Source organism: Cupriavidus agavae, from assembly GCF_004217045.1.
Taxonomy (GTDB): Bacteria; Pseudomonadota; Gammaproteobacteria; order Burkholderiales; family Burkholderiaceae; genus Cupriavidus; species Cupriavidus agavae.
Genome location: NZ_SGXM01000007.1, coordinates 168,310 through 211,533, shown reverse-complemented (window position 1 = coordinate 211,533; position 43,224 = coordinate 168,310). Strand labels below are relative to the sequence as shown.

General features: G+C 62.7%; 49 protein-coding genes and 4 tRNA genes (1 of these 53 only partly in view). 50 read left to right on the top strand and 3 right to left on the bottom strand.

Annotation, left to right across the window (positions count from 1 at the left end; genetic code table 11):
- Positions 1 to 312: 312 nt before the first annotated feature.
- The 13 genes from EV147_RS21175 to rpoC all read left to right on the top strand — a co-directional run bounded on the left by EV147_RS21175 (position 313) and on the right by rpoC (position 14,598).
- Positions 313 to 398: transfer RNA gene (locus EV147_RS21175), tRNA-Tyr, on the top strand.
- Between the two features lie 50 nt (positions 399 to 448).
- Positions 449 to 522: transfer RNA gene (locus EV147_RS21170), tRNA-Gly, on the top strand.
- A gap of 37 nt (positions 523 to 559) precedes the next feature.
- Positions 560 to 634 (top strand) — tRNA-Thr (locus tag EV147_RS21165).
- Positions 635 to 678: 44 nt separating this feature from the next.
- Positions 679 to 1,869: an elongation factor Tu gene (gene tuf, locus EV147_RS21160; protein ID WP_130393153.1), complete on the top strand. Its 1,191-nt coding sequence runs from the start codon at positions 679 to 681 to the stop codon at positions 1,867 to 1,869.
- A gap of 85 nt (positions 1,870 to 1,954) precedes the next feature.
- Positions 1,955 to 2,030, top strand: a tRNA-Trp gene (locus EV147_RS21155).
- Positions 2,031 to 2,089: 59 nt separating this feature from the next.
- On the top strand, positions 2,090 to 2,470 hold the full coding sequence (gene secE, locus EV147_RS21150) for a preprotein translocase subunit SecE (protein ID WP_130393162.1): 381 nt from the start codon (positions 2,090 to 2,092) through the stop codon (positions 2,468 to 2,470).
- Between the two features lie 9 nt (positions 2,471 to 2,479).
- Positions 2,480 to 3,061, top strand: a complete 582-nt coding sequence (nusG, locus tag EV147_RS21145; RefSeq protein WP_130393161.1) for a transcription termination/antitermination protein NusG — start codon at positions 2,480 to 2,482, stop codon at positions 3,059 to 3,061.
- A gap of 161 nt (positions 3,062 to 3,222) precedes the next feature.
- On the top strand, positions 3,223 to 3,654 hold the full coding sequence (gene rplK, locus EV147_RS21140) for a 50S ribosomal protein L11 (protein ID WP_010810467.1): 432 nt from the start codon (positions 3,223 to 3,225) through the stop codon (positions 3,652 to 3,654).
- Positions 3,655 to 4,350 (top strand): 50S ribosomal protein L1, encoded by a 696-nt coding sequence (rplA, locus tag EV147_RS21135; protein ID WP_130393160.1) that lies wholly within the window; start codon positions 3,655 to 3,657, stop codon positions 4,348 to 4,350.
- 389 nt (positions 4,351 to 4,739) lie between these two features.
- A complete protein-coding gene (gene rplJ, locus EV147_RS21130) occupies positions 4,740 to 5,261 on the top strand; it encodes a 50S ribosomal protein L10 (RefSeq protein ID WP_130393182.1) in 522 nt (173 codons plus the stop codon).
- Positions 5,262 to 5,322: 61 nt separating this feature from the next.
- The gene (gene rplL, locus EV147_RS21125; protein WP_130393159.1) at positions 5,323 to 5,697 is read left to right on the top strand and encodes a 50S ribosomal protein L7/L12; all 375 of its coding nucleotides are present in this window, start codon (positions 5,323 to 5,325) and stop codon (positions 5,695 to 5,697) included.
- A 437-nt stretch (positions 5,698 to 6,134) separates the two neighbouring features.
- Complete coding sequence (gene rpoB / locus EV147_RS21120; protein ID WP_130393158.1) at positions 6,135 to 10,241, top strand: DNA-directed RNA polymerase subunit beta; 4,107 nt, start codon at positions 6,135 to 6,137, stop codon at positions 10,239 to 10,241.
- 115 nt (positions 10,242 to 10,356) lie between these two features.
- On the top strand, positions 10,357 to 14,598 hold the full coding sequence (rpoC, locus tag EV147_RS21115) for a DNA-directed RNA polymerase subunit beta' (protein WP_130393157.1): 4,242 nt from the start codon (positions 10,357 to 10,359) through the stop codon (positions 14,596 to 14,598).
- Between the two features lie 214 nt (positions 14,599 to 14,812).
- Here rpoC and EV147_RS26015 read toward each other — a convergent pair whose 3' ends face one another.
- Positions 14,813 to 14,962, bottom strand: a complete 150-nt coding sequence (locus EV147_RS26015; protein ID WP_157994716.1) for a hypothetical protein — start codon at positions 14,960 to 14,962, stop codon at positions 14,813 to 14,815.
- Positions 14,963 to 15,339: 377 nt separating this feature from the next.
- Between EV147_RS26015 and EV147_RS21110 the strand changes: the two genes are divergently transcribed.
- Positions 15,340 to 16,899: a nitrite reductase gene (locus EV147_RS21110; RefSeq protein WP_235844893.1), complete on the top strand. Its 1,560-nt coding sequence runs from the start codon at positions 15,340 to 15,342 to the stop codon at positions 16,897 to 16,899.
- Positions 16,900 to 16,914: 15 nt separating this feature from the next.
- Entirely contained in the window at positions 16,915 to 17,259 is a 345-nt protein-coding gene (locus tag EV147_RS21105) for a c-type cytochrome (RefSeq protein ID WP_235844892.1), read from the top strand.
- Between the two features lie 8 nt (positions 17,260 to 17,267).
- On the opposite strand, the gene pdxR is transcribed toward EV147_RS21105, so the two are convergent.
- Positions 17,268 to 18,776, bottom strand: a complete 1,509-nt coding sequence (gene pdxR / locus EV147_RS21100) for a MocR-like pyridoxine biosynthesis transcription factor PdxR (protein WP_130393156.1) — start codon at positions 18,774 to 18,776, stop codon at positions 17,268 to 17,270.
- Between the two features lie 235 nt (positions 18,777 to 19,011).
- Between pdxR and recQ the strand changes: the two genes are divergently transcribed.
- From recQ to dsbD, 35 genes are all read left to right on the top strand, one after another.
- Positions 19,012 to 20,859 (top strand): DNA helicase RecQ, encoded by a 1,848-nt coding sequence (gene recQ / locus EV147_RS21095; RefSeq protein WP_130393155.1) that lies wholly within the window; start codon positions 19,012 to 19,014, stop codon positions 20,857 to 20,859.
- Between the two features lie 309 nt (positions 20,860 to 21,168).
- Complete coding sequence (rpsL, locus tag EV147_RS21090; RefSeq protein WP_006576501.1) at positions 21,169 to 21,546, top strand: 30S ribosomal protein S12; 378 nt, start codon at positions 21,169 to 21,171, stop codon at positions 21,544 to 21,546.
- A gap of 204 nt (positions 21,547 to 21,750) precedes the next feature.
- Complete coding sequence (rpsG, locus tag EV147_RS21085; RefSeq protein ID WP_066734316.1) at positions 21,751 to 22,221, top strand: 30S ribosomal protein S7; 471 nt, start codon at positions 21,751 to 21,753, stop codon at positions 22,219 to 22,221.
- A 119-nt stretch (positions 22,222 to 22,340) separates the two neighbouring features.
- Positions 22,341 to 24,449, top strand: coding sequence for an elongation factor G (gene fusA, locus EV147_RS21080; RefSeq protein ID WP_130393154.1), 2,109 nt, complete (start codon positions 22,341 to 22,343; stop codon positions 24,447 to 24,449).
- Positions 24,450 to 24,527: 78 nt separating this feature from the next.
- Complete coding sequence (gene tuf / locus EV147_RS21075; RefSeq protein ID WP_130393153.1) at positions 24,528 to 25,718, top strand: elongation factor Tu; 1,191 nt, start codon at positions 24,528 to 24,530, stop codon at positions 25,716 to 25,718.
- Positions 25,719 to 25,797: 79 nt separating this feature from the next.
- A complete protein-coding gene (rpsJ, locus tag EV147_RS21070) occupies positions 25,798 to 26,106 on the top strand; it encodes a 30S ribosomal protein S10 (protein WP_006160488.1) in 309 nt (102 codons plus the stop codon).
- Between the two features lie 320 nt (positions 26,107 to 26,426).
- Positions 26,427 to 27,071 carry a 50S ribosomal protein L3 gene (rplC, locus tag EV147_RS21065; RefSeq protein ID WP_066731279.1) on the top strand — a complete coding sequence of 215 codons (645 nt, stop codon included), beginning with the start codon at positions 26,427 to 26,429 and terminating at the stop codon, positions 27,069 to 27,071.
- 12 nt (positions 27,072 to 27,083) lie between these two features.
- Positions 27,084 to 27,704 (top strand): 50S ribosomal protein L4, encoded by a 621-nt coding sequence (gene rplD / locus EV147_RS21060; RefSeq protein WP_130393152.1) that lies wholly within the window; start codon positions 27,084 to 27,086, stop codon positions 27,702 to 27,704.
- On the top strand, positions 27,701 to 28,015 hold the full coding sequence (rplW, locus tag EV147_RS21055) for a 50S ribosomal protein L23 (RefSeq protein WP_061956557.1): 315 nt from the start codon (positions 27,701 to 27,703) through the stop codon (positions 28,013 to 28,015). Before rplD ends, rplW begins: the two co-directional genes overlap by 4 nt.
- A 2-nt stretch (positions 28,016 to 28,017) precedes the next feature.
- Positions 28,018 to 28,848 carry a 50S ribosomal protein L2 gene (gene rplB, locus EV147_RS21050; protein ID WP_130393151.1) on the top strand — a complete coding sequence of 277 codons (831 nt, stop codon included), beginning with the start codon at positions 28,018 to 28,020 and terminating at the stop codon, positions 28,846 to 28,848.
- Positions 28,849 to 28,870: 22 nt separating this feature from the next.
- Positions 28,871 to 29,146: a 30S ribosomal protein S19 gene (gene rpsS, locus EV147_RS21045; RefSeq protein ID WP_130393150.1), complete on the top strand. Its 276-nt coding sequence runs from the start codon at positions 28,871 to 28,873 to the stop codon at positions 29,144 to 29,146.
- A 6-nt stretch (positions 29,147 to 29,152) separates the two neighbouring features.
- Positions 29,153 to 29,485: a 50S ribosomal protein L22 gene (gene rplV / locus EV147_RS21040; protein ID WP_198680317.1), complete on the top strand. Its 333-nt coding sequence runs from the start codon at positions 29,153 to 29,155 to the stop codon at positions 29,483 to 29,485.
- 9 nt (positions 29,486 to 29,494) lie between these two features.
- Positions 29,495 to 30,292 carry a 30S ribosomal protein S3 gene (gene rpsC / locus EV147_RS21035; protein ID WP_092602196.1) on the top strand — a complete coding sequence of 266 codons (798 nt, stop codon included), beginning with the start codon at positions 29,495 to 29,497 and terminating at the stop codon, positions 30,290 to 30,292.
- A gap of 2 nt (positions 30,293 to 30,294) precedes the next feature.
- A complete protein-coding gene (gene rplP / locus EV147_RS21030) occupies positions 30,295 to 30,711 on the top strand; it encodes a 50S ribosomal protein L16 (protein ID WP_006576240.1) in 417 nt (138 codons plus the stop codon).
- A 10-nt stretch (positions 30,712 to 30,721) separates the two neighbouring features.
- Positions 30,722 to 30,916, top strand: a complete 195-nt coding sequence (gene rpmC, locus EV147_RS21025; protein WP_039007569.1) for a 50S ribosomal protein L29 — start codon at positions 30,722 to 30,724, stop codon at positions 30,914 to 30,916.
- Positions 30,913 to 31,191 (top strand): 30S ribosomal protein S17, encoded by a 279-nt coding sequence (rpsQ, locus tag EV147_RS21020; RefSeq protein WP_008642939.1) that lies wholly within the window; start codon positions 30,913 to 30,915, stop codon positions 31,189 to 31,191. The genes rpmC and rpsQ overlap by 4 nt, the downstream gene beginning before the upstream one ends.
- Before the next feature lie 272 nt (positions 31,192 to 31,463).
- On the top strand, positions 31,464 to 31,832 hold the full coding sequence (gene rplN / locus EV147_RS21015; protein ID WP_006576237.1) for a 50S ribosomal protein L14: 369 nt from the start codon (positions 31,464 to 31,466) through the stop codon (positions 31,830 to 31,832).
- 9 nt (positions 31,833 to 31,841) lie between these two features.
- A complete protein-coding gene (gene rplX, locus EV147_RS21010) occupies positions 31,842 to 32,150 on the top strand; it encodes a 50S ribosomal protein L24 (RefSeq protein ID WP_066731247.1) in 309 nt (102 codons plus the stop codon).
- A 25-nt stretch (positions 32,151 to 32,175) separates the two neighbouring features.
- On the top strand, positions 32,176 to 32,718 hold the full coding sequence (rplE, locus tag EV147_RS21005) for a 50S ribosomal protein L5 (protein WP_008642941.1): 543 nt from the start codon (positions 32,176 to 32,178) through the stop codon (positions 32,716 to 32,718).
- 9 nt (positions 32,719 to 32,727) lie between these two features.
- The gene (rpsN, locus tag EV147_RS21000; protein WP_008642942.1) at positions 32,728 to 33,033 is read left to right on the top strand and encodes a 30S ribosomal protein S14; all 306 of its coding nucleotides are present in this window, start codon (positions 32,728 to 32,730) and stop codon (positions 33,031 to 33,033) included.
- Positions 33,034 to 33,060: 27 nt separating this feature from the next.
- On the top strand, positions 33,061 to 33,456 hold the full coding sequence (rpsH, locus tag EV147_RS20995) for a 30S ribosomal protein S8 (protein ID WP_130393148.1): 396 nt from the start codon (positions 33,061 to 33,063) through the stop codon (positions 33,454 to 33,456).
- A 9-nt stretch (positions 33,457 to 33,465) separates the two neighbouring features.
- On the top strand, positions 33,466 to 33,999 hold the full coding sequence (gene rplF / locus EV147_RS20990; protein ID WP_130393147.1) for a 50S ribosomal protein L6: 534 nt from the start codon (positions 33,466 to 33,468) through the stop codon (positions 33,997 to 33,999).
- 11 nt (positions 34,000 to 34,010) lie between these two features.
- Complete coding sequence (gene rplR / locus EV147_RS20985) at positions 34,011 to 34,367, top strand: 50S ribosomal protein L18 (protein WP_061956591.1); 357 nt, start codon at positions 34,011 to 34,013, stop codon at positions 34,365 to 34,367.
- A 19-nt stretch (positions 34,368 to 34,386) separates the two neighbouring features.
- Entirely contained in the window at positions 34,387 to 34,905 is a 519-nt protein-coding gene (rpsE, locus tag EV147_RS20980) for a 30S ribosomal protein S5 (protein WP_006160449.1), read from the top strand.
- 10 nt (positions 34,906 to 34,915) lie between these two features.
- Positions 34,916 to 35,098, top strand: a complete 183-nt coding sequence (rpmD, locus tag EV147_RS20975; RefSeq protein WP_008642953.1) for a 50S ribosomal protein L30 — start codon at positions 34,916 to 34,918, stop codon at positions 35,096 to 35,098.
- Positions 35,099 to 35,117: 19 nt separating this feature from the next.
- Positions 35,118 to 35,552: a 50S ribosomal protein L15 gene (gene rplO, locus EV147_RS20970; protein WP_130393146.1), complete on the top strand. Its 435-nt coding sequence runs from the start codon at positions 35,118 to 35,120 to the stop codon at positions 35,550 to 35,552.
- A 49-nt stretch (positions 35,553 to 35,601) separates the two neighbouring features.
- Complete coding sequence (secY, locus tag EV147_RS20965) at positions 35,602 to 36,945, top strand: preprotein translocase subunit SecY (protein WP_130393145.1); 1,344 nt, start codon at positions 35,602 to 35,604, stop codon at positions 36,943 to 36,945.
- A 153-nt stretch (positions 36,946 to 37,098) separates the two neighbouring features.
- On the top strand, positions 37,099 to 37,215 hold the full coding sequence (gene rpmJ / locus EV147_RS20960) for a 50S ribosomal protein L36 (protein ID WP_008642959.1): 117 nt from the start codon (positions 37,099 to 37,101) through the stop codon (positions 37,213 to 37,215).
- Positions 37,216 to 37,234: 19 nt separating this feature from the next.
- A complete protein-coding gene (gene rpsM / locus EV147_RS20955) occupies positions 37,235 to 37,600 on the top strand; it encodes a 30S ribosomal protein S13 (RefSeq protein ID WP_010812377.1) in 366 nt (121 codons plus the stop codon).
- A gap of 24 nt (positions 37,601 to 37,624) precedes the next feature.
- The gene (gene rpsK, locus EV147_RS20950; protein WP_130393144.1) at positions 37,625 to 38,026 is read left to right on the top strand and encodes a 30S ribosomal protein S11; all 402 of its coding nucleotides are present in this window, start codon (positions 37,625 to 37,627) and stop codon (positions 38,024 to 38,026) included.
- 281 nt (positions 38,027 to 38,307) lie between these two features.
- Positions 38,308 to 38,931: a 30S ribosomal protein S4 gene (gene rpsD, locus EV147_RS20945; protein WP_130393143.1), complete on the top strand. Its 624-nt coding sequence runs from the start codon at positions 38,308 to 38,310 to the stop codon at positions 38,929 to 38,931.
- A gap of 175 nt (positions 38,932 to 39,106) precedes the next feature.
- Positions 39,107 to 40,087, top strand: a complete 981-nt coding sequence (locus EV147_RS20940) for a DNA-directed RNA polymerase subunit alpha (protein WP_066731234.1) — start codon at positions 39,107 to 39,109, stop codon at positions 40,085 to 40,087.
- A gap of 159 nt (positions 40,088 to 40,246) precedes the next feature.
- Positions 40,247 to 40,642 (top strand): 50S ribosomal protein L17, encoded by a 396-nt coding sequence (gene rplQ / locus EV147_RS20935; RefSeq protein WP_130393142.1) that lies wholly within the window; start codon positions 40,247 to 40,249, stop codon positions 40,640 to 40,642.
- A 133-nt stretch (positions 40,643 to 40,775) separates the two neighbouring features.
- On the top strand, positions 40,776 to 41,174 hold the full coding sequence (gene cutA / locus EV147_RS20930) for a divalent-cation tolerance protein CutA (protein WP_130393141.1): 399 nt from the start codon (positions 40,776 to 40,778) through the stop codon (positions 41,172 to 41,174).
- An 84-nt stretch (positions 41,175 to 41,258) separates the two neighbouring features.
- Positions 41,259 to 43,169, top strand: a complete 1,911-nt coding sequence (gene dsbD / locus EV147_RS20925; RefSeq protein WP_235844885.1) for a protein-disulfide reductase DsbD — start codon at positions 41,259 to 41,261, stop codon at positions 43,167 to 43,169.
- A gap of 19 nt (positions 43,170 to 43,188) precedes the next feature.
- Here dsbD and EV147_RS20920 read toward each other — a convergent pair whose 3' ends face one another.
- On the bottom strand, positions 43,189 to 43,224 hold the final stretch of the coding sequence (locus EV147_RS20920) for a magnesium transporter CorA family protein (protein ID WP_130393140.1). Its footprint extends 1,218 nt past the window's final position; 36 of the gene's 1,254 nt are visible here — the last part of the coding sequence; its start codon lies off the right edge, out of view; its stop codon occupies positions 43,189 to 43,191.

Sequence of the window (43,224 nt, the reverse complement as noted above, 5' to 3'; positions counted from 1 at the left end):
TGATAGTGCGGATACCCGTGTGAAAGTAGGTCATCGCCAGGCTCTTATGCCCCAAAACCCCTCGACAGCTATCGCTGCGAGGGGTTTTGTCTTTGGTTTTCCGTGCTGCGATGGCCGGCCAGGCCGGCCGCGACGCGCCGCCGCGAGCCCCTATAGGGTGAGAGTGTCGATTTCATATCGATGATTCTGGTCCGCCTGGACCGCGGTTCAACGCAAGACGGGCGAGCCTGCGGGGCGATCCGCAAAGCACTCACCGCAATGGAAAGTGCTTGACAGCCCCAGCAGGTTGCACCATAATCACAAGTTCTCTGCGGAGAGGTGCCCGAGTGGCTAAAGGGGGCAGACTGTAAATCTGTTGGCTTACGCCTACGCTGGTTCGAATCCAGCCCTCTCCACCAGAATGCAAGACAGCGATCAGGCGAAAGCCCGTGAAGCAGGAAGTAACCGGGCGGGTGTAGCTCAATGGTAGAGCAGAAGCCTTCCAAGCTTACGACGAGGGTTCGATTCCCTTCACCCGCTCCAGGCCTGATCGACAGTCGCAAGAAGTAAGTCAAGATTCGCCCATGTGGCTCAGTGGTAGAGCACTCCCTTGGTAAGGGAGAGGTCGGCAGTTCGATCCTGCCCATGGGCACCATCAATACCCGCACTGGCAATTGCTACCGAGACAGGAGTCGCGACATGGCAAAGGAAAAGTTCGAGCGGACCAAGCCGCACGTGAACGTAGGTACGATTGGTCACGTTGACCATGGCAAGACGACGCTGACGGCAGCAATCGCCACGGTGCTGGCTGCGAAGTTCGGCGGCGCGGCCAAGAAGTACGACGAGATCGACGCAGCGCCGGAAGAGAAGGCACGCGGCATCACGATCAACACCGCGCACGTGGAATACGAGACGGCCAACCGCCACTACGCCCACGTTGACTGCCCGGGCCACGCTGACTATGTGAAGAACATGATCACGGGCGCCGCACAGATGGACGGCGCGATCCTGGTGTGCTCGGCCGCTGACGGCCCGATGCCGCAGACGCGCGAGCACATCCTGCTGGCCCGCCAGGTTGGCGTGCCGTACATCATCGTGTTCCTGAACAAGTGCGACATGGTGGACGACGCCGAGCTGCTCGAGCTGGTGGAAATGGAAGTGCGCGAGCTGCTCTCGAAGTACGACTTCCCGGGCGACGACACGCCGATCGTGAAGGGTTCGGCCAAGCTGGCGCTGGAAGGCGACAAGGGCGACCTGGGCGAAGGCGCGATCATGGCCCTGGCCGACGCACTGGACACGTACATCCCGACGCCGGAGCGCGCCGTTGACGGTACGTTCCTGATGCCGGTGGAAGACGTGTTCTCGATCTCGGGCCGCGGCACCGTGGTGACGGGTCGTATCGAGCGCGGCGTGGTGAAGGTCGGCGAGGAAATCGAAATCGTGGGTATCCGCCCGACGGTGAAGACGACCTGCACGGGCGTGGAAATGTTCCGCAAGCTGCTGGACCAGGGCCAGGCTGGTGACAACGTTGGCCTGCTGCTGCGCGGCACGAAGCGTGAAGACGTGGAACGTGGCCAAGTCCTGTGCAAGCCGGGCTCGATCAAGCCGCACACGCACTTCACGGGCGAGGTGTACATTCTGTCGAAGGACGAAGGTGGCCGTCACACGCCGTTCTTCAACAACTACCGCCCGCAGTTCTATTTCCGTACGACCGACGTGACCGGCTCGATCGAGCTGCCGCAGGACAAGGAAATGGTCATGCCGGGTGACAACGTGTCGATCACCGTCAAGCTGATCGCCCCGATCGCCATGGAAGAAGGCCTGCGCTTCGCTATCCGCGAAGGTGGTCGTACCGTCGGCGCCGGCGTTGTGGCAAAGATCCTCGACTGATCTTCAGTCGAACTGGCGGGCGCGATACCAACCGGTCGCGTTCGTCTGCCAGGGGGTTGGCTTCGGCTGACCCCACAGTTGTTTTAGGGGTATAGCTCAACTGGCAGAGCGTCGGTCTCCAAAACCGAAGGTTGGGGGTTCGATTCCCTCTGCCCCTGCCAAATCAATCAGCCGCGTCGCGAGGAAGACTCGTGACGCGGCTTAGTCTCGTTTGCGAAACATGGCTAATCCCAATGTCGAAACCGTAGGCGCCTCGAGCGGCAAGTGGATGCTCGTCGCCGCTGTGCTCCTGGTTGTTGCCGGAGTCATCGGTTTCTACGCGCTGGCCCAGCAGCCCTCCTACGTGCGCGGCGCCGCGCTGTTCGCGGGTCTCGCCCTCGGTGTCGTGGTGGCGCTGGTCTCCGCGCCGGGCAAGGACTTTGTGGGATTTGCCCGTGAATCGTACCGGGAAGTTCGCAAGGTCGTCTGGCCGACGCGCAAGGAAGCCGGACAAATGACGGGTCTCGTCTTTGTCTTCGTGGTCGTCATGGCGTTGTTCCTGTGGTCGGCTGACAAGCTCATCGAGTGGGTAATCTTCTCGCTCGTGCTGGGCTGGAAATAAGAGGTAGACATGACGGATAACGCTCAGCAGGAAACCACGGCATCGGAATCGCCTTCGTCGAAGAAGCGCTGGTACGTGGTGCACGCCTACTCCGGCATGGAAAAGAGCGTGCAGCGCGCGCTGCAGGAGCGCATCGAGCGCGCCGAGATGCAGGACAAGTTTGGCCGCATCCTCGTGCCGTCTGAAGAAGTCGTGGAAATCAAGGGCGGACACAAGTCCGTGACGGAACGCCGCTTCTTCCCCGGCTACGTGCTGGTCGAGATGGAAATGACCGACGAGACGTGGCACCTGGTGAAGAACACCAGCAAGGTCACCGGTTTCGTGGGTGGGGCGCGTAACCGCCCGAGTCCGATTTCCCAGCGGGAAGTGGACAAGATCATGACCCAGATGCAGGAAGGGGTCGAGAAGCCGCGCCCCAAGACGCTGTTCGAGGTGGGCGAAATGGTGCGCGTGAAGGACGGCCCGTTCACCGACTTCAACGGCAACGTCGAGGAAGTGAACTACGAAAAGTCGCGCCTGCGCGTGACGGTCACGATCTTCGGGCGCGCAACGCCGGTCGAGCTCGAGTTCGGCCAGGTCGAGAAGGTTTAAGGATTTCGGCTGCCGGTGCCCGCAAGGGACCGGCAACCAGAATAGGGTCGGCCAAGGCCGGCCCGAAGAGGAGCGTGAGGCCATGCTGGCATGGCGATAGCGCGTTACGACTCAACAGGATCTGATTCCCGCATGTGGGACAGGTCCGGATTGGAGTAGAAATGGCCAAGAAGATCATTGGCTTTATCAAGCTGCAGATTCCGGCTGGTAAGGCAAATCCCTCCCCGCCCGTTGGTCCCGCACTGGGTCAGCGTGGTCTGAACATCATGGAGTTCTGCAAGGCGTTCAACGCCCAGACCCAGGGTATGGAACCCGGTCTGCCGGTGCCGGTGGTGATTACCGCCTTCGCCGACAAGAGCTTCACGTTCGTGATGAAGTCGCCCCCGGCGACCGTGCTGATCAAGAAGGCAGCGGGCATCACCAAGGGTTCGCCGAAGCCCCATACCGACAAGGTTGGCAAGATCACCCGCGCCCAGGCTGAAGAAATCGCCAAGGCCAAGAACGCTGACCTCACCGCCGCCGACCTCGACGCCGCCGTGCGTACGATCGCTGGTTCGGCGCGTTCGATGGGCATCACCGTGGAGGGTCTGTAAATGGCTAAGGTTTCCAAGCGCGTCGCCGCCAACAAGGCGAAGATCGAGCGTACCAAGTTCTACCCGATCGACGAGGCCCTGGGCCTGGTGAAGAGCTGCGCCTCGGCGAAGTTCGACGAGTCGATCGACGTGTCCGTGCAACTGGGCATCGACGCAAAGAAGTCGGACCAGGTTGTGCGTGGCTCCGTGGTGCTGCCCGCCGGTACCGGCAAGTCGGTCCGCGTGGCCGTGTTCGCCCAGGGCGATAAGGCCGAGGCCGCCAAGGCTGCCGGTGCTGACGTGGTTGGCATGGAAGACCTGGCCGAGCAAGTCAAGGCTGGTAACCTGAACTTCGACGTCGTGATCGCCTCGCCGGACACGATGCGTATCGTCGGTACGCTGGGCCAGATCCTCGGCCCGCGCGGCCTGATGCCGAACCCGAAGGTTGGCACCGTGACGCCGGACGTGGCCCAGGCCGTGAAGAACGCCAAGGCTGGCCAGGTTCAGTTCCGTGTCGACAAGGCCGGTATCATCCACGCCACCATCGGCCGTCGCTCGTTCGACGACGCCGCGCTGAAGAGCAACCTGAGCGCCCTGCTGGACGCCCTGGTCAAGTCGAAGCCGGCCACGAGCAAGGGTGTGTACCTGCGCAAGATCGCCGTGTCGTCCACGATGGGCGTTGGCGTGCGCGTCGAACAGACCTCGCTGTCGGCCTGAGCTGACGGCAACCACCTGGCTGGAACCCGATAACGCCCGCCAGGGCAGGAATTGAAGATCGCGGCGCTGCCGCGGTCGGCTCCACCGCCGGTTCGGCGAGGGAGCAAGGCTTTGGGCAGTGGCATCGGCCCCGCGTGTGACGCAGGGCAGGTGCCGCTGGTTATCAAAGACCGCTGGTGTTCATGCCGCTCCGGCAGCGTGGACTTAATCGGTCGGCCCTTGCGGAGTTCGCTCCGATGGCTGCCGGCCCGCCAGCGCAGATGGCGCACCCGAAGGGATTGATGACGCCGGGCTTGCCCCGGGGGATTCGGGCCAATCGGACGCCGTTCGTTTGGACTGATGTGTTTGAGCCGGTCTCCGGCGCAACCGCATCGTTTTGGAGCTTAACCGTGCCACTTAATATTGAAGATAAGAAGGCCGTCGTTGCTGAGGTTTCGGCGCAAGTCGCCAAGGCCCAGACCATCGTCGTGGCCGAATATCGCGGCATTACGGTTGGCGATCTGACCAAGCTGCGTTCCACCGCTCGTCAGCAAGGCGTGTACCTGCGTGTTCTGAAGAACACGCTGGCCCGTCGTGCCGTCGAAGGTACGCCGTTTGCAGGCCTCGCAGAGCAGATGACCGGCCCGCTGATCTACGGTATTTCCGAAGATGCAGTGTCGTCGGCCAAGGTTCTGAACGACTTTGCCAAGACCAACGACAAGCTGGTCCTGCGCGCAGGGTCGTACAACGGCAACGTTCTCGATGCTGGCGCCGTCAAGGCCCTGGCTTCGATCCCGAGCCGTGACGAACTGATTGCTCAGCTGCTGGGCGTGATGCAGGCACCGGTGTCGGGCTTCGCCCGCCTGCTGGCCGCCGTCGCCGCCAAGAAGGCCGAAGGCGCTCCCGCGGAAGCGGAAGCCCCGGCTGCCTGAGCTGCCGCATAAGACAGATCGCAATACCGATCCTGAATCAAATCTAGTAGGAGTATTTCAAATGGCAATCACCAAAGACGACATCCTCGAAGCCGTAGGCTCGATGTCCGTGATGGAACTGAACGACCTGGTCAAGGCGTTCGAAGAGAAGTTTGGCGTGTCGGCTGCTGCCATGGCTGTGGCTGCTGCCCCGGGCGCTGGCGGTGCTGCTGCCGCTGAAGAACAGACCGAGTTCAACGTGATCCTGGCCGAAGTTGGCGCCAACAAGGTTGGCGTGATCAAGGCCGTTCGCGAAATCACCGGCCTGGGCCTGAAGGAAGCCAAGGACCTGGTCGATGGCGCACCGAAGCCCGTCAAGGAAGGCGTGGACAAGGCTGCTGCTGCCGACGCCAAGAAGAAGCTGGAAGACGCTGGCGCCAAGGTCGACGTCAAGTAAGTGGTACCTCGCGTGCCCCGTGGCACGCGGATGGGGCTGGCAAAGGGAATTTCCCGGCGCCAGCCTTTTTGCGCTTCTGTGGGGTGTGTTTGAAGCGGCACCCGAGGGCGTAAAGACCGTCCGGCAGGGCGGGTAATGTGAAGTAAGCTATGCTTGGCGGCGCGAAATCGATTCGCTGCCTCAGCAGAGGCCAAACATCAGTGGCACACTAGGTGGTTGCTGATGTTTGTCTTCTGAACCGACTGCAGAAGACAAGTTTGGTCGGGTGTCCCCCGGACGTGTGCAGGCATTGCGCCGTGCAATGACCACACCGTCCGCAGCGTGCGGGCACCGTCAGCCAGAGGTTGGTAGCGGCCAACCGCCAAATCCCCTCCCAGTCGCTGAACACCTCAGGTGACGGCCAGGTCCAGCCGTTCCTGCGATGATTCGGAGATCCCATGGCGTACAGCTTCACCGAAAAGAAGCGCATTCGCAAATCGTTTGCGAAGCGTGCTACGGTTCATCAGGTTCCATTCCTGCTTGCCACACAGATTGAATCCTACACCCAGTTTTTGCAAGCGGAAACGCCGACCGCGCGTCGCAAGAGCGAGGGTCTTCAAGCCGCTTTCAACGCAATCTTCCCGATCTCCTCGCACAACGGGCTTGCCCGGATGGAGTTCGTCTCGTACCACCTGTCCAACCCGCCGTTCGACGTCAAGGAATGCCAGCAGCGTGGCCTGACGTTCCACTCGGCGCTGCGTGCCAAGGTTCGCCTGATCATCAACGATCGCGAGAACCCGGGCAAGGTCAAGGAAGTGAAGGAGCAGGAAGTCTACATGGGCGAAATCCCGCTCATGACGTCGACCGGTTCTTTCGTGATTAACGGCACCGAGCGTGTGATCGTTAGCCAGCTGCACCGTTCGCCGGGCGTGTTCTTCGAGCACGACAAGGGCAAGACGCACAGCTCGGGCAAGCTGCTGTTCTCGGCACGGATCATCCCGTACCGTGGCTCGTGGCTCGACTTCGAATTCGACCCGAAGGACATCCTGTACTTCCGTGTGGACCGCCGCCGCAAGATGCCGGTGACGATCCTGCTGAAGTCGATCGGCCTGACGCCGGAGCAGATCCTGGCGCACTTCTTCGTGTTCGACAACTTCATGCTGCAGGGCGAAGGCGCACAACTGGAGTTCGTGCCCGAGCGCCTGCGCGGTGAAGTCGCGCGCTTCGACATCGCCGACAAGAACGGCCGCGTCGTGGTGGAGAAGGACAAGCGTATCAACGCCAAGCACATCCGCGACCTGGATTCCGCCGGCACGAAGCTGATCAGCGTGCCCGAGGACTACCTGCTGGGCCGCGTGCTGGCCAAGAACATCATCGATCCGGATACCGGTGAAGTGATCGCCAACGCCAACGACGAGCTGACCGAGACGCTGCTGGAAAACCTGCGCGAAGCGGGCGTCAAGAATATCCAGACGCTGTACACGAACGACCTGGACCAGGGTCCGTACATCTCGCAGACGCTGCGTGCCGACGATACCGCCGACCAGACGGCCGCGCGTATCGCCATCTACCGCATGATGCGCCCGGGCGAGCCGCCCACCGAGGACGCCGTGGAAGCGCTGTTCCAGCGCCTGTTCTACAGCGAGGAATCGTACGATCTGTCGCGCGTTGGCCGCATGAAGGTCAACAGCCGCCTGTCGCGCCCGAGCGGCGAGGGCAGCATGGTGCTGCAGGACGAGGACATCCTCGAGACGATCAAGATCCTGGTGAACCTGCGTAACGGCAAGGGCGAGGTCGATGACATCGATCACCTGGGCAATCGTCGCGTGCGTTGCGTGGGCGAACTGGCCGAAAACCAGTTCCGCGCCGGTCTGTCGCGCGTGGAGCGCGCCGTCAAGGAACGTCTGGGCCAGGCAGAGACCGAGAACCTGATGCCGCACGACCTGATCAACTCGAAGCCGATTTCGTCGGCGATTCGCGAGTTCTTCGGTTCGTCGCAGCTGTCGCAGTTCATGGACCAGACCAACCCGCTGTCGGAAATCACCCACAAGCGCCGCGTTTCGGCCCTTGGCCCGGGTGGTCTGACGCGCGAGCGCGCCGGCTTTGAAGTCCGCGACGTGCACCCGACCCACTACGGCCGCGTGTGCCCGATCGAAACGCCGGAAGGCCCGAACATCGGCCTGATCAACTCGCTGGCACTGTATGCCCGCCTGAACGAGTACGGCTTCCTGGAAACGCCGTACCGCAAGGTGGAAAACAGCAAGCTGACCGACCAGGTGGACTACCTGTCGGCCATCGAGGAAGGCAAGTACGTGGTGGCGCAGGCCAACGCGACCGTCGACGCCGACGGCAACCTGACCGACGAACTGGTGTCGTCGCGTGAAGGTTCCGAGCGTGAGACGCGCATGGTCACGCCGGACCGCGTGCAGTACATCGACGTGGCGCCGTCGCAGATCGTGTCGGCGGCAGCCTCGCTGGTGCCGTTCCTCGAGCACGATGATGCGAACCGTGCACTGATGGGCGCGAACATGCAGCGTCAGGCCGTGCCTTGCCTGCGTCCGGACAAGCCGCTGGTCGGTACCGGCGTCGAGCGCACCGTGGCCGTTGACTCGGGTACGGCCGTGCAGGCGATGCGTGGCGGCGTGGTGGACTACGTCGACGCGATGCGCGTGGTGATCCGTGTGAACGACGACGAAGCCGTGGCCGGCGAAGTTGGCGTGGACATCTACAACCTGATCAAGTACACGCGTTCGAACCAGAACACCAACATCAACCAGCGTCCGATGGTGAAGGTTGGCGATATCGTTGCCCGCAACGACGTGATCGCCGACGGCGCCTCGACCGACCTGGGCGAGCTGGCGCTGGGCCAGAACATGCTGGTGGCGTTCATGCCGTGGAACGGCTACAACTTCGAGGATTCGATCCTGATCTCGGAGCGTGTGGTGGCCGAAGACCGCTATACCTCGATCCACATCGAGGAACTGTCGGTCGTTGCGCGCGACACCAAGCTGGGACCGGAAGAAATCACGCGCGACATCTCGAACCTGGCCGAAGCGCAACTGGCGCGTCTGGACGAGTCGGGCATCACGTACATCGGCGCCGAAGTGGAAGCCGGCGACGTGCTGGTGGGCAAGGTCACGCCGAAGGGCGAAACCCAGCTGACGCCGGAAGAGAAGCTGCTGCGCGCGATCTTCGGCGAGAAGGCTTCGGACGTGAAGGATACGTCGCTGCGCGTGCCGTCGGGCATGAGCGGCATCGTGATCGACGTGCAGGTCTTCACCCGTGAAGGCGTGACGCGCGACAAGCGCGCCCAGTCGATCATCGATGACGAACTGAAGCGCTACCGCCTGGACCTGAACGACCAGCTGCGTATCGTGGAAGGCGATGCATTCCAGCGTCTGGAACGCCTGCTGCTCGACAAGACCGTCAACGGCGGTCCGAAGAAGCTGGCCAAGGGCGCCAAGCTGACGAAGGAATACCTGGCCGACCTGGACAAGTACCACTGGTTCGACATCCGTCCGGCTGACGAGGAAGTGGCTGCCCAGCTGGAAGCCGTCAAGGAAGCCATCGAGCAGAAGCGCCACGAGTTCGACCTGGCCTTCGAAGAGAAGCGCAAGAAGCTGACGCAGGGCGACGAACTGCCGCCGGGCGTGATCAAGATGGTCAAGGTGTACCTGGCCGTCAAGCGCCGCTTGCAGCCGGGCGACAAGATGGCCGGCCGTCACGGTAACAAGGGTGTGGTGTCGAAGATCGTGCCGATCGAAGACATGCCGTACATGGCCGACGGTACGCCGGCGGACATCGTGCTGAACCCGCTGGGCGTGCCGTCGCGGATGAACGTGGGCCAGATTCTGGAAACCCACCTGGGCTGGGCCGCACGCGGTCTGGGCCAGCGCATCGGCGACATGCTCAAGGCCAACGTCAAGGCGCAGGAACTCCGCAAGCTGCTCGCGCAGATCTACAACGAGAGCGGCAAGCCGGAAGACCTCGACAGCCTCAGCGACGCCGAAGTGCTGGAACTGGCCACCAACCTGAAGAAGGGTGTGCCGTTCGCCACGCCGGTGTTCGATGGTGCGCACGAAGACGAAATCCGCCGCATGCTGGACCTCGCCTACCCGGACGAGGTGGCACGCGAGAAGGGCCTGACGGCATCGAAGCAGCAGGTCACGCTGCACGACGGCCGCACGGGCGAGGCGTTCGAGCGTCCGGTCACGCTGGGTGTGATGCACATGCTGAAGCTGCATCACCTGGTCGACGACAAGATGCACGCACGTTCGACCGGCCCGTACTCGCTGGTGACGCAGCAACCGCTGGGCGGCAAGGCCCAGTTCGGTGGCCAGCGTTTCGGTGAGATGGAAGTGTGGGCACTGGAAGCCTACGGCGCGTCGTACGTGCTGCAGGAAATGCTGACGGTCAAGTCCGATGACGTGAACGGCCGTACCAAGGTGTACGAGAACATCGTCAAGGGCGAGCACTCGATCGACGCCGGCATGCCGGAATCGTTCAACGTGCTGGTGAAGGAAATCCGCTCGCTGGGTATCGATATCGACCTGGATCGCTACTGATCCGGATCGGACGGGGAGGCGGCCACGGCGGCCTCCCACCAGTGCAGGTTTCCCACAGGATTGAATGCCGCCGTACCGGACAGACTCCGGCCCGGCGGCGAAACAAGGAGTTGCAATGAAAGCATTGCTCGATCTCTTTAAGCAGGTTCAGCAGGAAGAGCAGTTCGACGCGATCAAGATCGGCCTGGCCTCGCCCGAGAAGATCCGTTCGTGGTCGTACGGTGAAGTGAAGAAGCCGGAAACGATCAACTACCGTACGTTCAAGCCGGAACGCGACGGCCTGTTCTGCGCCAAGATCTTTGGCCCGATCAAGGACTACGAGTGCCTGTGCGGCAAGTACAAGCGCCTGAAGCACCGTGGCGTGATCTGCGAGAAGTGCGGCGTCGAAGTGACGCTGGCCAAGGTGCGCCGCGAGCGCATGGGCCACATCGAACTGGCCGCGCCGACCGCGCACATCTGGTTCCTGAAGTCGCTGCCGTCGCGTCTGGGCATGGTCCTGGACATGACGCTGCGCGACATCGAGCGCGTGCTGTACTTCGAGGCATTCGTGGTGCTCGAACCCGGCATGACCCCGCTCAAGAAGAGCCAGATCATGTCGGAAGACGACTACATCGCGAAGTGCGATGAGTACGGCGAAGGCGAATTCGTGGCAATGATGGGTGCCGAGGGCATCCGTGAACTGCTGCGCGGCATCGACATCGAGAAGCAGATCGAACAGATCCGCGCCGAGCTGCAGGCCACGGGTTCCGAAGCCAAGATCAAGAAGTTCGCCAAGCGCCTGAAGGTGCTCGAGGCGTTCCAGCGTTCGGGCATCAAGCCGGAATGGATGATCCTGGAAGTGCTGCCGGTGCTGCCGCCCGAACTGCGTCCGCTGGTTCCGCTCGATGGCGGCCGTTTCGCCACGTCGGACCTGAATGACCTGTATCGCCGCGTCATCAACCGTAACAACCGTCTGAAGCGCCTGCTGGAGCTGAAGGCCCCTGAAATCATCGTGCGCAACGAAAAGCGCATGCTGCAGGAAGCCGTCGACTCGCTGCTGGACAACGGTCGTCGCGGCAAGGCCATGACGGGCGCCAACAAGCGTCCGCTGAAGTCCCTGGCCGAAATGATCAAGGGCAAGGGCGGCCGTTTCCGTCAGAACCTGCTGGGCAAGCGCGTGGACTACTCGGGCCGTTCGGTCATCGTGGTGGGCCCGACGCTGAAGCTGCACCAGTGCGGCCTGCCGAAGCTGATGGCGCTCGAGCTGTTCAAGCCGTTCATCTTCCACAAGCTGGAAACGATGGGCATCGCCACCACGATCAAGGCGGCGAAGAAGGAAGTGGAAAGCCAGACGCCGGTGGTGTGGGACATCCTCGAAGAGGTGATCCGCGAGCACCCGGTGATGCTGAACCGCGCGCCGACGCTGCACCGCCTGGGTATCCAGGCGTTCGAGCCGGTGCTGATCGAAGGCAAGGCCATCCAGCTGCACCCGCTGGTCTGCGCGGCGTTCAACGCCGACTTCGACGGTGACCAGATGGCCGTCCACGTTCCGCTGTCGCTCGAAGCGCAGATGGAAGCCCGTACGCTGATGCTGGCGTCGAACAACGTGCTGTTCCCGGCCAACGGCGATCCGTCGATCGTGCCGTCGCAGGACGTTGTGCTGGGTCTGTACTACACGACCCGCGACAAGATCAACGGCAAGGGTGAAGGCATGACGTTCGCCGACATCAGCGAAGTCATCCGCGCCTACGAGAACAAGGAAGTCGAACTCGCTTCGCGCGTGAACGTGCGGATCACCGAGTACGTGCTGGTGGACAAGGACGCCGAGGGCGACGCACGCTTTGCCCCGAAGATCACGCTGCAGGCCACCACGGTCGGCCGCGCGATCCTGTCCGAGATCCTGCCGAAGGGCCTGCCTTTCTCGGTGCTGAACAAGCCGCTGAAGAAGAAGGAAATCTCGCGCCTGATCAACACCGCGTTCCGCAAGTGCGGCCTGCGCGAGACGGTGATCTTTGCTGACAAGCTGCTGCAGTCGGGCTTCCGCCTGGCTACGCGCGCCGGTATCTCGATCGCCATCGACGACATGCTGGTGCCGCCGCAGAAGGAGAAGATCATCTCCGACGCGGCCGCCAAGGTGAAGGAATACGACAAGCAGTACATGTCGGGTCTGGTGACGGACCAGGAACGTTACAACAACGTCGTGGACATCTGGGGCGCCGCCGGCGACCAGGTGGGCAAGGCGATGATGGAACAGCTCCAGCACGAAGACGTGGTCGATCGCACCGGTGCGACGGTCAAGCAGGAATCGTTCAACTCGATCTACATGATGGCGGACTCGGGTGCTCGCGGTAGCGCGGCACAGATTCGTCAGCTGGCGGGTATGCGCGGCCTGATGGCCAAGCCGGACGGCTCGATCATTGAAACGCCGATTACGGCGAACTTCCGTGAAGGCCTGAACGTTCTGCAGTACTTCATCTCGACCCACGGTGCACGTAAGGGTCTGGCCGATACGGCACTGAAGACCGCGAACTCGGGTTACCTGACGCGTCGTCTGGTCGACGTGACGCAGGATCTGGTCGTGGTGGAAGATGATTGCGGCACCTCCAACGGCGTGGCCATGAAGGCCCTGGTCGAAGGCGGTGAAGTGATCGAAGCCCTGCGCGACCGTATCCTGGGCCGTGTGACGGTGGCGGATGTCGTGAATCCTGAGACCCAGGAAACGGCGATCGAAACCGGTACGCTGCTGGACGAAGACCTGGTCGACCTGATCGACAGCATCGGCGTGGACGAAGTCAAGGTTCGCACGCCGCTGGCCTGCGACACGCGCTACGGCCTGTGCGCCAAGTGCTATGGCCGCGACCTGGGCCGTGGCGTGCTGGTGAACTCGGGCGAAGCAGTGGGTGTGATCGCCGCGCAGTCGATTGGTGAGCCGGGTACCCAGCTGACCATGCGTACGTTCCACATCGGTGGTGCGGCATCGCGTGCGGCAGTGGCATCGAGCGTGGAAGCCAAGGCCACCGGTACGGTGCGCTTCACGGCGACCATGCGTTACGTGACGAACGCCAAGGGCGAACTGATCGTGATCTCGCGTTCGGGCGAGGCACTGATCACGGACGACCACGGCCGCGAGCGCGAGCGCCACAAGATCCCGTACGGCGCCACGCTGCTGGTGCAGGACGGCCAGGCCATCAAGGCTGGCACGCAACTGGCCACGTGGGACGCACTGACTCGTCCGATCGTTTCCGAGTACTCGGGCACGATCAAGTTCGAGAACGTGGAAGAAGGCGTGACCGTCGCCAAGCAGATGGACGAAGTCACGGGCCTGTCGACCCTCGTGGTGATCGATGCCAAGCGCCGTACGGCCGCCACCAAGGGCCTGCGCCCGCAGGTGCGGCTGCTCGACGCGAACAACCAGGAAGTGAAGCTCCCGGGCACGGACCACTCCGTGACCATCGGCTTCCAGGTGGGCGCGCTGATTACCGTGAAGGACGGTCAGCAGGTACACGTGGGTGAAGTGCTGGCACGTATCCCGACCGAATCGCAGAAGACCCGCGACATTACCGGTGGTCTGCCGCGTGTGGCCGAGCTGTTCGAAGCCCGTTCGCCGAAGGACGCCGCCGTGCTGGCGGAAGTCACCGGTACGGTGTCGTTCGGCAAGGACACGAAGGGCAAGCAGCGCCTGGTGATCACGGACCTGGACGGCAACGCCCACGAGTTCCTGATTGCGAAGGAAAAGCAGGTGCTGGTGCACGATGGCCAGGTGGTGAACAAGGGCGAAATGATCGTGGAAGGTCCGGCGGACCCGCACGACATCCTGCGCCTGAAGGGCATCGAGGAACTGGCGCACTACATCGTGGACGAAGTGCAGGACGTGTACCGTCTGCAGGGCGTGAAGATCAACGACAAGCACATCGAAGTGATTGTTCGTCAGATGCTGCGCCGCGTGCAGATCGCCGACGTGGGCGACACCAAGTTCATCCCGGGTGAACAGGTGGAGCGTTCGGAACTGCTCGACGAGAACGACCGCGTGATCGCCGAAGGAAAGCGTCCGGCCGTGCACGACAACCTGCTGCTCGGTATCACCAAGGCGTCGCTGTCCACCGACAGCTTCATCTCGGCGGCATCGTTCCAGGAAACGACGCGCGTGCTGACCGAAGCCGCGATCATGGGCAAGACCGACGACCTGCGTGGTCTGAAGGAAAACGTGATCGTCGGCCGTCTGATCCCGGCCGGTACCGGCCTGGCCTACCACCGTGCCCGCAAGGCACGCGAGGCTTCGGAGCGCGAACGCGCCCAGGCGATCTCGGACGAAGAGCAATCGCTCTTCATCGAGCCGCCGGTGGTGCAGGCGACCGAGGGTGACGGCGACGCGGTCTGATCGCGTTTCAGTGCCTTTCAGCAGTAACGGAAAACCCGGCTCTTCGAGCCGGGTTTTTTTTCGTCCCTAGCCCGAGACGCACTGGGCACCGCGTGCGCTCGTCACGGTTTGGCGCGAGTCAATACCAACGTCAGGCGATGGCGCTATCGTGAAGGGTCCTACATCGGACCGGCTTGCGCCGGGTCGGATCATGTCCCCGTCTTCCCGTTCTTCTTCACCACCGATTGCGCGGCTCTTCGTTGGCCTGATCGTGGCAATCGGCACCGCAGGACCCGCCGCCGCGGCCGAAGATGTCTGGCTCGAACCCTCCACGACGGCGGCGCCGGTCCTGCTTGACGAACAACGCCGCAGCTTCGAGCAGCACTACGACTGCGCCGCAGGGAAGGGCAACGCCGCAACATGCGCCCGACTCGAAGACGAGGCCCGCCAGCACCAGACAGACGCGCTACGCCGCAGCACCGCGCCGGCTGCCATGCCGCCGCCGGTGCCTCCACCCGGTCATCCCGATGCTTGGCCGGAGCGTGGCATTCCTCTGCCGGGAGGGAGATAGGGAGTCCGTTGCGTCTGAAAAAGCTGCGACTTGCTTGGTTTGGCCGGCCCGCTCCTGATCTGACGCAACAATCCACCGGGCATCCATACCCATCAATGGAAGGCATCCATCCCCTGTACTCGCCCCTCCTGAAGAACAGACTGGCGGTATTGCCACGTTGACGCGCGGCGTTTGTCACAGGGGGTTTGGGAATGATTGCGAGAGGAATGACGGTCGGCCTGCTGGCGGCCGTCTCAACCATGGCCACGGCGATGGACGCCGAGTCCATCAAGCGTGCGGATGCGCTCTATCAGGCCAATTGCGCGGTCTGCCACTCGGCTAGCCGCGGTGGATACGTCGGGCCGGCGCTGCACAAGGATCGGCTGGTTCAGAGCGAGGCCGCGCTGCGCGGCACGATCATGACTGGCATTCCGGACACGTTGATGCCGCCGTTCCATGCGCGGATGTCGGACCCCGATATCCGGCTGGTGTCGCAGTACATCAAGTCGCAGCCGGTTGGTTCGCCGCCGTGGTCGATGGAGCAGACGCGCGCCAGTCTCGAAGTACTGGTCGACGAATCTACGCTGCCGTCGAAGCCCACGTACAAGATCGATTCCGTCTATGACCTGATGGCGGTCATGGCGCGCGGCCGGTATGGCAGCGGGGCTGCGGGCGACAATGCCCGGACTGTCTTCCTGAACGGCAAGACGCACGAGGTGGTTGGCGAAATCGCCACGCCGATGGCGCCGCACATCCTCGACTTCAGTCCGGTGGATCCGCGCTGGGGATGGTTGAAGAGCGACGACGGCCATGTGTACAAGATCGACCTGTACTCGCTCAAGATCACGCGCAAGGTGAAGACCGGGCTGACCGGCCCGGGGATCGCACTGTCCAACGATGGCAAGTGGCTGGCAGCCAGTTCGTTCGTTCCGAACCAGGTGGTCATTCTGAAGGCCGACACGCTGGAGCCGGTGAAGCACCTGAAGCTGGAGGGGAAGGACCCGGACGGCAAGTTCATCCAGTCGGCCGGCGGGCCGGTGATTGGCAGCCGGATCAACAACAAGTTCGCGCTGACGCTGCGGCAGGCGGGACAGATCTGGATCATCGATCCCGACCGCGAAGGCATGCCCGTCACGAAGCTCGAAAACGTCGGGCGCATGCTGCACGACACGTTCCTGACGCCGGACGGCCGGTATTCGATGGTGGCCTCGTATGGCGACAACAAGATCGTGGCGATCGACTTCAAGGAGGACAAGGTCGCACGGGACATTCCGGCCGGGTGCCAGCCGCATGTGGGCTCCGGCGCGGTGACGCCGGTGGGCGGCCGCATGCTCGCCTTCGGCACCAACATCGGCCAGTGCGATCTGGGCGATGTGGTCACGGTCTGGGATACGCGCGACTTCTCGGTGGTGAAGAACGTCAAGGTGGCAGGGCCGACGGAGTCGCCGGCGGCGCACCCGGACGCACCGTACGTGGCGGTCGATATCGTCACCAAGGACAAGAAGGCGTCGCAGATCCAGTTGATCGACAAGCAGACGCTGGAGGTGGCGCACACCCTTGATGCCGGCGGTCACGCGTTCTTCCCCGAGTACACCCGGGATGGGCGGTTCCTCTACGTCAGCGCCGGCTACTACGGCGACCGGCTGCGCGTGTACGACAGCAAGACGCTGAAACTCGTGGCGGAGCAGAAGATGGAGAGCCCGGCGGGCATCTTCTCCCGCGCGCGTACCCAATGGATCTCGGTTGGCCTGCCGCCGACCCGCAAGCATTGAGCGGAGGACAAGACAATGAACCGGTTCCCACTGATCAGGTTGATGGGCGCTCTGGCATGCGTGCTGGCCAGCGGGGGTGCGCAGGCGGTCTCGTCTGGCGCACCCCCTCAGAAACTGAGCGATGGCGTGGCGGCACTGCTGCCGATGTGTGCCGCCTGCCACGGCATCGATGGCGTCAGCAGTATCGGGCTGTATCCGAACCTGGCGGGGCAGAAGCCCGAGTACGTTGCCAAGCAACTGCGCGATTTCAAGTCGGGCCAGCGCAGCGATGCCGTCATGCGGCCGATGGCGGAGCCGCTGAGCGACGACATGATCGAAGCCTTGTCGCGCCACTTCGGCACCATGAAGCCGCCGCGGTGACCGCTGCTTCAGCAGCCGCCCTCTGCCGACGCGGAGAGCGGCTCCTGCCGACCTGAAGGAACCGCGAGCCGCAAACGTGACATTGCTTCCCTGATCTGCGCCACGGACAGGCTCGCGTAGCCGAACAGCAGGATGTGCCGCCCTGCGGCGGGAACGTGCCCGCAGGCGGACTCCGATAACGGATAGAGCCGGACGCCGCACGCCAGCGCGCGGGTGGCGGTGACCGCTGCATCAGGGCCGTCGTCAGGCAGATGAAGCGCCAGATGCATGCCAGTACTGGCGCCGGAAATCACACACGATTCGCCCCAGATTGCCCGCAGGCCGTCGAGCAGGGTATCGCGTTGTGCGCGGTAGCGCTGCCGCAGCCGGTAGAGGTGGCGGCTGTAGTCGCCGTACTCGAATAGCCGCGCCAGCACGGCCTGCTCAAGCCAGGGGCAGCCATGGTTCAGCAGCCCCTTGCGTTGGGCGATGGCGTTGACGAGCCAGGGCGGGCACACCATGAAGCCGAGCCGCAGCCCCGGGCCGAGGGCCTTGGAAAACGATCCCACGTAGACCACCCGCGATGGATCGAGCGCCATCAGCGGGGGCAGCGGGGCGCTGTCGTAGGCGAAGTCGCCGTCGTAGTCGTCCTCCACGATGCACGCTCCGGTTCGTGCGGCCCATTCGAGCAGCGCGCGCCGGCGGGACATCGATAGCGGATGGCCGAGCGGATACTGGTGCGAGGGCGTGGTGTAGGCCAGCGCGGTGGACTCGGCGGGCAAGGCGTCGGTGCGCATTCCCTCGGCATCGACCGGCACGGCTACCTGAATGGCCTGTGCGAACTGCGGCAGGTTGCAGAAGCCCGCGTAGCCGGGGGCCTCCATCACGACCCGGTCGCCCGGGTGCACCAGTTGCGCGGCAAGCAGGTGCAAGGCCTCCTGCACGCCGGCAACGACGACGATCTGCGTGGGATCCGCCGCCAGCGCGCGCGTGGCGGCGAGGTAATCGGCAATCTGCACGCGCAGGCCCCACAGGCCCTCGGGCGCGGTGTAGTCGCTGATGGCATGTGCCATCTGACGCAGCAGCGGTCCGGAAAGGGCTGCCCAGCGGCGTGCCGGAAACGCGTCGGGCGCGGGACGGCCAATCTTGAAGTCGAAGCAGACCGGACGGCTTGGCGGCACGGCATGTACGCCGGATGGCATCATCGGGCGCTCCACGCGGCAGGGGTTCGTGGCCGCGCCGAGGCCGATCGATGGCGGTGGCGCGCAGGCGCGGGGAATTTCCTCGGCCACGTAGAAGCCACGTCCCGGTTCACCGCGCAGCAGGCCGGCGTCGGTCAGCCCTTCATAGGCGTTCACCACGGTGTTGCGGGAGACGCCCAGCATGGCAACCAGGCACGCGATGGACGGCAATCGGTCGCCCGGTTGCAGGCTGCCGGAGACGACCAGCCTCTCTACCTGGCGGATGATCTGGCGGGTGAACGGCTCCGAGCCATCGCGGGCGATGGCGATCGGCAGGGAAAAGGAATGGCGCTGCATCTTGTGAGGGGTTTGTGCCGGCCCCGCGCCTGCATGCGCTGCCAGCGCGGACTTTTGGCTCATCCTAGGCCGGCCCGGGCGCAGCGATCTTGTGCTGGGGCAAAACAGGCGCGGTGCGTGCCGCGCCGCGTCTGATTTTCGGCATGTGCGCGACATTGAGGCGGCCGCATGCGGTCCTCCTTCGTCCGCAGTGGTATGGTTACGCCTTTCCCGGCCTTACGAGTACCGTTTTCGCATGTCGCGCGCCCTGGCGATCCTCAAAGAAGTCTTCGGCTACCACGCCTTCCGTGGCCGGCAGGCGGAGATCATCGACCACGTGGCCGAAGGTGGCGACTGCCTGGTGCTGATGCCCACCGGCGGCGGCAAATCGCTCTGCTATCAGATTCCCGCGCTGCTGCGCCACCAGGCGGGGCACGGTGTAGGCATCGTCGTTTCGCCACTTATCGCGCTGATGCAGGATCAGGTCGCGGCGCTGACCGAGGCCGGCGTACGAGCGGCGGTGCTCAATTCCACATTGAGCGGCAGCGAGGCCTCGGCGGTGGAGCGCGACTTGCTGGCCGGCCGGCTTGATGTGCTCTACGTGGCGCCCGAGCGGCTCATGACGCCGCGTTTCCTCGATCTGCTCGACCGCGCCCACGTGGGCCTGTTCGCCATCGACGAGGCGCACTGTGTGTCGCAGTGGGGGCATGACTTCCGGCCGGAATACATCCAGCTGTCGGTGCTGCATGAGCGTTTTCCGAATGTACCCAGGATTGCGCTGACTGCCACGGCCGACGCCCTGACGCGCAACGAGATCGTCGAGCGCCTGGCGCTGGACGATGCACGGGTCTTCATTTCGAGCTTCGACCGGCCCAATATCCGCTACCGGATCGTCGAGAAGGACAACGCCCGCCAGCAGCTGCTGGCCTTCATCAAGGCCGAGCACATGAACGGCGAGGGCGGGCATGACAGCGGTATCGTGTATTGCCTGTCGCGCAAGAAGGTCGAGGACACCGCCGCCTGGCTGGTCAGCCACGGCATCAAGGCGCTGGGTTATCACGCCGGGATGGATGCCGAAGTGCGCCAGCGCCATCAGGCGCGCTTCCGCGAGGAAGAAGGCATCGTGATGGTGGCGACGATCGCCTTCGGCATGGGGATCGACAAGCCAGATGTCCGCTTCGTGGCGCACCTGGACCTGCCCAAGAGCATGGAAGGCTATTACCAGGAAACCGGCCGCGCCGGCCGCGACGGCTTGCCGGCCAATGCCTGGATGGCCTACGGCCTGGGCGACGTGGTGCAGCAGAAGCGGATGATCGACGAATCCGAGGCCGATGATGCGCACAAGCGCGTGTCGTCGTCCAAGCTCGACGCGCTGCTGGGTTTGTGCGAGACGGCGGGATGCCGCCGCGTCCGCATCCTGGCGTATTTCGAGGAAACGTCCGAGCCGTGCGGCAACTGCGATACCTGCCTGGAGCCGCCTGCCACCTGGGACGGCACGCGCGAGGCGCAGATGGCGCTGTCGTGCGTGTACCGGACCGCGCAGGCCAGCCGGGTCCATTTCGGCGCGACCCACCTGATCGACGTGCTGCGCGGCAACGCGAGCGAGAAGATCCGGCAGTGGGGGCACGACAAGGTATCGACGTTCGGCATCGGCAAGGATATGTCGGTCAGCGAGTGGCACGCCGTGTTTCGCCAGCTGATCGCCCATGGGCTGCTGGTGATCGACCACGGCGGCCATGGTGCGCTGCTGCTCGGCGAGGCGGCGCGCGACGTGCTCAAGGGGGCACGTTCGATCACGCTGCGGCGCCAGGTCAGCAAGCCGGCCAAGTCGGGCGATCGCGCGGGGAAGGGCGCCCGTACCGACCATACCGCCACCATGGACGCCGACACGCTGGCCAACTGGGAAGCCCTGCGCCGCTGGCGCACGGCAGCCGCCAAGGAGCATGGCGTGCCGGCATACGTGATCTTCCACGATGCCACGCTCGCCGAACTGGCGCGCAGCGGCCCGGAATCGCTCGACGAACTGGCCGAAGTGCCGGGCATCGGCGCCTCGAAACTCGAGCGCTACGGCGACGAGATCCTCGAGACCCTCAGAGGGGTTTGAGGGGGACAGGGGGCTCCGCGTATACGTCGCGTATACCCCTTGACCGTTGCCACAGCCACTGCTAGAGTGCCAGATTCGAGTTTTTGGCTTCGGATTTCGCTCGTCCGTCAGTCGAGTGGTGCTTCAGGCGCCCGGCAGGCAGGACGACAGCGGGATCCCGGCGAGCTCGCGCTCTTTGGCAAGTCTGTCACTTCACAGCCCTTCCTCCAGAGCGTTCGCTCACCTTTCCCGCCCAAAACCCGTTGTTGCCTCTTGGCCAGTTGCGCTGGCGGAGAGGTGTTTTTGTGTAAAACCAAGCTGGATTGAACAATGCCAACTATCAACCAACTGGTTCGCAAGCCGCGTGTCTCTGAAGTCATCAAGAGCAAGAGCCCGGCGCTTGAGAACTGCCCCCAGCGTCGCGGCGTGTGCACCCGTGTGTACACCACGACGCCGAAGAAGCCGAACTCGGCACTGCGTAAGGTCGCCAAGGTGCGCCTGACCAACGGTTTCGAAGTCATTTCGTATATCGGCGGTGAAGGCCACAACCTGCAGGAACACTCGGTCGTGCTGATCCGCGGCGGCCGTGTGAAGGATCTGCCGGGTGTGCGTTACCACATCGTCCGTGGTTCGCTGGATCTGCAAGGCGTGAAGGACCGCAAGCAGGCCCGTTCGAAGTACGGTGCGAAGCGTCCGAAGGCTGCCTAAGCTTCAGCGCTGCAAGCAATATCCGATGGCCCTGGCGCAAGTCATGGCGCTGTCACCAGGCGGCGGTACAACGGAGCGTTTTTCGCGCCGTGCCGTCGAGTAAGTGGTCACCCGGCGAATTTGCCCAAGCGATTGGCAAGCTAGTTGGTGGCCGGAGAGTGGGACGCAGCAGTCCGCCTCTCAACTGAATCTAAAGGAAAGAAGATGCCACGTCGTCGTGAAGTCCCCAAGCGGGATGTTTTGCCTGATCCGAAGTTCGGTAACGTTGAAGTTGCCAAGTTCATGAACGTCCTGATGCTGGACGGCAAGAAGTCGGTTGCCGAGCGTATCGTGTACGGCGCGTTCGACCAGATCGAAAAGAAGGCAGGCAAGGCCCCCATCGAAGTGTTCTCCGTTGCGATCAACAACGTGAAGCCGGTGGTGGAAGTGAAGAGCCGTCGCGTGGGCGGCGCCAACTATCAGGTTCCGGTCGAAGTCCGTCCGTCGCGTCGTTTGGCATTGGCGATGCGTTGGCTGCGCGAGGCCGCGAAGAAACGCAGCGAGAAGTCGATGGCGCTGCGCCTGGCAGGTGAGCTGATGGAAGCTGCAGAAGGCCGCGGTGGCGCAATGAAGAAGCGCGACGAAGTGCACCGCATGGCCGAAGCCAACAAGGCGTTCTCGCATTTCCGCTTCTAAAGCGCGCGAAAAACACTGTTGGTTGCCGGGCGGGTTGTGTTTTTACACAATTCGCCCGTTTGTGTTAGGGGCGCAGCGCATGAGATTCCTGCGCCTCACAGACAAAATAGAGGATTAAAGTGGCTCGTAAGACTCCCATTGAGCGCTACCGCAATATCGGTATTTCGGCTCACATTGACGCGGGTAAAACCACCACGACCGAGCGTATCCTGTTCTACACCGGTGTGAACCACAAGATCGGTGAAGTGCACGACGGCGCTGCCACGATGGACTGGATGGAGCAGGAACAGGAGCGTGGCATCACGATCACCTCCGCTGCGACCACCGCCTTCTGGAAGGGCATGGGCGGCAACTATCCCGAGCACCGCTTCAACATCATCGACACCCCGGGCCACGTGGACTTCACCATCGAGGTGGAGCGTTCCATGCGCGTGCTGGATGGCGCCTGCATGGTCTACTGCGCAGTGGGTGGCGTGCAGCCCCAGTCGGAAACCGTCTGGCGCCAGGCCAACAAGTACCGCGTGCCGCGTCTGGCGTTCGTCAACAAGATGGACCGTACCGGCGCGAACTTCTTCAAGGTCTACGACCAGCTGAAGACCCGCCTGAAGGCCAACCCGGTGCCCGTGGTGGTGCCGATTGGCGCCGAAGACGGCTTCCAGGGCGTGGTCGACCTGCTGGAAATGAAGGCCATCGTCTGGGACGAAGCCAGCCAGGGCGTGAAGTTCGAGTACCAGGACATCCCGGCCGAACTGCAAGCCACCGCTGAAGAATGGCGCGAGAAGATGGTCGAGTCCGCCGCCGAAGCCAGCGAAGAGCTGATGGAAAAGTACCTGGGCGGCGAAGAGCTGACCCGCGCCGAGATCGTCAAGGCGCTGCGTGACCGTACCATCGCCTGCGAAATCCAGCCGATGCTGTGCGGCACCGCGTTCAAGAACAAGGGTGTGCAGCGCATGCTGGACGCCGTGATCGACTTCCTGCCGTCGCCGGTGGACATCCCCCCGGTCACGGGTACGGACGAGCGCGACGACGAGAAGAAGCTCGAGCGCAAGGCCGACGACAACGAGAAGTTCTCGGCGCTGGCATTCAAGATCATGACCGACCCGTTCGTCGGCCAGCTGATCTTCTTCCGCGTGTACTCGGGCAAGATCAATTCGGGCGACACCGTGTACAACCCGGTGAAGCAGAAGAAGGAGCGTCTGGGCCGTATTCTGCAGATGCACGCCAACCAGCGCGAGGAGATCAAGGAAGTGCTGGCCGGCGACATCGCCGCCGCGGTGGGCCTGAAGGACGCCACCACGGGCGATACGCTGTGCGATCCGGCTTCGCCGATCGTGCTCGAGCGCATGGTGTTCCCGGAGCCGGTGATCTCGCAGGCAGTGGAGCCGAAGACCAAGGCCGACCAGGAAAAGATGGGCATCGCCCTGAACCGCCTGGCCGCCGAAGATCCGTCGTTCCGTGTGCGTACCGATGAAGAATCGGGCCAGACCATCATTTCGGGCATGGGCGAGCTCCACCTCGAAATTCTGGTCGACCGCATGAAGCGCGAATTCGGCGTGGAAGCGAACATCGGCGCGCCGCAGGTTGCCTACCGCGAAACCATCCGCAAGAAGGCCGAGGACGTCGAAGGCAAGTTCGTCAAGCAGTCGGGCGGCCGCGGCCAGTACGGTCACGCCGTGATCACGCTGGAACCGCAGGAGCCGGGCAAGGGCTTCGAGTTCATCGACGCCATCAAGGGCGGTGTGATTCCTCGCGAATACATCCCGGCAGTGGAGAAGGGTATCGTCGACACGCTGCCGTCCGGTATTCTGGCTGGCTTCCCGGTGGTGGACGTGAAGGTCACGCTGACGTTCGGTTCGTACCACGATGTGGACTCGAACGAAAACGCGTTCCGCATGGCCGGTTCGATGGCTTTCAAGGAAGCCATGCGCAAGGCCAGCCCGGTCCTGCTCGAGCCGATGATGGCCGTGGAAGTGGAAACGCCGGAAGACTACACGGGTACCGTGATGGGCGACCTGTCGTCCCGCCGCGGCATCGTGCAGGGCATGGACGACATGGTGGGCGGCGGCAAGATCATCAAGGCCGAAGTCCCGCTGTCGGAAATGTTCGGATACTCCACGTCGCTGCGCTCGGCCACGCAAGGCCGCGCCACGTACACGATGGAGTTCAAGCACTACTCCGAAGCACCGAAGAACATCGCCGAAGCCGTCATGACGGCCAAGGGCAAGTAATAAAGCTTTGCCGCCATGCGTACCCCGCGTGGCGGCTTAATGAATCGAATCACACTGTATTCCATCAGGAGCTGAAACATGGCAAAGGAAAAGTTCGAGCGGACCAAGCCGCACGTGAACGTAGGTACGATTGGTCACGTTGACCATGGCAAGACGACGCTGACGGCAGCAATCGCCACGGTGCTGGCTGCGAAGTTCGGCGGCGCGGCCAAGAAGTACGACGAGATCGACGCAGCGCCGGAAGAGAAGGCACGCGGCATCACGATCAACACCGCGCACGTGGAATACGAGACGGCCAACCGCCACTACGCCCACGTTGACTGCCCGGGCCACGCTGACTATGTGAAGAACATGATCACGGGCGCCGCACAGATGGACGGCGCGATCCTGGTGTGCTCGGCCGCTGACGGCCCGATGCCGCAGACGCGCGAGCACATCCTGCTGGCCCGCCAGGTTGGCGTGCCGTACATCATCGTGTTCCTGAACAAGTGCGACATGGTGGACGACGCCGAGCTGCTCGAGCTGGTGGAAATGGAAGTGCGCGAGCTGCTCTCGAAGTACGACTTCCCGGGCGACGACACGCCGATCGTGAAGGGTTCGGCCAAGCTGGCGCTGGAAGGCGACAAGGGCGACCTGGGCGAAGGCGCGATCATGGCCCTGGCCGACGCACTGGACACGTACATCCCGACGCCGGAGCGCGCCGTTGACGGTACGTTCCTGATGCCGGTGGAAGACGTGTTCTCGATCTCGGGCCGCGGCACCGTGGTGACGGGTCGTATCGAGCGCGGCGTGGTGAAGGTCGGCGAGGAAATCGAAATCGTGGGTATCCGCCCGACGGTGAAGACGACCTGCACGGGCGTGGAAATGTTCCGCAAGCTGCTGGACCAGGGCCAGGCTGGTGACAACGTTGGCCTGCTGCTGCGCGGCACGAAGCGTGAAGACGTGGAACGTGGCCAAGTCCTGTGCAAGCCGGGCTCGATCAAGCCGCACACGCACTTCACGGGCGAGGTGTACATTCTGTCGAAGGACGAAGGTGGCCGTCACACGCCGTTCTTCAACAACTACCGCCCGCAGTTCTATTTCCGTACGACCGACGTGACCGGCTCGATCGAGCTGCCGCAGGACAAGGAAATGGTCATGCCGGGTGACAACGTGTCGATCACCGTCAAGCTGATCGCCCCGATCGCCATGGAAGAAGGCCTGCGCTTCGCTATCCGCGAAGGTGGTCGTACTGTCGGCGCCGGCGTTGTGGCAAAGATCCTCGACTAAGCAACCTTCCTGGGACATGCCCGCGGGCATGTCCCGTATAATCCGGGCGCTTCGCCCATCGCTCTTTTAAGGAACAATCATGCAGAACCAGAAGATCCGTATCCGCCTGAAGGCTTTCGACTATCGCCTGATCGACCAGTCGGCAGCCGAAATCGTGGATACCGCCAAGCGTACCGGTGCGATCGTCAAGGGCCCGGTGCCCCTGCCGACCCGTATCCAGCGCTTCGACATCCTGCGTTCGCCGCACGTCAACAAGACCAGCCGCGATCAGTTCGAGATCCGCACCCACCAGCGCCTGATGGACATCGTCGATCCGACGGACAAGACCGTCGACGCGCTGATGAAGCTGGACCTGCCGGCAGGCGTGGACGTCGAGATCAAGGTCTGACCCATGTTTCGGGCCGCATAGCCGGCCTGATGCAGCAAGACGGCGAACGCGAGTTCGCCGTTTTTGTTTTCAAACGACGGCATCGGCATGCAAAGTGCCGTATCGGGCGCCGATCCGCCCGGATTGACCCACGGCAGGCGCGGAAAAGCGCGACACTGCTTGCCCTTTCCCCGTTGCTGTGGTATGTTGTAAGGCTACCCATTAATCCGGGTAGTGGGGACCATTTTGGTCACGCGCAATCCTTTTCGCGCAACCCGCACTCACACAGTTTTCGTGTATCAATCAGCCCCGGCCAATCGCAGCTGGGAATGGAGCAAACCATGAGCCTTGGCCTTGTAGGTCGCAAGGTTGGCATGACCCGTATTTTCACGGACGACGGTGATTCGATTCCCGTTACCGTGGTCGAGGTCGGCGACAACCGCGTGACGCAAATCAAGACGGACGAGACCGACGGTTACACCGCCGTTCAAGTCACTTTTGGCAGCCGACGCGCGAGCCGCGTTACCAAGCCGCTGGCGGGTCACCTCGCCAAAGCCGGTGTGGAAGCTGGCGAAATCATCAAAGAATTCCGTATCGATGCAGCCAAGGCTGCCGAGCTGCAAGCTGGCGGCTCGCTGTCTGTCGACCTGTTCCAGGTTGGCCAGAAGATCGACGTGCAGGGCGTGACGATCGGTAAGGGCTACGCCGGTACCATCAAGCGCTACCACTTCGCATCGGGTCGTGCCACCCACGGTAACTCGCGTTCGCACAACGTGCCGGGTTCCATCGGTATGGCGCAGGATCCGGGCCGCGTGTTCCCGGGCAAGCGCATGACGGGTCACCTCGGTGATGTCACCCGTACCGTGCAAAACCTCGAGATCGCCAAGATCGACGCAGAGCGCAAGCTGCTGCTGGTCAAGGGCGCCATCCCCGGTTCCAAGGGCGGCAAGGTCATCGTGACCCCGGCCGTCAAGGCCAAAGCTTAAGGAGCGCATGTAATGGAACTCAAGCTCCTCCAGGACAACGGTCAGATCGGCGCCGGCGTTACCGCCTCGCCCGAAGTGTTCGGCCGTGACTACAACGAAGCCCTGGTTCACCAGATCGTCGTTGCCTATCAGGCCAATGCTCGCAGCGGTAACCGCAAGCAGAAGGACCGTGAAGAGGTCAAGCACACGACCAAGAAGCCGTGGCGCCAGAAGGGTACGGGCCGTGCTCGTGCCGGTATGTCGTCCTCGCCTCTGTGGCGTGGCGGTGGCCGTATCTTCCCGAATTCGCCGGAAGAAAACTTCAGCCAGAAGGTCAACAAGAAGATGTTCCGTGCCGGTATGCGCTCGATTTATTCGCAGCTCGCACGTGAAGGTCGTATCAACGTGGTGGACGGTTTCGCTGTCGACGCACCCAAGACCAAGCTGCTGGCCGACAAGTTCAAGGCCATGGGCCTGGACTCGGTGCTGATCATTACCGACAGCCTCGACGAAAACCTCTACCTGGCTTCGCGCAACCTGCCGAACGTGGCAGTCGTGGAGCCGCGTCACGCTGATCCGCTGTCGCTGGTGCACTACAAGAAGGTGCTCGTGACGAAGGCAGCTGTCGCGCAGATCGAGGAGTTGCTGAAATGACGCAAGTAGCCAAGAACGATCATCGTTTGATGCAGGTGCTGCTCGCGCCGGTGGTTTCCGAAAAGGCAACCCTGGTCGCCGACAAGAACGAACAGGTTGTGTTCGAAGTGGCTCGCGATGCCAACAAGGCAGAAGTGAAGGCCGCCGTCGAACTGCTGTTCAAGGTCGAGGTGCAGTCCGTTCAGATCCTGAACCAGAAGGGCAAGCAGAAGCGCTTCGGCCGTTTCATGGGCCGTCGCAACCACGTCAAGAAGGCATACGTGGCACTGAAGCCGGGTCAGGAAATCAATTTTGAAGCGGAGGCCAAGTAATCATGGCACTCGTCAAGACCAAGCCGACATCCCCGGGCCGTCGCTCGATGGTGAAGGTCGTTAACCGCGACCTGCACAAGGGTGCCCCGCACGCTCCGCTGCTGGAAAAGCAATTCCAGAAGTCGGGCCGTAACAACAATGGTCATATCACCACCCGCCACAAGGGCGGTGGTCATAAGCACCACTACCGCGTGGTCGACTTCAAGCGCAACGACAAGGACGGCATCGCCGCCAAGGTCGAGCGCCTGGAATACGATCCGAACCGCAGCGCCAACATCGCGCTGGTGCTGTTCGCCGACGGCGAGCGCCGCTACATCATCGCCACGAAGGGCATGGTGGCCGGCCAGCCGCTGATGAACGGCTCGGAAGCGCCGATCAAGTCGGGTAACAACCTGCCGATCCGCAACATCCCGGTGGGCACCACGATCAACAACGTGGAAATGCTGCCTGGCAAGGGTGCGCAGATCGCGCGCGCTGCCGGCGGTTCCGCCGTGCTGATGGCTCGTGAAGGCCTGTACGCCCAGGTTCGCCTGCGCTCCGGTGAAGTGCGTCGCGTGCACATCGAGTGCCGCGCCACCATCGGTGAAGTGGGCAACGAAGAGCACAGCCTGCGCGTGATCGGCAAGGCCGGTGCAACGCGCTGGCGCGGTATTCGCCCGACCGTTCGCGGCGTGGTGATGAACCCGGTGGACCACCCGCACGGTGGTGGTGAAGGCAAGACTGCTGCTGGTCGTGATCCGGTTTCGCCGTGGGGTACCCCGGCCAAGGGTTACCGCACCCGCAGCAACAAGCGCACGGACAGCATGATCGTCCAGCGCCGCCACAAGCGCTAATCGGTAGGTAGGAGCTAAAGATATGACTCGTTCCGCAAAAAAGGGTCCGTTCTGCGACGACCACCTGCTGAAGAAGGTGGAAACGGCGGTGAGCGGCAAGGACAAGAAGCCCATCAAGACTTGGTCGCGTCGTTCGACCATTCTGCCGGACTTCATCGGCCTGACGATCGCTGTGCACAACGGCCGTCAACACGTGCCGGTGTACGTGACGGAAAACATGGTTGGCCACAAGCTCGGCGAATTTGCGATGACTCGCACGTTCAAGGGCCACGCGGCTGACAAGAAAGCGAAGAGGTAAGGTGCCATCATGGAAGTGAAAGCGATTCATCGCGGTGCCCGCATCTCCGCCCAGAAAACGCGTCTGGTTGCTGACCAGATCCGCGGTCTGCCGATTGAGCGTGCTCTGAACATCCTGGCCTTCAGCCCGAAGAAGGCTGCCGGGATCGTGAAGAAGGTGGTCGAATCGGCCATCGCCAACGCCGAGCACAACGAAGGCGCCGACATCGACGAGCTGAAGGTCACTTCGATCTACGTCGACAAGGCAACCTCGCTCAAGCGCTTCACCGCGCGTGCGAAGGGCCGCGGCAACCGCATCGAGAAACAAACCTGTCACATCACTGTGACGCTCGGCAACTAAGGAGTCACGATGGGACAGAAGATTCATCCGACTGGCTTCCGTCTGGCCGTCAGCCGTAACTGGGCTTCGCGTTGGTACGCCAACAACACGAAGTTCGCCGGCATGCTGAAGGAAGACATCGAAGTTCGGGACTTCCTGAAGAAGAAGCTGAAGAACGCATCGGTTGGCCGCGTGGTCATCGAGCGTCCGGCCCGTAACGCACGCATCACCATTTACAGCTCGCGTCCGGGCGTGGTGATCGGCAAGAAGGGTGAGGACATCGAACTGCTCAAGGCCGAGCTGCAACGCCGCATGGGTGTGCCCGTGCACGTGAACATCGAGGAAATCCGCAAGCCGGAAACCGATGCGCAGCTGATCGCCGATTCGATCACGCAGCAGCTCGAGCGCCGCATCATGTTCCGTCGCGCCATGAAGCGCGCGATGCAGAACGCCATGCGTCTGGGTGCCCAGGGCATCAAGATCATGAGCTCGGGCCGTCTGAACGGTATCGAAATCGCACGTACCGAGTGGTACCGCGAAGGCCGTGTGCCCCTGCACACCCTGCGTGCCGACATCGACTACGGCTTCTCGGAAGCCGAAACCACCTACGGCATCATCGGTGTCAAGGTGTGGGTCTACAAGGGCGATCACCTGGGCCGCAACGACGCGCCTGTGGTGGAAGAGCCGCAAGAAGACCGTCGTCGTCGTCCGGGTCGCCCGGAAGGCCGTCGCCGTGAAGGCGAAGGCCGTCCGTCGGGCAACCGCCGCGGTGGTGCCGGTGCTGGTCGTCGTGCTGCGCCGGGCGCAGACGCGAAGAGTGGAGAATAACAATGCTGCAACCGAAGCGTAGGAAGTATCGCAAGGAGCAGAAGGGCCGCAACACGGGTAAGGCTACCCGTGGCAACGCCGTGTCTTTCGGCGAATTCGGCCTGAAGGCAATGGGCCGTGGCCGCCTGACCGCTCGCCAGATCGAGTCGGCACGTCGTGCGATGACCCGTCACATCAAGCGTGGCGGCCGCATCTGGATCCGGATTTTCCCGGACAAGCCGATTTCGAAGAAGCCTGCCGAAGTCCGTATGGGTAACGGTAAGGGCAACCCGGAATACTACGTGGCTGAAATTCAGCCGGGCAAGATGCTGTACGAAATGGATGGCGTGAGCGAAGAGCTGGCGCGTGAGGCATTCCGCCTCGCCGCCGCCAAGCTGCCGATCGCCACGAATTTCGTGGTGCGTCAGGTCGGTACGTAAGGAGATTGGGATGAAAGCATCCGAACTGCGCGGCAAGGACGCCGCAGGCCTGAACCAGGAGCTCTCCGAGCTGCTGAAGGCTCAATTTAGCCTGCGCATGCAAAAGGCCACCCAACAGCTGCAGAACACCAGCCAGCTGAAGAAGGTGCGCAAGGACATCGCGCGCGTGCAAACCGTGCTGAACGAGAAGGCGAACGCGAAATGACTGAAGCTGCGAAGACTGAAACGTCGCTTCGCCGGACCCTCGTGGGCCGTGTCGTCAGCGACAAGATGGACAAGACCGTGACGGTCCTGATCGAAAACCGCGTCAAGCACCCCCTGTACGGCAAGTACGTGCTGCGTTCGAAGAAGTACCACGCACACGACGAAGCCAACCAGTACAAGGAAGGCGACAAGGTCGAGATCCAGGAAACCCGTCCGCTGTCGCGGACCAAGTCCTGGGTTGTTTCCCGGCTGGTAGAAGCTGCACGCGTCATCTAAGTACAACAGTACTCGGATGACTTGCAAGTCCAGGATTGTGTTGCTATAATCCTGGACTTCCGCTTTATTGCGCTTGCCCTTGCGGTATCAACCGGGTGGGCCTGTGGAGCGAGCCAGCGCCTGGTGTCCTGTAGTAAGGGGTGCCGGCACTACCGACTTCCAAGTTGATCAACCCAAACGGCGCTGGCGCAATGCCTGGCTCCGACGGGACCAAGACTGACCACCGGGCCTCACATCGAGGGGCTGGCGGATTAAGTTGGGAAGATAACACCATGATTCAGACAGAAAGCCGGCTCGAAGTGGCCGATAACACTGGTGCGCGCGAAGTGCTGTGCATCAAGGTACTGGGTGGGTCCAAGCGCCGCTACGCGAGCGTGGGCGACATCATCAAGGTTACCGTGAAGGACGCAGCTCCCCGTGGCCGCGTGAAGAAGGGCGACATCTACAACGCAGTCGTCGTGCGTACCGCCAAGGGCGTGCGCCGCGCTGACGGTTCGCTCGTCAAGTTCGACGGCAATGCTGCTGTCCTGCTGAACAACAAGCTCGAGCCGATCGGCACCCGTATCTTCGGGCCGGTGACTCGTGAACTCCGTACCGAGCGCTTCATGAAGATCGTGTCGCTCGCTCCGGAAGTGCTGTAAGGAGCCGCCATGAACAAGATTCGCAAAGGCGACGAAGTCATCGTGCTGACCGGCAAGGACAAGGGCAAGCGCGGTGCCGTCCAGGCAGTGCAAGGCGACAAGGTCGTGGTCGAAGGCGTGAACGTTGCGAAGAAGCATGCTCGCCCGAACCCGATGCTGGGTACCACCGGTGGCGTGGTCGACAAGCTGATGCCGCTGCATATTTCCAACGTTGCGCTCGTGGATGCCAATGGCAAGCCGTCGCGTGTCGGTATCAAGGTCGAAGACGGCAAGCGTGTGCGCGTGCTGAAGACGACCGGTGCCGTCCTGGCCGCTTGATTCTGGGCACAGATAGGAGTTGAGCATGACAGCACGTCTGCAAGAGTTTTACAAAGAACAGGTTGTGCCGGCGCTGATGAAGCAGTTCGGCTACAAGTCGGTCATGGAAGTGCCGCGTTTCACCAAGATCACCCTGAACATGGGCCTCGGTGAAGCCATCAATGACAAGAAGGTCATTGAGCTGGCTGTTGGCGACCTGACGAAGATCGCTGGCCAGAAGCCCGTCGTGACGAAGGCCAAGAAGGCCATCGCCGGCTTCAAGATCCGCCAGGGCTACCCCATCGGTGCGATGGTGACCCTGCGCGGCGAGCGCATGTTCGAATTCCTGGATCGTTTCGTGACCGTGGCCCTGCCGCGCGTGCGTGACTTCCGTGGTGTGTCGGGCAAGTCCTTCGACGGTCGTGGCAACTACAACATCGGTGTGAAAGAGCAGATCATTTTCCCCGAAATCGAGTACGACAAGATCGACGCACTGCGTGGTCTGAACATCAGCATCACGACGACGGCTAAGAACGACGAGGAAGCCAAGGCTCTCCTGAACGCGTTCAAGTTCCCGTTCCGTAATTAAGGGGTAACCGTGGCTAAACTGGCTCTGATTGAACGTGAGAAGAAGCGCGCAAAGCTCGTGGCGAAGTACGCCGACAAGCGCGCAAACCTCAAGGCCATTATCGACGACCAAGAAAAGTCGGAAGAAGAGCGTTACCTGGCGCGTCTCGAGCTGCAGAAGCTCCCGCGCAACGCCAACCCGACTCGCCAGCGTAACCGCTGCGCGATCACCGGTCGTCCCCGCGGTACCTTCCGCAAGTTTGGCCTGGCGCGTAACAAGATCCGTGAGATCGCCTTCAAGGGCGAAATTCCGGGTCTGACGAAAGCCAGCTGGTAATTACGCACAGGCTACAGGAGAAACAGTATGAGCATGAGCGATCCTATCGCCGATATGCTGACGCGCATCCGCAACGCTCAAGGCGTGCAGAAGGCGTCGGTGGCCATGCCCTCGTCGAAGCTGAAGGTTGCGATCGCCAAGGTCCTGAAGGACGAAGGCTATATCGACGACTACTCGGTGGCGGAAGATGGCGGCAAGGCGCAATTGACCATTGGTCTGAAGTACTACGCTGGCCGTCCGGTCATCGAGCGCATCGAGCGCGTCTCGAAGCCCGGCCTGCGCGTGTACAAGGGCCGCAGCGACATCCCCCAGGTGATGAACGGCCTCGGTGTGGCGATCATCTCGACCCCGCAGGGTCTGATGACCGACCGCAAGGCACGTGCCACCGGCGTGGGCGGTGAAGTTCTCTGCTACGTCGCGTAAGGAGCAAACATGTCCCGTGTAGGTAAGGCTCCCATCGCGCTGCCGAAAGGCGCAGAAGTAAATGTGGCGGCTGGCGTGCTCTCCGTGAAGGGCCCGCTGGGTACGCTGTCCCAGCCGATTCACAGCCTGGTGAAGGTCAACGTTACCGAAGGCAACCTGACGTTCGAGCCGGCCGATGAATCGCGTGAAGCTAACGCCCTGCAAGGCACCATGCGCGCCCTGGCGGCAAACATGGTCAAGGGCGTGACCACCGGTTTCGAGCGCAAGCTGAACCTGGTTGGCGTGGGTTACCGCGCTCAACTGCAAGGCTCCGCGCTGAAGCTCCAGCTTGGTTTCTCGCACGACGTGATCCACGAAATGCCGGAAGGCGTGAAGGCCGAAACGCCCACGCAGACCGAAATCGTGATCAAGGGTGCTGACAAGCAGAAAGTCGGTCAGGTTGCTGCGGAAGTCCGCGCGTACCGTCCGCCCGAGCCCTACAAGGGCAAGGGTGTCCGTTACGCCGACGAGCGCGTCATCCTGAAGGAAACCAAGAAGAAGTAAGGGGTCCAATGATGAACAAGAAAGACGCTCGTTTGCGCCGTGCACGTCAGACCCGCGCCAAGATCGCGGAACTGAAGATCAATCGTCTGACCGTGTTCCGTACGAATTCGCATATTTACGCCCAGGTGTACTCGCCGTGCGGCACGCAAGTGCTGGCATCGGCTTCGACCGCCGAGGCAGAAGTGCGCAAGGAACTGACTGGCAGCGGTGCTACTGTTGCCGCCGCCACCCTGGTGGGCAAGCGCGTTGCCGAGAAGGCAAAGGCCGCTGGCGTGGAAACCGTTGCGTTCGATCGCGGCGGCTTCCGCTTCCATGGTCGCGTGAAGGCCCTGGCTGATGCCGCGCGTGAAGCCGGCCTCAAGTTCTAAGCGCTAAGAGAGATACGTCATGGCAAAGATGCAAGCAAAAGTCCAGCAGGACGAACGCGACGACGGCCTCCGCGAGAAGATGATCTCGGTCAACCGTGTCACCAAGGTGGTGAAGGGTGGCCGTATCCTCGGTTTCGCTGCGCTGACCGTGGTTGGTGACGGCGATGGCCGCATCGGCATGGGCAAGGGCAAGGCCAAGGAAGTTCCGGTGGCCGTGCAGAAGGCAATGGACGAAGCCCGTCGCAAGATGGTCAAGGTCTCGCTGAAGAACGGCACGCTGCAGCACGAAGTCGTTGGCAAGCATGGCGCCGCCAAGGTGCTGATGATGCCCGCCAAGGAAGGTACCGGCGTGATCGCCGGCGGCCCGATGCGCGCGATCTTCGAAGTAATGGGTGTGACGAACGTGGTGACCAAGTCGCACGGTTCGACGAACCCTTACAACATGGTTCGTGCCACCCTCGATGGTCTGCAAAAGATGAGCACGCCGGGCGAAATCGCCGCCAAGCGTGGCAAGTCGGTTGAAGACATCCTCGGCTAAGGTGAACGAAATGTCGCAGAAAACCGTAAAAGTGCAACTCGTGCGCAGCCTCATCGGCACGCGCGAGGATCATCGCGCCACCGTACGTGGCCTGGGCCTGCGTCGCCTGAACTCCGTTTCGGAGCTGCAGGACACGCCCGCCGTGCGCGGCATGATCAACAAGGTCTCGTACCTGGTGAAGGTTCTGGCCTGATCGGGACTCGGAGAGCAACATGCAACTGAACAACCTGAAACCGGCCGACGGTTCGAAGCACGCCAAGCGTCGCGTCGGCCGCGGTATCGGCTCCGGCCTGGGCAAGACTGCCGGTCGCGGTCACAAGGGTCAGAAGTCGCGTTCGGGCGGCTTCCACAAGGTGGGCTTCGAAGGCGGTCAAATGCCGCTGTATCGTCGTCTGCCGAAGCGTGGTTTCACCTCGCTGACCAAGGCCTTCAACGCCGAAGTGACCCTGCGCGACATCGAGCGCCTGGAAGCTGCCGAAGTGGACCTGCTGGTCCTGAAGCAAGCTGGCCTGGTTAGCGACATGGTCAAGAGCGCAAAGGTCATCAAGGCCGGCGAACTGACGCGCAAGGTAACGATCAAGGGTCTGGGTGCCACTGCTGGCGCCAAGGCTGCGATCGAAGCCGCGGGCGGCCAGATCGAAGCGTAATTTACGCAAAGCATTCGCAGCATAGGCGAAGTCACAGTCGGAGCATCGTTTGGCCACGGCGAAACCCAATGCAAGCGCGCAGACCAGGAATACGGCGAAGTACGGCGATCTCAAGCGCCGGCTGATGTTCCTGGTGCTGGCTCTGATCGTCTACCGCATCGGTGCGCATATTCCGGTGCCGGGGATCGATCCGGACCAGCTTGCGAAGCTTTTCCAGAGTCAGTCGGGTGGCATCCTCGGGATGTTCAACCTGTTCTCGGGCGGTGCGCTGTCGCGCTTTACCGTCTTCGCGCTCGGCATCATGCCGTACATCTCGGCGTCGATCATCATGCAGTTGCTGACGATCGTGCTGCCGCAGCTGGAGGCGCTGAAGAAGGAAGGGCAGGCAGGGCAACGCAAGATCACGCAGTACACGCGCTACGGAACCGTGGTTCTGGCCACGTTCCAGGCGTTGTCGATTGCGGTGGCGCTGGAGTCTCAGCCGGGTCTGGTCATCGATCCGGGCCTGATGTTCCGGGCGACGGCGGTGATCACGCTGGTGACCGGCACGATGTTCCTGATGTGGCTGGGTGAGCAGATCACCGAGCGGGGTCTGGGTAACGGCATCTCGATCATCATCTTCGGTGGTATCGCGGCGGGTCTGCCCAACGCGATCGGCGGACTGTTCGAACTGGTCCGCACGGGTTCCATGAGCATCATCGCGGCAATCTTCATCGTCGCGATCGTGATCGGGGTGACCTTCGCCGTGGTGTTCGTCGAGCGGGGCCAGCGCAAGATCCTGGTGAACTATGCCAAGCGTCAGGTCGGCAACAAGGTGTACGGCGGTCAGTCGTCGCACCTGCCGCTGAAGCTGAACATGGCAGGGGTGATTCCGCCGATCTTCGCATCGTCGATCATCCTGTTCCCGGCGACGATTGCGGGCTGGTTCACGTCGGATTCGACAGGTTCGGTTGGGCGGGTCATCAAGGACCTCGCTGCAACGCTGTCGCCCGGCCAGCCGGTCTACATCCTGCTGTACGCGGCTGCGATTGTATTCTTCTGCTTCTTCTATACGGCCCTGGTCTATAACAGCCGGGAAGTGGCAGATAACCTGAAGAAGAGTGGAGCCTTCATTCCGGGCATCCGTCCGGGCGAGCAAACGACGCGCTATATCGACAAGATCCTGGTGCGCCTGACGCTGGCTGGTGCGATTTACATCACACTGGTCTGCCTGTTGCCGGAATTCCTGGTGCTGCGCTGGAACGTTCCGTTCTATTTCGGCGGAACCTCGCTGCTGATCATCGTTGTCGTGACGATGGACTTCATGACCCAGGTTCAGTCCTATGTCATGTCGCAGCAATACGAGTCGCTGCTGAAGAAGGCGAATTTCAAGGGTAACCTGACCCTGCGCTGAACAAGCCGGAGTTGGGCACCAGGTATGGCAAAAGACGACGTCACTGCGTTTTCGGCGTGGTGGCGGTTAGGCTGACTCCATATGATCTGTCACGCGCACCTGCCGTCCACGGACGAAGTGAAGCGAACAGGAATTGAAGGAAGAGGAAAAATCATGAAAGTGCTGGCTTCTGTGAAGCGCATTTGCCGCAACTGCAAAATCATCAAGCGCAACGGTGTCGTGCGCGTGATCTGCTCGTCGGATCCCCGCCACAAGCAACGCCAAGGCTAATCGGAAAGAGGATTGACGAATGGCACGTATCGCAGGGGTTAACATCCCGAACCACAAGCATACCGAAATCGGCCTGACGGCCATTTACGGTGTCGGCCGCTCGCGCGCCCGCAAGATTTGCGAGGCTACCGGTGTACCGTTTGACAAGAAGGTCAAGGATCTGACCGACGCCGACCTGGAAAAGCTTCGCGACGAAGTGGGCAAGGTCACGGTCGAGGGTGACCTGCGTCGTGAAACCACGATGAACATCAAGCGTCTGATGGACCTTGGTTGCTATCGTGGCATGCGTCACCGCAAGGGTCTGCCGATGCGCGGTCAGCGTACCCGCACCAATGCTCGTACTCGCAAGGGTCCGCGCAAGGCCGGCGTGGCACTGAAGAAGTAAAGCCGAAGGCATAGGAAGAATCGAATGGCAAAAGGTCCGAATAACGCCGCCCAGCGCGCGCGTAAGAAGGTCAAGAAGAACGTTGCCGACGGCATTGCGCACGTCCACGCTTCGTTCAACAACACCATCATCACGATCACCGATCGCCAGGGCAACGCTCTGTCGTGGGCAACTGCCGGTGGCCAGGGCTTCAAGGGTTCGCGCAAGTCGACCCCGTTCGCAGCCCAGGTCGCAGCAGAAAACGCCGGTCGCGTGGCGCAAGACCAGGGTATCAAGAACCTGGAAGTGCGCATCAAGGGTCCGGGTCCGGGCCGCGAGTCGGCTGTCCGCGCGCTGAACGCGCTGGGCATCAAGATCGCCATCATCGAAGACGTCACGCCGGTTCCGCACAACGGCTGCCGTCCGCCGAAGCGCCGCCGTATCTAAGCGCCAGGCTTGCCCGGGAAGCCGTCAGGGGTAATTCCCTGACTCCCGGGACTGTGGTAGTATCCCGCGTTGACCTGCTGCAAGCTGCTTGCGGCAGGTTTTCGTTTTGCGTCCGCGCAATGGAGGCCTGGCCTCCGCGAGGGCGATATCGTCATGCTTTTGCGTTGCCTCCGTGCGGCCCAGCCGGCGGATGAAGAACCATAAGCCCACCGTCCGTCACACACAGGTGACGGACTCGCGGCGCGTCCTGATGGCGTCGCGATCGATCAAAGGAAGATAAAGTGGCACGTTATACCGGCCCGAAGGCCAAACTTTCCCGCCGCGAAGGCACAGATCTGTTCCTGAAGAGCGCACGCCGCTCGCTGGCCGACAAGTGCAAGCTGGACAGCAAGCCGGGCCAGCATGGCCGCACGTCGGGCGCCCGTACGTCGGACTACGGCAACCAGCTGCGCGAAAAGCAGAAGGTCAAGCGCATGTACGGCGTGCTGGAGCGTCAATTCCGCCGCTACTTCGCCGAGGCCGACCGCCGCAAGGGCAACACGGGTGAAAACCTGCTGCAACTGCTGGAATCGCGCCTGGACAACGTCGTCTACCGCATGGGCTTCGGCTCGACGCGCGCCGAAGCGCGCCAGCTGGTGTCGCACAAGGCGATCCTGGTGAACGGCCAGACGCTGAACGTGCCGTCGGCACAGATCAAGTCGGGCGACATCGTGTCGATCCGCGAGCAATCGAAGAAGCAGGTCCGTATCGCCGAGGCCCTCTCGCTGGCCGAACAGTCGGGCTTCCCGACCTGGCTGAACGTGGATGCCAAGAAGTTCGAAGGCACGTTCAAGCAAGCTCCGGATCGCGCCGATATCTCGGGCGATATCAACGAAAGCCTGATCGTCGAACTGTATTCGCGTTAATCGCGGACCGGGATTCGGACGGTTCAGCGCTTGCCTTTCGTACAAGGCTTCGCTTCCAGCCCGACGTGCCGTGTGGCGCGTCGGGCTTATTGCCCATCATGCGATGGGTTTTCTCAGGTTCCAAACGTCAGCCTTATCGGTGTAACGAGCCGAGGGTATTGAAAAGGACAACCTAATGCAAACAGCACTCCTCAAACCTAAAATCATCGCCGTCGAACCGCTGGGCGACCACCACGCCAAAGTCGTGATGGAGCCATTCGAGCGCGGTTATGGGCATACGCTCGGTAACGCCCTGCGTCGCGTCCTGCTGTCGTCGATGGTCGGCTATGCCCCGACTGAGGTCACGATCGCTGGGGTGGTCCACGAGTATTCCACCATCGACGGCGTGCAGGAAGACGTCGTCAACCTGCTGCTCAACCTGAAGGGCGTGGTGTTCAAGCTGCACAACCGCGACGAAGTCACGGTGTCGCTGCGCAAGGATGGCGAAGGCGTGGTCACGGCGGCCGATATCGAGCTGCCGCACGACGTCGAGATCATCAACCCGGGCCACGTGATCGCTCACCTGTCGGCCGGCGGCAAGCTGGACATGCAGATCAAGGTCGAGCAAGGCCGTGGCTACGTGCCGGGCAACGTGCGCAAGTTTGGCGACGAGAGCGGCAAGGTCATCGGCCGCATCGTGCTGGACGCCTCGTTCTCGCCGGTGCGCCGCGTGTCGTACGCCGTGGAATCGGCTCGTGTCGAGCAGCGTACCGACCTGGACAAGCTCGTGATGAACATCGAAACCGACGGCGTGATCTCGCCCGAGGAAGCGATTCGCCAGTCGGCCCGTATCCTGGTTGACCAGCTGTCGGTGTTCGCCGCGCTGGAAGGCACGGAATCGGCTGCCGAGGCCGCGTCGAGCCGCGCACCGCAGATCGATCCGATCCTGCTGCGCCCGGTGGACGACCTCGAGCTGACGGTGCGTTCGGCCAACTGCCTGAAGGCCGAAAACATCTACTACATCGGCGACCTGATCCAGCGTACCGAGAACGAACTGCTCAAGACCCCGAACCTGGGTCGCAAGTCGCTCAACGAGATCAAGGAAGTCCTGGCATCGCGTGGCCTGACCCTCGGCATGAAGCTCGAGAACTGGCCGCCCGCAGGCCTGGAGAAGTAATTGACGGTGCGGAGCGGCTGCGAGGCGGCTCCGCATGTCAGCGCGTTCCGGGCGATGCCGCCCGGGACATCGAAGCACTACCGGCCCGCGCCGTGGCTGCCAGGGGTATGCAGCGGCGATAGAAGAGCTGGTCAAACACTGTAATCGAAAGGAATCATCATGCGTCACCGTCATGGTTTGCGGAAACTGAACCGCACCTCGTCGCACCGTCTCGCGATGCTGCGCAACATGTCCAACTCGCTGTTCCAGCACGAGCTGATCAAGACCACCCTGCCCAAGGCCAAGGAACTGCGCAAGGTTGTCGAGCCGCTCATCACGCTGGCCAAGAAGGACACCGTTGCCAACCGTCGTCTGGCATTCGCCCGTCTGCGCGACCGCGACATGGTCACCAAGCTGTTCAACGAACTGGGCCCGCGTTACAACGCTCGTCCGGGCGGCTACACGCGTATCCTGAAGTTCGGCTTCCGTCAGGGCGACAACGCGCCGATGGCGCTGGTCGAGCTGGTGGATCGTCCGGAAATCACCGAAGCCCCGGCTGAAGAAGCCGCGGAATAAGTGATGGCCGATGCCTGTCGACGCTGACGGGCATCCGGACACCGCACTACAATCGAGCCAGGCAGATGCCTGGCTCTTTTGTTTTCTACGGCTCCCCGTGCTTTGACGGGCCCCGGCTTGGATGTCATCAGTCATGGAAGAATCAGAATCCGCTCATGGTGCCTTGCAGGCAGACCGGTCAGAATCGGTCTGGATGGCGATGACGAATTTGCCCGACGAGGCCTCGGCGGCGCGAGTCGCCCGTGCCGTGCTGGAGGCGCGCGTTGCGGCGTGCGTGAACCGGCTCGCGCCTTGCCAGTCGGAGTATTGGTGGCAGGGGAAGCCGGAGCAGGCGATGGAGTATCCGCTGCTGATAAAGACCACTGCGGGCCAATATGGGGCGCTGGAAGCCGTCATCCGGGCCACGCATCCATACGATGTGCCGGAGGTGGTGGCATGGCCGCTGGTGGCCGGGCTGCCGGCCTACCTGGACTGGGTTCGCACGGAAACAACGGGCGCGAAGGCGACGCCCGTGGAAGATCGACCGGAATGAAAGATGGGAATGTCGGGTAACTGCATCGGGGTGGCGAACGCAAGGCCGGATGGGCTGGCCGGGGCGTTTTTCGGACGGCACGGCATGCGTCATATCGCCGCATGGATGCTGCTGGCCGTGGTCGCGCTGCTGACCGTCCTGGCATGCGGCAGTGCTTGCGCCGCTAGCGAGGATGACTTCCTGCCGCCCGAGAAGGCATTCCGCTTCTCGGCCACCCAGATAGACCCGAAGACGATCGAAGTCCGCTTCGATGTGGCGAACGGCTACTACCTGTACCGGGAACGCTTCGCGTTCGCGGCCCAGCCGCAGGATGTGAAGCTGGGTGCCGCCGCCCTGCCACCGGGGAAGGTGCATTTCGACGAGACGTTCGGCAAGGACATGGAGACCTACCGCGGCGCGGTGGTGATCCGCGTGCCGGTGGAGCAGGCGCCGGCGGATGGGGCGTGGAGCCTCGTGGTGACGTCGCAGGGCTGTGCGGACAAGGGCCTGTGCTATCCGCCGATGGAGAGCGTGTACAAGGTGGGTGGATCGGTGCTTGGCAAGCTGTTCGGCGAGCGTGGGGCCGCCCGGCAATCCACGCCGGGTACGCCGGACACGCCGCAGGCCGCTGTGGCCGCGCTGGCCCCGCCGGCCCAGGCGGACGCGGCTCCGGCGGCCACGCGCAGCCTGCCCGCCGACGATGGCGACCGGATCGCCGGGGCGCTCGCCACGCGTAACCTTGCGCTGATCGCCGGCTTGTTTTTCGGGTTGGGATTGCTGCTGACGTTCACGCCGTGCGTCTTGCCGATGGTGCCGATCCTGTCGTCGATCGTGGTGGGTGAGCACGTCACGCGCGGCCGGGCGTTCGTGGTGTCCCTGGCCTACGTGCTTGGCATGGCCGTGGTCTATACGGCCGTTGGCGTCGCGGCGGGGCTGGCTGGGGAAGGGTTGTCGGCTGCGCTCCAGACCCCGTGGGTGCTCGGCGCCTTTGCGCTGCTGATGGTGGCGCTGTCGCTGTCGATGTTCGGGCTGTACGAGCTGCAATTGCCGCAGCGCTGGCAGTCGGGGCTTGCGGCCAGTTCGAACCGGCGCCCGGGCGGCCAGGTGGCCGGTGCCGTGGCGATGGGTGCGATCTCCGCGCTGATCGTCGGGCCCTGCGTGACGGCGCCGCTGGCGGGGGCGCTGGCCTATATCGCGCAGACAGGCGATGCCGTGACCGGCGGTGCGGCGTTGCTGGCGATGGCGCTCGGCATGGGCGTGCCGCTGATCCTGGTGGGCGTGGGCGCAGGCAACCTGCTGCCGCGCGCCGGCAAGTGGATGGAAGCCACCAAGCGCTTCTTCGGATTTCTTCTGCTGGGCGTGGCGATCTGGATGGTGACGCCGGTGCTCCCGTCGTGGATCGTGATGCTGGCGTGGGCGGCGTTGCTGATCGTGGCGGCCGTCTATCTGGGCGCCTTCGACTCGCTTGGCCCCGATGCGCGCGGACTGCTGCGGCTGGGCAAGGGCCTGGGCCTGGTGGCGGCGCTGGCCGGCGCGATCCAGGTCGTGGGCGTGGCCTCGGGTGGACGCGATCCGCTGCAGCCGCTGTCGCACTTCGGCGGCTTGTCCCGCGTGACCGGAGGTCAGGCGGCGCGGGGCGAGGTGCACTTTGAACGGGTCCGCAGCGTGGCCGAACTCAATGCACGCGTGGCACAGGCAGCGGCGGCTGGGCGGCCGGTACTGCTCGATTTCTACGCGGACTGGTGCGTGAGTTGCAAGGAAATGGAGAAGCTGACGTTTCCCGATCCGAAGGTCCGCGCGCGACTGGCCAATGTGGTGCTGCTGCAGGCCGATGTCACGGCAAACAATGCCGACGACAAGGCGCTGCTGAAGCGTTTCGGCCTGTTCGGCCCGCCGGGGATCATCCTGTTTGGCGCCGATGGCCGGGAACGCCCGGTACGCGTGATCGGCTACCAGTCGGCCAACCGATTCCTGGACAGCCTCGAACGGGCCCTCGGCAAGGCGTCGCAGACCTGACGCCCCGCCGGCCGCTCGCCTAGCGGTCGAGCCAGCGGCCGAGCCCCCAGATCCC

Bases quoted from the DNA above. Each gene is read 5' to 3' on its own strand.
- rplA (WP_130393160.1), top strand. From the start codon at position 3,655: ATGGCTAAGGTTTCCAAGCGCGTCGCCGCCAACAAGGCGAAGATCGAG.
- EV147_RS21105 (WP_235844892.1), top strand. From the start codon at position 16,915: ATGAACCGGTTCCCACTGATCAGGTTGATGGGCGCTCTGGCATGCGTG.
- secE (WP_130393162.1), top strand. From the start codon at position 2,090: ATGGCTAATCCCAATGTCGAAACCGTAGGCGCCTCGAGCGGCAAGTGG.
- rplX (WP_066731247.1), top strand. From the start codon at position 31,842: ATGAACAAGATTCGCAAAGGCGACGAAGTCATCGTGCTGACCGGCAAG.
- rpsS (WP_130393150.1), top strand. From the start codon at position 28,871: ATGACTCGTTCCGCAAAAAAGGGTCCGTTCTGCGACGACCACCTGCTG.
- rpsQ (WP_008642939.1), top strand. From the start codon at position 30,913: ATGACTGAAGCTGCGAAGACTGAAACGTCGCTTCGCCGGACCCTCGTG.
- EV147_RS20940 (WP_066731234.1), top strand. From the start codon at position 39,107: ATGCAAACAGCACTCCTCAAACCTAAAATCATCGCCGTCGAACCGCTG.
- rplD (WP_130393152.1), top strand. From the start codon at position 27,084: ATGGAACTCAAGCTCCTCCAGGACAACGGTCAGATCGGCGCCGGCGTT.
- cutA (WP_130393141.1), top strand. From the start codon at position 40,776: ATGGAAGAATCAGAATCCGCTCATGGTGCCTTGCAGGCAGACCGGTCA.
- rplO (WP_130393146.1), top strand. From the start codon at position 35,118: ATGCAACTGAACAACCTGAAACCGGCCGACGGTTCGAAGCACGCCAAG.
- rplN (WP_006576237.1), top strand. From the start codon at position 31,464: ATGATTCAGACAGAAAGCCGGCTCGAAGTGGCCGATAACACTGGTGCG.
- tuf (WP_130393153.1), top strand. From the start codon at position 679: ATGGCAAAGGAAAAGTTCGAGCGGACCAAGCCGCACGTGAACGTAGGT.
- recQ (WP_130393155.1), top strand. From the start codon at position 19,012: ATGTCGCGCGCCCTGGCGATCCTCAAAGAAGTCTTCGGCTACCACGCC.
- rpsM (WP_010812377.1), top strand. From the start codon at position 37,235: ATGGCACGTATCGCAGGGGTTAACATCCCGAACCACAAGCATACCGAA.
- rpsE (WP_006160449.1), top strand. From the start codon at position 34,387: ATGGCAAAGATGCAAGCAAAAGTCCAGCAGGACGAACGCGACGACGGC.
- nusG (WP_130393161.1), top strand. From the start codon at position 2,480: ATGACGGATAACGCTCAGCAGGAAACCACGGCATCGGAATCGCCTTCG.
- rpoC (WP_130393157.1), top strand. From the start codon at position 10,357: ATGAAAGCATTGCTCGATCTCTTTAAGCAGGTTCAGCAGGAAGAGCAG.
- rpsK (WP_130393144.1), top strand. From the start codon at position 37,625: ATGGCAAAAGGTCCGAATAACGCCGCCCAGCGCGCGCGTAAGAAGGTC.
- rplQ (WP_130393142.1), top strand. From the start codon at position 40,247: ATGCGTCACCGTCATGGTTTGCGGAAACTGAACCGCACCTCGTCGCAC.
- dsbD (WP_235844885.1), top strand. From the start codon at position 41,259: ATGCGTCATATCGCCGCATGGATGCTGCTGGCCGTGGTCGCGCTGCTG.
- rpmJ (WP_008642959.1), top strand. From the start codon at position 37,099: ATGAAAGTGCTGGCTTCTGTGAAGCGCATTTGCCGCAACTGCAAAATC.
- pdxR (WP_130393156.1), bottom strand. From the start codon at position 18,776: ATGCAGCGCCATTCCTTTTCCCTGCCGATCGCCATCGCCCGCGATGGC.
- rpsL (WP_006576501.1), top strand. From the start codon at position 21,169: ATGCCAACTATCAACCAACTGGTTCGCAAGCCGCGTGTCTCTGAAGTC.
- rpoB (WP_130393158.1), top strand. From the start codon at position 6,135: ATGGCGTACAGCTTCACCGAAAAGAAGCGCATTCGCAAATCGTTTGCG.
- rplW (WP_061956557.1), top strand. From the start codon at position 27,701: ATGACGCAAGTAGCCAAGAACGATCATCGTTTGATGCAGGTGCTGCTC.
- rpmC (WP_039007569.1), top strand. From the start codon at position 30,722: ATGAAAGCATCCGAACTGCGCGGCAAGGACGCCGCAGGCCTGAACCAG.
- rplE (WP_008642941.1), top strand. From the start codon at position 32,176: ATGACAGCACGTCTGCAAGAGTTTTACAAAGAACAGGTTGTGCCGGCG.
- rplK (WP_010810467.1), top strand. From the start codon at position 3,223: ATGGCCAAGAAGATCATTGGCTTTATCAAGCTGCAGATTCCGGCTGGT.
- rpsC (WP_092602196.1), top strand. From the start codon at position 29,495: ATGGGACAGAAGATTCATCCGACTGGCTTCCGTCTGGCCGTCAGCCGT.
- rpsH (WP_130393148.1), top strand. From the start codon at position 33,061: ATGAGCATGAGCGATCCTATCGCCGATATGCTGACGCGCATCCGCAAC.
- rplL (WP_130393159.1), top strand. From the start codon at position 5,323: ATGGCAATCACCAAAGACGACATCCTCGAAGCCGTAGGCTCGATGTCC.
- tuf (WP_130393153.1), top strand. From the start codon at position 24,528: ATGGCAAAGGAAAAGTTCGAGCGGACCAAGCCGCACGTGAACGTAGGT.
- EV147_RS21110 (WP_235844893.1), top strand. From the start codon at position 15,340: ATGATTGCGAGAGGAATGACGGTCGGCCTGCTGGCGGCCGTCTCAACC.
- rplC (WP_066731279.1), top strand. From the start codon at position 26,427: ATGAGCCTTGGCCTTGTAGGTCGCAAGGTTGGCATGACCCGTATTTTC.
- rpsJ (WP_006160488.1), top strand. From the start codon at position 25,798: ATGCAGAACCAGAAGATCCGTATCCGCCTGAAGGCTTTCGACTATCGC.
- rpsG (WP_066734316.1), top strand. From the start codon at position 21,751: ATGCCACGTCGTCGTGAAGTCCCCAAGCGGGATGTTTTGCCTGATCCG.
- rplP (WP_006576240.1), top strand. From the start codon at position 30,295: ATGCTGCAACCGAAGCGTAGGAAGTATCGCAAGGAGCAGAAGGGCCGC.
- rplF (WP_130393147.1), top strand. From the start codon at position 33,466: ATGTCCCGTGTAGGTAAGGCTCCCATCGCGCTGCCGAAAGGCGCAGAA.
- rplB (WP_130393151.1), top strand. From the start codon at position 28,018: ATGGCACTCGTCAAGACCAAGCCGACATCCCCGGGCCGTCGCTCGATG.
- rpmD (WP_008642953.1), top strand. From the start codon at position 34,916: ATGTCGCAGAAAACCGTAAAAGTGCAACTCGTGCGCAGCCTCATCGGC.
- rplR (WP_061956591.1), top strand. From the start codon at position 34,011: ATGAACAAGAAAGACGCTCGTTTGCGCCGTGCACGTCAGACCCGCGCC.